The organism is Streptomyces sp. NA02950 (genome assembly GCF_013364155.1).
Classification (GTDB): Bacteria; Actinomycetota; Actinomycetes; order Streptomycetales; family Streptomycetaceae; genus Streptomyces.
The window spans coordinates 5,413,985-5,471,655 of record NZ_CP054916.1 but is presented as its reverse complement, the minus strand read 5'-3'; the positions used below and the strand labels follow the sequence as shown (position 1 = coordinate 5,471,655).

Sequence of the window (57,671 nt, the reverse complement as noted above, 5' to 3'; positions counted from 1 at the left end):
CCCGGGATACCGGGCGGCGGGGCGGGGTCGGGGACGGCGGGGAGCCGGGCGGCTCCAACGGCGGCGCCCCCGGCGGACGGTGTGCGCAACGCCTCCACCAGCGGCCGGATCCGCTCCAGGATCACGCGGTTGTCGAGCGGCACGGCCGTGGCGCCCTCACGCGGGCGCAGCTCCACCGCAAGGGTCCAGGTGGCATGGGCGGCGCCCGCGCCGAGGAAGGGGTGCTGATCGTGGTAGAGGATCACCGGTGCGTGCTGCTCCCGGCGGATCAGGGCACGCACCCGCTGGAAGCGGGCGCCCTCGAACCGCTCGGCCGGATCGGCGCCGGGGTCGGCGAAGGTGACCGGATCCAGCTCGGTGGCCAGCACCCCGGCCACATGCTCCCGGTGCAGCGCGACCGCACCGGCCATCGCTGCGGGAATCAGCAGCGCACACCAGGCGGCGGTGGGATTCGCCCCGGCCAGCAGCTCCGGCGGCAGCGCACCGCTCAGCGCGCTCGGATCCGGGTCGTCCGCGAGGGCCAGCTCAAGGGCACTGGCCACATAGGAGATCAACGTCAGCCAGCCGGCCAGCCGCAGCACCGCGGCCACCCGCCGCCGGTACGACCTGACCCGGTCGGCCCCCGGATAGTCCGCGCGGAAGGGGCCGGACGCACCACCCCTGGCCCAGGCGGCTATCAGCAGCAGCGCGCAGGACAGCAGGAAGGCGTAGAAGAAACCCTGGGCGAGCAGGAAGTCCAGCAGCCATAACCCCGCCAGCAGCGCCGTCCAGCCCGCCTCCAGACGGCGGGCGCGCAGCGCATGGGCGAGCACCCGGGCCGCGTCGATCCCGAGGGACGGCGCCACGGAACGCTCCTCGTGGACATACAGCTCGTCCACGACGGCGTCCCGGAAGTCGTCGTCGATATAGGTGCCCGCGCACAGCAACCGGGTCGCCTCGCTGCTGGTGTGGGGTGAGGACGATACGGGGACGGGGCGCGTGGGCTCCGGCCGCGAGCGCGGCAGACGTACGGCATGATCGGCGCGACTGTCCCTGGCCATGCTCTCCCCCCGAGGCCGGCGTCAACTCCTCCCACCGTAGGGGAGGATGAGCCGCCATCACAGGGAATGGCCGAAGGGTCACACTCCGGAGTGAATACCGGAGTGTGACCCTTCGGATGGCTGTCCGGCAGAAGCCGGGCGGAGATCAGGAGATCAACGGATCAGGCGTCCGGGCCTCAGATGAGGCCCAGACCGCGCACCGCCTCGCGCTCCTCCTCGAGCTCCTTGACCGAAGCGTCGATCCGGGTCCGCGAGAACTCGTTGATGTCCAGGCCCTGGACGATCTCGAACGCGCCGCCCTTCGCGGTGACCGGGAAGGACGAGATGAGGCCCTCCGGCACACCGTACGAGCCGTCGGAGACCACACCGGCGGAGGTCCAGTCACCGGCGTCGGTGCCGTTCACCCAGGTGTGGACGTGGTCGATGGCCGCGTTGGCGGCGGAGGCGGCCGAGGACGCGCCGCGCGCCTCGATGATCGCCGCACCGCGCTTGGCGACGGTCGGGATGAAGGTGTCGGCCAGCCACTGCTCGTCGTTGACGACCTCGGCGGCGTTCTTGCCCGCGACCTCGGCGTGGAAGACGTCCGGGTACTGGGTGGCGGAGTGGTTGCCCCAGATCGTCAGCTTCGTGATCTCCGAGACCGGGACACCGGTCTTCTTCGACAGCTGCGACAGGGCGCGGTTGTGGTCCAGCCGGGTCATCGCGGTGAAGCGCTCCGCCGGTACGTCCGGGGCGGCGGCCTGCGCGATGAGCGCGTTGGTGTTGGCCGGGTTGCCGACCACGAGGACCTTGATGTCGTCCGCGGCGTGGTCGTTGATGGCCTTGCCCTGCGGCTTGAAGATGCCGCCGTTGGCCTCGAGCAGGTCGCCCCGCTCCATGCCCTTGGTGCGCGGGCGGGCACCGACGAGCAGCGCCACGTTGGCACCGTCGAAGGCCACGTTCGGGTCATCGGAGATGTCGATGCCGCGCAGCAGCGGGAAGGCGCAGTCGTCGAGCTCCATGGCGGTGCCCTCGGCTGCCTTCAGTCCCTGTGGGATCTCCAGGAGACGCAGCGCGACCGGCACGTCCGGGCCGAGCAGCTGACCGGAGGCGATACGGAAGAGCAGCGCGTAGCCGATCTGGCCTGCCGCGCCGGTGACGGTGACATTGACGGGAGTGCGGGTCATGGCGGTCTCCTGCGCTGTGTTTTCTGTCAAGATCTCTTGGTGTCGAGATACCTGCGTCAGGCTATCCGACGGCGCCACGGGCCCGGTCTCCCGGGCCACTGTGTCACTGCTCACCGCACACACGCTTGGGCGGCCGCCCGCCAGAAGGGGGAGTGCGGGCGGCCACCCATAGCCGCACCCGTGGGGGGTCGGCCTGCGTCTGCCCGCGTTCCACGGGGCCATTCCCAACGAATCCAAAATCGTCCGGACGGGTTCCGAACGTTTCCTCACCCGTTCGCGCCACGGGCCGTACAGCCGCGTTTCCCACCGGTCAGCGTGGCGCAGGCGGTGGCCTGCGCAGTGGTCTTCACCGGAACCATCGTGGTGTAGGTGTCCCCGTCGGCGTTGACCTCGCCGCTCTGGCTGACCGCCGCGCCGCCGCCCCCGCCCGGGGCGGTGACCCGTATCCGGTCGCCGGGCGCCGCGCGGGTGATCCGGGCCCAGGCCGCACCGCACGTCTCGCTGTAGCGGACCTCGACATAGGCGGTGCCCACGGTGAGGTCGGCGGAGGTCGTCGCCTTCGCACCACCGCAGCCCATGACCTCCGGGTCCTTACCGGTGCAGCCGTCCCCGGCGCACTTCACCCCGCGGGGCAGAGCGGGCGCGGTGGTGGCCGGGGCGGTCTTCGGTCCCGCGGCCGGTTTCCCCTCGTCGCCGTCGCCCGTGCCGATCAGGACCACGGTCCCGGCGACGAGGAGCAGCGATGCCACGGCGCCCGCGGCGAACAGCACGATCCAGCGGCGCCCGCCCCGCCCTTCCGCGGGGGCCGCGGAGGCGTCGGGGACCGCGGGGGGCGCGGGGACCGCGGGGGGCGCGGGGACCGCGGGGGGCGCGGGGACCGCGGGGGGCGCGGGCGTTGCGGGGGCCACGGGGGCCGAGGACGCGGCCCCCGGCTCGGGCGCCGCCGGGGCGACGGCCGGGGCGGGCGGCATCAGCGGCTGCTCCGGTCCGGGCAGGGCGACGCTCCGCCGCGCGCGTTCCGGCTTCGCGGGCTGGTCGGCCGCCGCGACCTCGTCCACCTTGACCGTATTGCCGGTACCACCCATATCACCCGTATCGGCCGTATCGGCCGTATCGCACGTATCGGCCGTATCGCCCGAGGGGTTGGCCGGGGATTTCTCCGAGGACCGGCCGTTCTTCCTCCCCCGCGCGGTCTCCTGCTCCGGTGCGAACTCCTCGATGGCGGCCCGCGCCTGGGCGACGCTGATGGCCTCCATCGTCACGTCGTGCCGGTTCTCGGAGCGGCTCCAGGCCCGCTCCGCCAACTCCCACAGGGTGGTGAGGTGGTGGGTCCCGGCTCCCGTGGCATCGGCCAGCGCCTCCACCGCGCGTTGCGGCGGCAGCAGACGCCCGTTGAGGTAGCGCTCCCATGAGCTCTTGCTGTAGCCGGTGCGGTCGGCGACGGCCACCACACTCATCCCGCTGCGGTCGACGATCCTGCGCAGCTGCCCGGTGAACTCCCGCACCTGCGGGTCGAGTTCTCCCGGCAGCTCCCTCCAGCGAGGCATTGCCTCCCCCTGTTCCCCCCGTGTGGATCCGGTGAATCTCCTGTGCTGGTACCGCGATTGGCACCCCGAGGATCCGAACTCCCTGTCCCGGGGGATGCCGTGGTCCAGGATGTCAGTTCTCCCGCCGGGGGCGCATTGTGGCTTTCGCTATACGCCGTACGCACCCTTGCGCCCCAGTTCATCGTTGCGTAGCCGAGAACTCGTACCGGAATGGTCACTTCCGCGCCACAGGCCGCCGACGTCCATTGATCCAGCACAGCCGACACACAACGCTGACGACCAGGCGGTCCGTCCTGCTTCGGGGGAGAGGGCGGACCGTCGCCGGGTCGAGGAGACCCGGCCCCGGAAACGACGGCGGCCCGTCCTCCCACGGGGGAGAGGACGGGCCGCCGTTCGCTCCGGCCAGCGGACTCCGGACAGGGCCTAGCGGACGGTGAAGTGCACCAGATCCTCCAGGAAGGGAATCGTCACCCAGGGATCCGGCTGGGCCATCAGGGACAGCAGCACGATCGCCGCGCCCAGCAGCCCGTACGTCAGCATGTCGGTGAAGCGGGACCGCACCGCGAGCATCCCGACGTCCGGCAGCGCCCACCGCAGCACCGCACCCGCCAGCAACGAGAGCCCGATCAGCACGGTGCCCGCCCGGAACGCGTCCAGGGCGACGATCAGCAGCCCCAGCCCCACACCGCCCATGACCGCGAGCAGCGGCCACTGGCGCACGGGTGCCGGAGCGCCCCCGGACGCCGCCCGGCCGCCGCCCTCCGGACGCGCGGTGTCCCGGGTGATCAGCGGGAAGCGCCGCGACTTACGGGCGGGCTCCCCGGTCTGCGGCTCCCCCGCCGCCGGTTCGCTCGCCTCAGCCGCCATGACCGGCACCGCCGCCGTCGGCCGCCTCCGCCGCGCGCTCGGCGGCCTCCACCACATTGACCAGCAGCTGCGCGCGGGTCATCGGACCCACTCCGCCGGGGTTCGGCGAGATCCAGGCGGCGACCTCGGCCACCCCGGGGTGCACATCCCCGGCGATCTTGCCGTGCTCGTCCCGGCTGACGCCCACGTCCAGCACCGCGGCGCCCGGCTTGACGTCCTCCGGCTTGACCAGATGCCGTACCCCGGCCGCCGCCACGATGATGTCGGCCTGGCGCAGCACCGAGGGCAGATCGCGGGTGCCGGTGTGGCACAGGGTGACCGTGGCGTTCTCCGAGCGGCGGGTCAGCAGCAGCCCGATCGAGCGGCCGACGGTGATACCGCGGCCGACGACCACCACATGCGCGCCCTTGATCTCCACACCGTGGTGGCGCAGCAGCTGGATGACGCCCTGGGGGGTGCACGGCAGCGGGCCGGACTCGTTCAGCACCAGCCGGCCGAGGTTCATCGGGTGCAGCCCGTCGGCGTCCTTGCCGGGGTCCATCAGCTCCAGCACGCGGTTGGTGTCGATGCCCTTGGGCAGCGGCAGCTGGACGATGTAGCCGGTGCACTCCGGGTCCTCGTTGAGCTCCCGGACCACCGCCTCGATCTCCTCCTGGGTGGCGGTCTCCGGCAGATCGCGCCGGATGGAGGCGATGCCCACCTCGGCGCAATCGCGGTGCTTGCCCGCCACGTACCACTTGCTGCCGGGGTCCTCACCGACCAGCACCGTCCCGAGACCGGGGTGGACGCCCCGGGCCTTCAGCGCCTCCACACGGCTGACGAGGTCGGACTTGATCGCGGCTGCGGTTGCCTTGCCATCGAGAATCTGGGCGGTCATGTCTTTCATCCTCCCGGATGCGGGGACGTCGGATCCAATCAGGTACGGTCGGGGCCGCGCGAAGGCCGCACCCCCGGGCCCGGGGGTGCGGCCTTGTGACGTTCACCGCCTCATGGCGGTCACGCCTATGGCGTTCACGGCGCGGGGACGCTCAGTGGAAGAAGTGGCGCGTACCGGTGAAGTACATGGTCACGCCCGCCTCGCGCGCGGCCTCCACCACCAGCTCGTCACGGACCGAGCCGCCCGGCTGCACCACGGCCCGGACCCCGGCGCGGGCCAGCACCTCGAAGCCGTCCGGGAAGGGGAAGAAGGCGTCCGAGGCGGCGTACGCACCGCTCGCCCGCTCCTCGCCCGCCCGCTCCACGGCCAGCTTCGCCGAGTCGACGCGGTTGACCTGTCCCATGCCGACGCCGACCGTGGCGCCGTCCTTGGCCAGCAGGATCGCGTTGGACTTCACCGCGCGGCAGGCGCGCCAGGCGAAGGACAGCTCGGCGATGCCGTCGGCGTCCAGCGCCTCCCCGGTGGCCAGGGTCCAGTTCGCCGGATCGTCGCCCTCGGCCTGGAACCGGTCCTTGGCCTGGACCAGCGCACCGCCCTCGATCGGACGCTCCTCGACGGTCGCCTCGGGGGCGTCGGCGCAACGCAGCACGCGGATGTTCTTCTTCCGGGCCAGCACCTCGACCGCGCCGTCCTCGTAGTCCGGCGCCACGATGACCTCGGTGAAGATTTCGGCGACCTGCTCGGCCATCGCGACCGACACCGGCCGGTTGACGGCGATGACCCCGCCGAAGGCCGACAGCGGGTCACAGGCGTGCGCCTTGCGGTGCGCCTCGGCGACATCCGCGCCGACCGCGATCCCGCAGGGGTTGGCGTGCTTGATGATCGCGACGCACGGCGCGGCGTGGTCGTGGGCGGCGCGCCGGGCGGCCTCGGTGTCGACGTAGTTGTTGTACGACATCTCCTTGCCGTGCAGCTGCTCCGCGTGCGCCAGGCCCTTGCCGGAGCCGTCGGAGTAGAGCGCGGCGGCCTGGTGCGGGTTCTCGCCGTAGCGCAGCACATTGGCGCGGGTGACGGTGGCGCCCAGGAACTCGGGGAAGCCGGAGTCGTCGGCGGCGGCGTAGCCCTGGGCGAACCAGTTCGCCACCGCCACGTCGTACGCCGCGGTGTGCTGGAACGCCTCGGCCGCCAGCCGCTTGCGCCGCTCGAGGTCGAAGCCGCCGTCGGCGACGGCCTTCAGCACGTCGTCGTAGGCCGCGGGGTTGACGACCACGGCCACGGACGGGTGGTTCTTGGCGGCGGCGCGCACCATGGACGGCCCACCGATGTCGATCTGCTCGACGCACTCGTCGGGCGAGGCGCCCGAGGCGACGGTCTCGCGGAACGGGTAGAGGTTGACGATCACCAGCTCGAACGGCTCGACGCCCAGCTCGGCCAGCTGCTCGCGGTGCGCGTCCAGGCGCTGGTCGGCGAGGATGCCCGCGTGGACCCGCGGATGCAGGGTCTTGACGCGGCCGTCGAGACACTCGGGGAAGCCGGTCAGCTCCTCGACCTTGGTGACCGGGACACCCGCGGCGGCGATCTTCGCGGCCGTCGAGCCGGTGGAGACGAGCTGGACACCCGCCGTGTGCAGCCCGCGGGCCAGCTCCTCGAGCCCCGTCTTGTCGTAGACGCTCACCAGCGCGCGGCGGATGGGCCGCTTCGTACCTTCGGCGGTCACGGGATCCTTACCTTTCGTCCCTCAATGCGGTAGCCGTGACGCGCCAGACGCCCCACGACCTCGACGAGCAGCGAACGCTCGACTTCCTTGATCCGCTCGTGCAGAGCGGACTCGTCGTCCTCGTCCCGGACCTCGACCGTGCCCTGGGCGATGATCGGGCCGGTGTCGACGCCGTCGTCGACGAAGTGGACGGTGCAGCCGGTCACCCGCACACCGTGCGCGAGGGCGTCGCGTACGCCGTGGGCACCGGGAAAGCTGGGCAGCAGCGCGGGGTGGGTGTTGACGCAGCGGCCGCCGAAGCGGGCGAGGAACTCCTCGCCCAGGATCTTCATGAACCCGGCCGAGACGACGAGGTCGGGCTGGTACCCGGCGGTCGCCTCGGCCAGCGCGGCGTCCCACTCGGCGCGGCTGCCGTGGTCCTTGACCCGGCAGACAAAGGTGGGGATCCCGGCACGCTCGGCGCGCTCCAGCCCCTCGATGCCGTCGCGGTCGGCACCGACGGCGACCACCTCGGCGCCGTAGGCGGCCACCCCCTCCGCGGCGATGGCGTCGAGCAGCGCCTGGAGGTTCGTACCGGAACCGGAGACGAGAACGACGAGGCGGGCGGGGCGCCCGGGGCGGGCGGAGGAAGGCGGGGAGGCCACGGCGGGGATCCTTCTCGCGGGCGGTGCTGCCATGTGTGTGGTCGTACAAGGCCGCGGACTCATGAATTCGGGGGAACTCTACGAAGCCGCCGACCGTCAGCAACGATACCGGCACACGAAGCGGCCCCCGGGGGACGGGGGCGGGCACGGGAGGTAGCGTCTGGACTGCGAATCCAACCGACGCCGTGGGAACGACCCTCGCGCCCGCGCCGCCGAGCCGCCCGGCACCAGCCGACCGCGGGCCCGGTGTGCGGGACGACGACACAAGGGGAAGACACACTCCAGATGCCGGACCGACGCCGCCGCGCGGCTCAACGCCTCACTCCGACTCCCGCCTCGACCGGGGGGCGGCGATGAGCCACGCCCGCACGTCGCGTGCGACGCCGCTGATGCATGAGCGGCAGTCGCCGTCCTCCTCGTCCTCGCCCTCCTCCCCCGGCGCGTCCGAGGGCGCTCCCGGGGCCGCCCCGGGCGGTTCCCGGGGAGCCCCGTCCCCCGGCGCGCCGTCCGGTGGCCAGCGCGGCGGAGGGCCGGAGGACAACCCGTTCGCCCCACCGCCGGAGGGCAGGCCGGACCAGCCCTGGCAGCCCCGCCACCACTCGGCCGGCGGCAGCGGCTCCGAGGGCCAGAACGGCCACGATGGCCAGAACGGGCAGGACGGCCACGGTGGCCAGGACGGCCACGGTGGCCAGAACGGCCACGGTGGCCAGAACGGCCAGGACGGCCAGAACGGCCAGGACGGGCAGGACGGCGGCCCGGAGGGACAGCGGCCCCCGGCGTGGGGCAGCCAGTGGAGCAGCCGCCAGCCCGGCCGCCAGAGCGGCGGCGGCTTCGGCAGCCTCCCCGGCGCCAACCGCCCGAACGGCCCCACCGGCCAGAGCGGCCCGCGCTGGGACCCCACCGACCCGGCCCAGCGCCGCGCCCGCTACGCCCTGCTCTCGGGCATGTGGGGATTCTTCTTCGCGCTGTTCAGCCTGCCGCAGATCGCGCTGCTGCTCGGTGCGCTGGCCCTGTACTGGGGCATCAGCGCGCTGCGGGCCAAGCCGCGCCGTCCGGCACCGTCCCCGGCGCCCGCGCAGGCCGCGCTGAACGCGCCGCCCCCGCCGCCGGGCGCCACTCCGGCCCGGCTGCCCGCGCCCGGCTCCACCGGATCCAAGCCGCAGTCCACGGCGGCGATCAGCGGCGTGGTGACGGGTGCGCTCGCGCTCGCCATAGTGGCCGCGACCTTCAGCATCCAGTTCGTCTACAAGGACTACTACACCTGTGTGGACGACGCGCTGACCCAGACCGCCCGGCAGCAGTGCGAGAGCCTGCTGCCCGAGCAACTGAGGCCGCTGCTCAGCACCGAGGACTGACCGCACGACACGGCCCGGCAGGCGCGCTGTGCGCCTGCCGGGCCGTGGTGCGTCCGACGCTCCTACGCGTCCCGGGCGCCGCTCGGCGTTCCGGGGGCGCCGCTGTCCTCCTTGGCCGCCGCGGGGCGTACGTCGCCGCCGGACGAGGACTCCGCGGACACCGCCGACTCGCTCCCGGAGCTGCCGGACGCACCCGACTCGGCCGGTGCGGTGGACCGCTCGGCCGCCACGGACGCGATGGGCTTGAACCAGGAGGTCAGCCGACGCCGTGGATGCGGTGCGGTGCCGAGGGCGGGCTGCGCCACCGCCGGACGGTCGGCCTCCGCGCCGCCGTTCACGCCAGGAGCGCCCTTCCCGCCGGGAACGCCATCCGTGCTGCTCGTGCCGGTCAAACCCTGCGCGCCCGCAGCGCCGTTCGGACCGGCGGGGCGGCCGATCCCGTTCACCGGTTCTGACCCGGCTCCGGCGGTGTCCCGGGGGGCGTCCGTACCCGTGTCCACGCCCGTACCCGCGCCCCGGCGGTGCGCCCCGCGCTTCCGCTTTCCGCCCTCCGCGGTGCGCGTACGCGGCCGGAGCCACTGCCACCACGGCTCGGACATGGCCTTGCGCAGATCGACGTCCTCCATGGGCAACGCGGGCTTCGGCCGCCCCGCCGCCTTCGCCACCGCCTCCGCGTGCACCGCCTCCCGCTCGGCCTTCCGGGCGATCCGTTCCGAGGCGCGTGCCTGGCGCTTCCGCGCACGCAGCTCCGCGCTCGCCACCCGGGCCGCCTTCCACTCGTCCCAGGTCGACCGGGTCGGGACGTACAGCCGGACCCAGCGCACCACCACCGCTCCCGGCACTCCGATCAGCGCCGTCCAGCCGAGGGTGGCCCCACCCGTACGCCACCAGCTCGGGCCCAGGTCGGAGAGGATGCCCACGCCCAGCGAGCCGCCCGAGACGGCCGCCAGCAGCGCCATCGCGGCGGAGCAGCCCAGCGCCGCCAGCACGGCCAGCATCGTGGTCTCGATCAGGGTCCAGGAGGGCCGGTCACCGCGGCCCAGCCGCCGTGCCGCCGCGATCCCGGTGAAGAGGGCCAGTGACATCCCCGCCGCGATACCGGTCAGCCAGACCAGCGGCACTCCCGATCCGGCGTCGGGCAGCGCGGCGACCAGGGGGAGGTCCGGCAGCTTGGGGGTCGAGGTGACACCGAGCGGGGCGATCACGCTGCCCCCGCCGGCCGCGAATCCGGCGCCGACCCCGTAGGCGGCGCCCCAGACGATCGCGTTCGGCAGCAGTGCCAGGCTCACCACCAGTACCGCGAACCGCCCCGACCACACATCGCTGAGCTGGAGGAACGCCAACTGGGCCGCGCCGGAGTGGCTGAGCATCGAGGTGGCGGTGAGCAGCGCGCCACAGCCCAGCAGCACCACCAGGGCGCTCGCCCCGGCCCGGAGGGCGGCGATCAGCGGACGGCGTCGGCACCAGCTCCGCCCGCGCACCCAGACCAGGGCGCGAACAGCCTTGTCGGCGCCCCGGATCCGGCGGAGCGGGGCCTTCAGCCGGGCCGGGAACCGTACCGGGAACCGCCCGTCGGCCACCCACACCCCGAGGACCGCGACGGACGCGACGGCCACCGGCAGATGCAGCAGGGCACTGACCACGTTGACGTGCAGCGGGCCGGACGAGGCGTAGAGCACGGTCGCCACGCCCACCAGCAGATAGCCGCCGGTCACCCACCCGAAGGCGGTGTACGGATCCACGGCGGACGACCCGGGCACCCACTCCCCGTCGTCCTCGGCGGTCTCCTGCCGGTAGACGGCGTGCTGTGCGGCCCGGTAGAGCAGCCAGCACGGCACCAGGCCGATCAGCAGCGGGAGCAGTCCGACGGGCATCGAGTGCCCGGAGAGCGACTCGGTGCGCACGAGTTCCGAGCCGTGGCCGAGCAGCCACAGGTCGGCGGCGACGTGCAGGGCCCCGTCAGGGCTGGTCTCCGGGGACGGGGAGGTGATCCACAACAGGAGTACGGCGACGGAGAGCACACCCAGGCCGAGCCCCGCGGCGACCACACCGCCGAGGAACGCCTCCCGGGCGGAGGGACTCTGGAGCGCGGCACGGCCGCGTGAGGACAACGTCGGGCTGCGATCGGTGGTCGTCTGGGTCACGACGACCATGCTGCCAATAACAGCCGTTTCATCCCTACATCAAGCGATTGGTCGCCGTGTCGCACTTAGTCCGCTTATGCGTCTTTTATTCGCTTGTAGGCCAGAAGGCGAAAAGGCGCGGGTCCGCACCACCCATGAGTGGTGCGGACCCGCGCCCTCGAGCCGTGGAACCGGCGCCGGGTCGGCGTCAGCCGGCCAGCGCGGCGCGCGCGAGGCGGGCGGTCTCGGACGGGGTCTTGCCGACCTTCACGCCCGCGGCCTCCAGGGCCTCCTTCTTCGCCTGCGCGGTGCCGGAGGAACCGGACACGATCGCACCCGCGTGGCCCATGGTCTTGCCCTCGGGGGCGGTGAAACCCGCCACATAGCCGACGACCGGCTTGGTGACGTTGGCCTTGATGAAGTCCGCGGCCCGCTCCTCGGCGTCGCCGCCGATCTCACCGATCATCACGATCAGGTCGGTGTCGGGGTCGGCCTCGAAGGCGGCCAGGGCGTCGATGTGGGTGGTGCCGATGATCGGGTCGCCGCCGATGCCGACGCAGGACGAGAAGCCGATGTCCCGCAGCTCGTACATCATCTGGTAGGTCAGGGTGCCGGACTTCGACACCAGACCGATCCGGCCGGGCTTGGTGATGTCGGCCGGGATGATGCCCGCGTTCGACTGACCCGGCGTGATCAGACCCGGGCAGTTCGGGCCGATGATGCGGGTCTTGTTGCCCTTCTTGCCCGCGTAGGCCCAGAAGTTGGCCGAGTCATGGACGGCGATGCCCTCGGTGATCACGACGGCGAGCGGGATCTCGGCGTCGATCGCCTCGATGACCGCGTCCTTGGTGAACTTCTCCGGGACGAAGATGACCGTGACATCGGCGCCGGTGGCGTCGATGGCCTCCTTGACGGAGCCGAAGACCGGGACCTCGTTGCCGTCGAAGTCAACGGTGGTGCCGGCCTTGCGCGGGTTCACGCCACCGACGATGTTGGTGCCCGAGGCAAGCATCCGACGGGTGTGCTTCTGACCCTCGGACCCGGTCATCCCCTGGACGATGACCTTGCTTTCCTTGGTGAGGAAGATAGCCATGGTTTCTGGTGACCTCGTCCCTTACTTCGCAGCCAGCTCGGCGGCACGCTCGGCCGCGCCGTCCATGGTGTCCACCTGCTGCACCAGCGGGTGGTTGGCGTCGGTGAGGATCTTGCGACCCAGCTCCGCGTTGTTGCCGTCGAGGCGCACGACCAGCGGCTTGGTGACGTCCTCGCCCTTGGACTTCAGCAGCTCCAGGGCCTGGACGATGCCGTTGGCCACGGCGTCGCAGGCGGTGATGCCACCGAAGACGTTGACGAAGACCGACTTGACGTCCGGGTCGCCGAGGATGATCTCGAGACCGTTCGCCATCACCTCGGCGGAGGCGCCACCACCGATGTCGAGGAAGTTGGCGGGCTTCACACCGCCGTGGTTCTCACCGGCGTAGGCGACGACGTCGAGGGTCGACATGACCAGACCCGCGCCGTTGCCGATGATGCCGACCTCACCGTCGAGCTTGACGTAGTTGAGGCCCTTGGCCTTGGCGGCCGCCTCGAGGGGGTTGGCCGCGGCCTTGTCCTCGAGCGCCTCGTGCTCCGGCTGGCGGAAGGCGGCGTTCTCGTCCAGGGAGACCTTGCCGTCCAGCGCGATGATCTGGCCGTCGCCTGTCTTGACCAGCGGGTTCACCTCGACGAGCAGGGCGTCTTCCTTGATGAAGACGGTCCACAGCTGCTGGAGGACCTCCGCGACCTGGTCCGCGATCTCGGCCGGGAACTTCGCGGCGGCGACGATCTCGGCGGCCTTCTCGGCGGTCACACCCTCGATGGCGTCCACCGCGATCTTGGCGAGCGCCTCGGGGTTCTGCTCCGCGACGACCTCGATCTCCACGCCGCCCTCGACGGAGGCCATGGCGAGGAAGGTGCGGTTGGTGCGGTCCAGCAGGAAGGAGACGTAGTACTCCTCCTTGATGTCCGCGGTCTGGGCGAGCATCACCTTGTGGACCGTGTGGCCCTTGATGTCCATGCCCAGGATCTGGGTCGCCTTCTCCACGGCGTCGGCCGGGTCGGAGGCCAGCTTGACGCCGCCGGCCTTACCGCGGCCACCGACCTTGACCTGCGCCTTGACGACCGCACGGCCGCCCAGTCGCTCGGCCACCTCGCGCGCCGCCTCAGGCGTGTCGATGACTTCACCGGCCAGCACCGGTACACCGTGCTTGGCGAAGAGGTCCCTCGCCTGGTACTCGAACAGGTCCACGCGCGTCCGTCCCTTTTCCATGGATATCGCGGTCGTTGTCTGCGCGGGCGTGCCGCGGTGGCAGCGTGAGGACGCGATCTTTGACGAGGGCGGCACACGTGCGCCGGGTACGCGGCATGTCCGCCACGCAGGTTATCCCCGTGGACCGGATGACCCTAAATCGCAGATCACACTGGAGCGGTGATTACGGTCACAGATCGCTGCCATGGGTATCTATGTCGATGGTGCCTCGCCCGGCGCCGTTGTGCCGCCGGAAACGCCGCGACCGGGCAGCCCCCTCCCCAAAGAGGGCCGCCCGGTCAGCGACAGTCCCCTCCCCAAAGAGGACTGCCGTTCGGCACAGCTATGCGTACGGCCCGATGGCCACGCGGATGATCAGACGGCCGGAAGCTCGGCCGGAAGGGTGGGCAGCTCGGCCGGAACGGTCGGCAGCTACGCCGGGACGGTCGGCAGCTCGGCCGGAACGGTCGGCAGCTCCGCCGGGACCGTCGGGACGTCGGCCGGAACGGTCGGCAGGACCGGGAGGGCCGGGATGTTCGCGGCGTCCGTCAGGTCGGTCGGCACCGCCGGGAGCAGGCTCTTCGCACCATCCGTGGCGTTGCCCGCGGTGACCTGCGCGTCGGCGGCCACCGAGGTACCCAGGTCCTGGGCGAACGGCACCGTGCTGGTGGCCAGGTCCCGCGCGAACGGAACGGTGGTGACCACCACGCTCTTGGCCACCGGGACGGCACCGGCCGCGGTGTCCTGCGCGAACGGAACGACGTTGGAGGCGGTGCCGAGCGCGTGGCCCTGGGCGCTGCCGGTCACGTAGCCCGCGTACGGGGTGGCGTGGTCCACCGCGTCACCGGCCAGCACACCGGCGTCACCGGCGGCGAGCTGCGCGACCGGGACGACCTTGACCACGATGCGGTGCGCGGCGGGGGGCAGCACGTCGGCGGCGGCACCGTCGACGGTCGGCCGTGCGGCGTCGGCGGCGGCCTGGGCCTTGCCGGTCAGCTGCTCGGGACGGACGCCCGCGCCGGAGAGGGCACCCAGCAGCTCGTCGGCCGAGCCGGGGACGGTGGGCAGCTTCGGGGTGGCGGGGAGCTTGGTGGGCAGCTCGGCCGGGACGGCGCCGTCGACGGACGGCACGGAGCCCGCGGCGGGAAGCGCGGAGGTGTCGGGGACGGTCGGCAGCGAGCCGAGGACCGGGATGTCCGGCACCACGCCGGAGACCTCACCGGTGGGCAGGTCGAGGTCGGTGGCCTTCTTGGCCTTCTTCACGGCCTTGCCGGCCTTCTTGGCGACCTTGTCCGCCTTGGCGTCACCGGCGGCACCGCCGGTCGCACCCTTCACGGTCTTGGAGACGTCCGGGACGCCCGGCAGACCGTCGGTGGCGGGGACGCCGCCCTTGACGGTGTCGGTGACCGTCGAGGTCGCACCGCCCACGGTCGTCTTCGCGGTGTCGGTGACCTTGTCGGTGTCGGTGACCTTGGCGGTCGAGGCGGTGTCCCGGGCGGTCTTGCCGACGCCGTCCACCGTGCTGGTGACGCTGTCGGTGGAGGGAACGGAGGGCAGCTCGTCGGCGCTGGCGGCGGCGGTGCCCAGGGCCCAGATGCCGGTGGCAGCGGCGGCTACGAGGATGGAACGGCGGATGTTGTTGCGCATGGCAGTGGAAGTCCTTCGAATTCACAAGGGGGTTGTCGGACGGGCAGACCTGACCCGCCCCCGCGCGGCAGGTCTCATGCAGACGGGGGGAGGTCTGCCCTAGCCGGGGAATTCGAGGACTTCGTTGAACCGCTCGCGCGTCGGCGCCGAGCTCTCCGCGCGGATCGCACCGGGCCGCAGCCCGAAGTGGTTCGCGTCGGACGGCGGCAGAGCGGCATGGGTGTCCCCGCCACGGGGAGCGCCGCTGTCGCCGGAGTACTGGGGGACGGTCCCAAGGGGGGACCGCGGAAGGGGCAGCGGCGCCGGGGCGCCACCGTCCTGGGCCGCGCCGACGGCCGCCCGGACGACCGGGCCGTGCCCGGCGTCGTCGTCGGAGCGCGACGGGGTGGTGACGGACGATGCCGCCACGGGGCCCGCCGGGGCCGTGACCTGCGCGGACTGGTTGCCGGGAAGGGCGGAACCGCCCTGCGCGGCACGGTCCTTGGCCGGGCCGTGGCCCGGTGCGGAGCCGTCGGAGCCCGCGCCGCCGGAGCTGCCGACGCCGAGGTCGGGCAGGCCGACGGGCAGGCTGTCGCCGGTGCTGCGCACCAGGTCACCGACCGGGTCGGTGACCTTCCGAGCCTGTCGCTCGACCGGCTCCCGGACGGGGCGTACGGCCTCGGAGACCGTGTCCCGGGTGGTGTCGGCCGCCTCGCCGGCCCCGGCCCGGGTGTGCTCCCCGGCCTCCCGGGTGCGCTCCCCGGCCTGCTGGGTCCGGTCCCGGGCGGTGTCGGCCCGGGACGGATCGAACAGCCCGGACTCGCTGGAGCCCTGGGCCTGTCCGGCCGTGGCGACCGCTTCCGGCCGCTCGGCGGCGTGAGCGCCGCCGCCGAAGAGGAACGCCAGGGCCAGGAAGCCGCCGAGGAAGAACGCCGTCAGCAGCGCTCGCCGAGCGGCCACGGTGCGCGGCAGGCGCACGGCGGCAGGCAGGGCGAACACAGCGGACAAGAGCGGGCCTTCCCTGGATACGAGACGTGATGCTGGAACGTAAAAACGCACGGACAGGACGAACCTGCCAACCGGACGGTCGGATTCACGTCCGGGGCGACGGAGATGATCCTTGCACGACCGACAGGGGGCGGCGCAAGCCCCTGGTCACTGATGCATCGCCATGTCCGGTATCGGCAGTTGGTGCCGCTCGATCGCCGCGGCCATCACCTCCGGGAAGAGATCGGGGGTGCAGGCGAAGGCGGGTGCGCCGAGCGCGGCGAGCGCCGCCGCGTGCTCACGGTCGTAACTCGGCGCCCCCTCGTCGGAGAGCGCGAGCAGCGCCACGAACTGCACTCCGGACGCCTTCATCGCCGCGACCCGCCCCAGCATCTCGTCGCGGATCCCGCCCTCGTGCAGGTCGCTGATGAGCACGACGACGGTGTCGGCGGGCCGGGTGATCCGCGACTGGCAGTACGCCAGTGCCCGGTTGATGTCGGTGCCACCGCCGAGCCGGGTGCCGAAGAGGACGTCCACCGGGTCGTCGAGCTCGTCGGTGAGGTCCACGACGGAGGTGTCGAAGACGACGAGCCGGGTGGCGAGCGAACGCATCGAGGCGAGCACGGCGCCGAAGACGGAGGCGTAGACGACGGACGCGGCCATCGACCCGGACTGGTCGACGCAGAGCACGACGTCCTTCTTCGCCCCGCGCGCCGCGCGTCCGTAGCCGATCAGCCGCTCGGGGACGACCGTCCGGTGCTCGGGGAGGTAGTGGGCGAGGTTGGCCCGGATGGTGCGGTCCCAGTCGATGTCCCGGTGGCGCGGGCGGCTGATCCGGGCGGAGCGGTCGAGGGCGCCGGTGAGCGTGGCGCGGGTGCGGGTGGCGAGCCGCTTCTCCAGGTCTTCGACGACCTTGCGGACGACGGCCCGCGCGGTGTTCTTGGTGGTCTCCGGCATCGCCTTGTTGAGGGTGAGCAGGGTGCCCACGAGATGGACGTCCGCCTCGACGGCCTCGAGCGTCTCGGGCTCCAGCAGCAGCGCGGAAAGACCGAGCCGGTCGATCGCGTCGCGCTGCATGACCTGGACCACCGAGGTGGGGAAGTACCGGCGGATGTCGCCGAGCCAGCGGGCGACTTGGGGCGCGGAGCCGCCGAGCCCGGCGGAGCGCGGACCGGACGCGGCGGCGCCGCCGTGCGGGGTGACGCCGGTGGTGCCGGGGGTGCCGGGGCCTTCGCCACCCCCGCCCCCGGCTCCGTAGAGCGCTTCGAGGGTGCGGTCCATGGCGGCGTCGGCCCCGCTGAGCGAGCAGCCGGTGCCGTCGGCGCCCTGTCCGCCCAGCACCAGCCGCCACCGCCGCAGCCGCTCGTGGTGGTCGGTGGTGGGTGTACGGCTGCTCATCCGGCTGCCTCCAGCGCGTGGTGGTCGTCAGGGACGGGGACGGCGGCGTGGCCGTGGCCGGGACCGAGCAGGAGGCGCACCGTCGGTTCGGCCGCCGCCGCGCGGTCCGCGTCCAGCCCGGGCCCGAACCCGGGTGCCGCGGGGGCGGTCTGACCACGTGGCCCGCCGGTGACGCTCTGGTCCGCCCCGCCCGGACCGCGGCGGACCAGCTCGCCGAGGGTGCGGCGGACGCCCGCGTCGTACGCGGAGAAGGTGCGCCGCAGCAGCGGCAGCACATCCGTGAACGCGTCGGCGGGCACGCCCGTCAGCCAGCGGTCGACGAGACCGAGCAGCCGCTCGTCGTGGACGAGCAGCATCCCGCCGCCCGCCTCGCCGCCGAGGAACCCCTCGGTCCAGGCGGCGGCTTCGGTCGGCGCGGTGCCGGGCGAGAGGGCGAGCCCCATCAGCCGGGCCGCCTCGTCCTCCGCGAGCCGCCCGTCGTCCAGCAGCAACCGGGCGGCCCGCCCTCGGATCACCCCGGGAACGCCGGGCTCCCCGTCCCGCCCGGCAACCCCCCGCAACACCCCGGCCCACCGCCCCCGCAACCCGCCGTCTCCGACCGCCCCCGGCTCCGGTTCCGGGGCCTTTCCCGGTCCCGAGCCGGACGCCGACGACGGTGCCGGTGCGGCCGGGCCCGGTGCCACAACACCGGCAGACTCCGTCAGGAGGGCGATCGCGCGGTGGGTGGCTTCCAGGTGGGCGCGCATTTCGGCCGCGCCGTCGGGGCCGAGGCCGACGCAGGCGGGTGGGAGACCGACGAGGACGCGCTCGGCGAGCCCGGCGGCGACCTCGGTGAGGGCGGCGGTGTCGGTGGCGCGCACATCGCCGTAGCGCACCGACCGCACCAGCGACGGCAGCGCCTGGGCGAGATGCCCGACGTCGGTGTCGAGCGCCGCGCGGTCGGCGAGGGCGCGCATCACCACGGGCAGGGCGCCCGGGAGCGCGGCGAGCAGACATCGCTCGGCCAGCTCGGTGACCTCGGCGAGCGTCGTGGCACCGACGGCGTCCGACTCCGCCTTGGCCGTGGCAGCGGACAGCACGGTGGTGCCCCAGACGCCCGCCTCGGCCACCCGCACCGCCAGCTCCGGCTCCCAGCGCAGCCGCCAGGTCTCGCGGAAGGTGCCGGTGCTGCCGCGGGAGGCGGCCGGAGTGCCCCAGTCGACGCCGAGCAGCCGCAGCCGGTGCAGCAGACGGCTGCGCGCGGCGTCGTTCTCCTTGCGCAGGTCCAGCTCCAGTTCGCGGTCCCGGGCCTCGGGCTTGAGGCGCAGCGACCGCTGGGTCCGGGTGAGGTCGCGCTGCAGCGGTACGGCCGGTGCCGTGTCGGGCACCTCCCCGAGGGCGTCCCCGACGATCAGCCGGTCCCGCACCAGCGCGAGCGGCACCTCGGAGCCCTCGCACATCACCGCCCGCACGGCGTCCATGGTCTCCGCGAGCCCGGCGAGCGGACGGCCGCGCAGGGCCGCGAGGGTCTCGGCGAGCCGCACCGCCTCGATGACATGGGCGGACGAGACGGCCACGTCCTCCTCCCGCAGCAGCCGGGCGACCTCGGCCAGCCACCGCTCCAACGGCCGGTCGGGGGCGTGGAAGAGGTGGCTGTACCAGCCGGGGGAGGCGATCCCGGCGCCGTAGCCACTGTGCCGGGCCAGTCTGCGGTGGGTCCACGGCACCCAGCTGATCTCGGCCTTGACCTTCGGCAGCCCCCTGAGGAGCGTGCGGTCGGCGGTCGCCGCGGTCCGCGCGGCGAGCGCGGGCACATGCCAGGCGCCGCAGACGACGGCGACCTCGTCGCCGAACTCCCGGCGTGCGGCGCGCAGTCGGAGCCGCATATGGGCCTCCCGTACCGCGTCGTCCTCATGGCCGCCGTGGCCGTACTCGGCCCGGAGGGCGGCCATGGCCTCGCCGACGGCGGCGAACGGCGCGACGGGGGCGACGGACGCGTCCGGGCCCGGACCGGATCCGCCGCCCCGGTGCTCCACGACATCCTCCCACCAGCGCTCCGGATCGTCGTAGCCGGCCGCCACCGCGAGGGCCGCGAGCGGGTCGAGACGTACCCGCTCGGCCCGCTCATCCGGACCCGGTGGACCCGGTGGACCCGGTGGCGGCTCCGGCTGCTCCCTGGCCGCCATGGCCAGCGAGTTCGCCGCCGGGAGGTCGATGAACCGTACGGGGACATCGCGGGCCAGCGCCCACTGGATCGCCGCCCACTCCGGCGAGAACCCGGCCAGCGGCCAGAAGCCCGCCCGCCCGGGGTCGTCCGCGGCATGGGCGAGCAGGGCGACGGGCGGCCGCATGCCCTCGTCGGCGGCGAGCCGGACGATCGCGTCCGCCTCCGGGGGACCCTCGATCAGCACCGCACCGGGCTCGTACGCGTAGAGCGCCGCCCTGACCGCCCGTGCCGAACCGGGCCCGTGATGCCGCACCCCCAGGAGCAGCGGCCACCCCACCCCGCCGCCGGTACCGGCCGTCACGCGCTCACCTCACGGCAGGCGCGGTAGAAGTCCTTCCAGCCGTCCCGCTCGCGGACGACCGCCTCCAGATACTCCTGCCAGATGACCCGGTCGGCCGCCGGATCACGGACGACGGCCCCCAGGAGGCCCGCGGCCACATCACCGGCGCGCAGCACGCCGTCGCCGAAGTGGGCGGCGAGGGCGAGCCCGTTGGTGACGACCGAGATGGCCTCGGCCGTGGACAGCGTCCCCGAGGGCGACTTGAGCTTCGTACGGCCGTCGGCCGTCACCCCCTGCCGCAGCTCGCGGAAGACCGTGACCACCCGGCGGATCTCGTCGATGCCCTCCGGGACCTCGGGGAGGTCCAGCGAACGGCCGATCTGGGCGACGCGCCGCGTCACGATGTCGACCTCGTCCTCCGGGGTCGCCGGCAGCGGCAGCACCACCGTGTTGAAGCGGCGGCGCAGGGCGCTGGACAGCTCGTTGACCCCGCGGTCGCGGTCGTTGGCGGTGGCGATGACGTTGAAGCCGCGGACCGCCTGGACCTCCTCCCCCAGCTCCGGGATCGGCAGCGTCTTCTCCGACAGCACGGTGATCAGCGTGTCCTGCACATCGGCCGGGATACGGGTCAGCTCCTCCACCCGCGCGGTCATGCCCTCCGCCATGGCCCGCATCACCGGGCTGGGCACCAGCGCGTCCCGGCTCGGGCCGTGGGCCAGCAGCCGGGCGTAGTTCCAGCCGTAGCGGATGGCCTCCTCGGGGGTCCCCGCGGTGCCCTGGACCAGCAGTGTGGAATCCCCGCTGACGGCCGCCGCCAGATGCTCCGAGACCCAGGTCTTGGCGGTGCCGGGCACGCCGAGCAGGAGCAGCGCGCGGTCGGTGGCGAGCGTGGTGACGGCGACCTCGACGATGCGGCGCGGGCCCACGTACTTGGGTGTGATCACGGTGCCGTCCGGCAGGGTGTCGCCGAGCAGATACGTGGCCACCGCCCACGGGGACAGCCGCCAACGCTCCGGGCGGGGGCGGTCGTCGGCGGCGGCGAGCGCGCTCAGCTCCTCCGCGAAGGCGTGCTCCGCGTGCGGACGAAGGACATCCGCGGCCCCGACGGACCCCTTGGCCCCGACGGACCCCTCGGCGCCGTCGGCCCCCTCGGTGGATCGGGTGGATCGGGTGGATTCGGTGGCTTCGGTCCCGGACACAGTGACGGTCACAGCTCCCCCACAGACTCGTTCCTCGCTCCGTCTCCGGACGCGTGTTCCGGACGCGTGTTCCACCCTGCACCACCCCACTGACAATCCCCCTGACCCCAACGAAGCCGCAGATCACGGCAGTTGTCAGTGGGCCCTCGTACGGTCGGAGACATGAATCCGCAGGGGGAACGCCAGGGGGAACGCTGGACGGCGGAGCGGGTGCTTGCCCTGGCTCCTGACGCCGCTTCGCGCACGGCGGGCGGCAAGCTGGCCGCGGCCGGTCCGTGGTCGGGCGCGGGGGCGCGCGACCAGGGCGTGTGGGGGCTGTGCGCGGGCAGCGGCAGCACGCCGTACCGGACCGTCGTGGATCTCAACGGGCCTGGATACCAGTGCAGCTGTCCGAGCAGGAAGTTCCCGTGCAAGCACGCGCTGGGGCTGTTGCTGCTGTGGGCGTCGGGCGGCGGCCGGGTGCCGGAGGGTGGCGAGCCGCCGGAGTGGGCCGGGGACTGGCTGAGCGAGCGGCGCGAGCGGGCGGCGGAGCGCGCGGCGGAGCGGGCGGAGCGGCGTGCCGATGCCGGGCCGGGGGCCCGTGGGGGCGCGGGCGCCGGAGCTCAGGGGGAGAGCGGGGGCGCGAACAGCACCGCCGATCCGGCGGCCGCCCGGCGCCGCGCCGAGCGGCGCGCCCAGCGCATCGCCGCGGGGGCCTCGGAGTTGGAGCGGCGCCTCGCCGATCTGCTGCGCGACGGGCTCGCCGCCGCCGACCGCGCCGGATACGGGGCGTGGGAGGAGACGGCGGCCCGGATGGTCGACGCCCAGGCCCCGGGCCTGGAGGCACGGGTGCGGGAGCTGGCCGCCATCCCTTCCTCCGGGGCGGGGTGGCCCGCGCGGCTGCTGGAGGAATGCGCGCTGGCGCATCTCCTTGACCAAGGCTTCCTCCATATCGACTCACTCCCCGAGAAGCTGGCCGCCACCACCCGCGCGCGGATCGGGGTCACCCTGCCGGTGGCCGAGTTGCTGGCCTCCGCCGAGCCGGTCCGGGACCGGTGGTGGGTCCTGGGCCGCCAGGACAGCTTTGACGGACGGTTGACCACCCGCCGCGTCTGGATCCGCGGGGAGCGCACGAGCCGGATGGCGCTGCTGCTGTCCTTCGGCGCGGGCGGTCACTCCCCGGAGCCTGCCCTGCCCGCGGGGCTGCGGCTGGACGCCGACCTCGTGTACTACCCGTCCACCCGTCCCCTCCGCGCGGCCCTCGCCGAGCGCCATGCCCCGCCGCCCGCGGAATCCGAGCCGGTGGCGGTGCCGCCCGGCGGCGATGTGGCGGCGGCTCTCGCCGCGTACGGCGAGGCGTTGGGGCAGGACCCCTGGCTGGAGGGCTGGCCGGTGGTGCTGTCCGGGGTCACCCCGGTTCCGGGGACGGGGGACGAGGGCTGGCAGTTGGCGGACGTACGGACCGGGCTCGCCCTGCCCGTCGATCCGCGCTGCGCCGGGCGCACCGACCTGTGGCAGCTGCTGGCGATAGCGGGCGGCGGCCCGATCACCGTCTTCGGGGAGTGCGGCCACCGCGGCTTCGCGCCGATCACCACCTGGGACCCGGAGCCGGTCCCGCTCACCGCCACCACGGCACAAGGAGGCCGACGTTGACGCCCCGCACCGCATCCCCTGCCGCGACCGCAACCACGGCCACGACGACGAGCACGGCCACCGCCAGGGCCTCCGGCGCCTCCTGGGACGACCTCGTCGCCGCCGCGCTGCTCGGCACCGAGCGCCGTACGCCGCCCGTCACCCCGCTGCCGGGGCAGGACACGGCCGCCGCGCTGCTGGACGCCGCCGCGCTCAGCACGGTGCGGCGGCGGGCCGGGCTGCGGCCCGCACCCGCACGGCCCGCACCCGCACCGGCGCCGCCCGACCCCCGCCCGGCGCTGCCGTCGGCCGCCCGCCACCGGCTGGCGATGCTGCTCGCCGGCCGTTCGGCGGCCGGGCGCGGCAGCCCGCGTTCGGCGCCCGACCTCGCCGAGCTGCTGCCGCAGTGGCTCGCCCTGGCCAACCACCACGGCTATCGGGCGCCCGACGCGCTGCTCCCGGCGCTGCTCGACGCGGCCCGGGCCCGTACCGATCTGCGGCCCGAGGCGCTGACCCTGGGCGGGCCGCGCGCGCTGTGGCTGGCCCGGCTCAACGCGGAGTGGAAGTTCGCGCTGCGCGGCGGGGCGGGCCGGGCCACGCTGCCGCCGGAGGGCGTCGTCCCCGCCGCACCGCCCGCCGGCCCTTCCACCGCGCCCTCCGCCGCACCGGGGGCCGACGGCCGTTCCGACGCCCAGCGGCTGTGGGAGGAGGGGCTGTTCGCCGAACGGGTGTCCCTGCTCTCCGCCGCCCGTCACCGCGATCCGGCGGCCGGGCTGGCGCTGCTCAGCGGCACCTGGGCCACGGAGCGGGCCGAGGACCGGCTGATGTTCCTGGACTCGCTGCGTGACGATCTCTCCCCCTCCGACGAGCCGTTCCTCGAACAGGCCCTCTCCGACCGCAGCCGGAACGTCCGGGCGACCGCGGCCGAACTGCTCTCCGCCCTGCCCGGCTCCCTGCTGGCCGCGCGCATGGCCGAGCGGTCCCGCGGCTGTGTGTCCCTGACCACCGCCGGGCGGATCGCCGTCGAGGCCCCGGCCGAGTGCGACAGCGCAATGCAGCGCGACGGCATCGTGCCCAAGCCGCCCTCGGGCCGCGGGGAGCGCTCCTGGTGGCTGGGTCAGCTGGTGGAGGCGACCCCGCTGGACCGCTGGACGGAGTGGTTCGGCGGGCTCGGCGCCGCCGAGATCGTGGCGCTGCCGGTGGCGGACGGCTGGCAGGCGGATCTGCACGCGGCCTGGTGCCGGGCGGCCGTACGGCAGCGCAGCGCGGAGTGGTCCCGTGCGCTGCTGGGCGCCCCGGCCCTGCCGCCCTCCTCGGGCGACGCCGCCCCCGCCGCCTGGCGCGACCCGGCGAAGCTGCTGTCCGCGCTGCCGCCGGGGGAACGGGCCGGATGGGTCGCCGAGTTCATCGCCTCCCACGGTCTGTCCGACGCCTTCCGGCTGCTCGGGGTGTGCGCGGTGCCGTGGGCCGAGCCGCTCGGCCGGGCCGTGGTGGACGCGCTCGACATCGCACGGGACGCGGGCAGCTATCCGTGGAGCTTCAGCGGGGTCATGGGCCTGGCCGAACGCTGCCTGGACCCGGGCCAGGCGGACCGCCTGGAGGTGCTCACGGCGATACCGGACGAAGGCGAGGACGCGGCGCCGGGCGCCGGTGGCTACTGGTCGGAGGCGTTCCAGCGGCTGGTGGGGACCCTGCGCCTGCGGGAGACCATCCGAGCCGAGCTCACCCCGCCCTGAACGCACCCCAGCGCCAAGGTCGTTGCCCACCGCGGTCTTCGGGCCATCGGCTCGGCGGAGGTTCCGTGATCGGACGGTGCCCTCGGCGGCTGGGGCGGGGCAGGGACTCTTAGGCCCGCCCCGGGATCTACGTCAGGCGGCCACCGGGCGGACGTTCTTCTGGACCCACTCCACGATGGACGCCGTCGTGGCGCCCGGCGTGAAGATCTCCGCCACGCCCTGTTCCTTCAGCGGGGCGATGTCGTCCTCGGGGATGATGCCGCCGCCGAAGACCTTGATGTCCTCCGCCTCGCGCTCCCGCAGCAGCTCCAGCACCTTGGTGAAGAGCGTCATATGGGCACCGGAGAGGATCGAGAGCCCGATCGCGTCGGCGTCCTCCTGGATCGCGGTGTCGACGATCTGCTCAGGGGTCTGGTGGAGCCCGGTGTAGATGACCTCCATACCCGCGTCGCGCAGCGCCCGCGCGATCACCTTCGCCCCGCGGTCGTGGCCGTCCAGCCCCGGCTTGGCCACCACCACTCGGATCGGACCGGTCACACCCATCACAGCCTCCAAGACCTAGCGCGCATCCGCGATCCGGCACGCATCCCCATCAACGCTGAGCGCACCCATGTGAACGAACGTTATCCCCAGCATCGCCTACCCGGCAGTTTCGCGTCCCGCAGCGAGGGGGAAATCACACGTGGGACACGTTCACTGAAGGCCGTACCCGCATCCGCGATCACATCAGCCGCAGAGCCGGAGCCGCACACGCTTCGGATGCCGGGCCGGCCGTACAAGGGGAGCCGCAGCGGGGACCGCCGCATCGCGCAGCGCCGCCCATTGCCATCGGCAGCTACTGGCATGGGCATGGCGCAGCCGGTGCGGCGGTGCGGTCATACCGCCATGACCTCACCCATGGTCACGGCCACGGCTACCCGTGGGGGCACACCGGAGAGGTCGGCCGCCATGGGCCTCATACGCGTACGCATTCGGGCCATCGCCCTCGACCTGGCGATCCTCGCCGGACATCTGGTGCTCTACCCGACCGGCATCCTGCCGGAACGTCCACCCGCCCCGCCGCCACCCGACGCCGCCGCCCGTCTCCCCACCGAGGGCCGGTCCCGCCGCCCGGTCGTACTGCTCCACGGCTTCATCGACAACCGCTCCGTCTTCGTCCTGCTGCGCCGCGCACTGCGCCGGCACGGCCGACAGCACGTCGAAGCGCTCAACTACTCGCCGCTCACCTGCGACCTGCGCACCGCCGCGACTCTCCTCGCCCGCCATATAGAAGAGGTGTGCGCCCGCACCGGCCACAGCCAGGTGGATGTGGTCGGCCACAGTCTGGGCGGGCTGATCGCCCGTTACTACGTCCAGCGGCTCGGCGGCGATCTGCGCGTCCACTCCCTGGTGACGCTCGGTACCCCACACGCGGGAACGCGCGCGGCGCCCTTGTTGTCCGCACATCCACTCGTGCGTCAGATGTGCCCGGACTCCGATGTGATAGCGGAGTTGCGGCAGCCTGCCCCCGAATGCCGTACGCACATGATCTCTTTTTGGAGCGATGCGGATCAGTTGATGATCCCGGCGGAGACGGCCCGGATGGACCATCCGGATGTGATCTCCCGGAACATTCGCGTCAGGGGAATCGGACATCTGGCCCTACCAGTGCATTCCGCGGTCGCCGCCGGGGTCGTGGCGGCCCTGGACACCGCCGACGAGGCCGTGGCGGACGCGCCGGAGACCTTCTCGGTGGCCTGACAGGCCGCCGACGAAGATCAGGAGACAAGCGGGAGGGAGCCGGAGAGGACCTCGCGGGGGTCGCGCAAGGGCCGTGCGGGGACGGAAATTGCCGAACACCGATCGAACGCCCGGCCAAGGAAGTGCGTACAGTCCGCCGAAAGACGACCAAATGCCCTTTCCCCTGATGCTCAAAACTTGCTGAAGATTGTCGCTCCCGCGTACCGCCGGGTACAGTCGCCGCTAATTCTCCTGCAGCCGAGGCGAAAGAGAAGTTGGTGGTGAACGACCGTCACCCGTCGGTGGGCTCCAACCCGGCCGACCCCGCTCCTGACGCCTCATATCCGTATGACGAGGCATACGGTCAGCAGCAGGACACAGCGCACGGCCATGTCGGGTACGACGGCTATTCCACCGGCAGCTTCGACCAGCTCGGCACCGCCTACGGCGACGGGGACCCGCTCTTCGGCGCGCTCCCCGGCAGCGACGGCGGCTATGACGGCTACGCCGCCGGTCACAGCGGCCAGTACGACGCCTCGCAGTGGGGCACCACCGGCCAGCAGACCGGTACCTACGACCACGCAGGCCACTACGAGACCGGCGCCTACGACACCACCGCGATGTGGGCCGCCTCCGGTTATCAACTGCCCACCAGCATCCCCGCCCAGCAGACCGCCGAAACCGGCGCCCAGTGGGACATCAGCGCCTGGGGCACCGACGCCACCGGTCAGATGGACCTCACGGGGCAGATGGACGCCACCGGCCACGTCGAGATCCCCGCACAGTGGGACAACTCCGGCACGGCGTACGACGCCAGCGCCCTCCACGACGCCACCGCGCTCCTCGGCGCCGCCGCGCTCGACAACTCCGGCTACGACACCGGCGCCTACCAGACCTACGACTCCTTCACCCGCTCGGACCTCACCTCGGGCGTCGACACCGGGCAGACCCAGTTCTGGGACACCACCGCCTTTGCCACCGTCGACGAGCCACCGCACAACGCGCCGCACCACACGCCGGACGACGCACCGTACGACGCGCCCCTCGACGACCACCCCGGCGTCCCCGCGGCGGAACCGGAACCCGAGGCGGCGGCCGAACACGAGCCCGCGTCCGAGACGGACGTGACGCTCCTGTCCCCGCCGTCGCCCTCGAACCCGTCGTCGTCCGCGCCGGGCGCCCGCCGCGGCAACGGCGGCGCCAACGGCCGGGCCCGCCGCCGCACCGTCTCCTCCCGCCCCAAGCGCTCCGCGCTCCTCACCGTCGCCGTCCCTTCCGTCTGCGCCCTCGGCGTCAGCGCGGTGGCCGCCGCCTCCGTCGGGATGAGCAACGACAAGAAGGACGGTGCGACCACCCAGGCCGCCCCCGACTCCGCGCCGCCCGTCGAAGCCGCCGCCGTCAACAGCAAGCTGGACACCCAGCTCGCCGAAGTCCGTGAGGGCGCCGACGACTTCCGGGACCGCGCCAGCCGCACCCAGGAGCGCATCGACCTCAAGGAGCGCCAGGCCGCCGAAAAGAAGCGGAAGGCCGAGGCGGCCGCACGCAAGGAGGCGCTGCGCCCCAAGTTCGCGCTCCCGGTCGCCCAGCACGGTCTGAGCGCCACCTTCGGCCAGGCGGGCATCAACTGGATGTCCGTGCACACCGGTATCGACTTCCCGGTCAGCTACGGCACCCCCGTCATGTCCGCGACCGACGGCACGGTACGGACCCAGTGGAACGACGCCTACGGAAACATGGTCATAGTGACCGGTCCGGACGGCACGGAGACCTGGTACTGCCATCTCAGCAGCGCCAAGATCCGCTCCGGGAGCGTCCAGGCGGGCGACACCATCGCCTTCTCCGGGAACTCCGGCAACTCCACCGGCCCCCATCTGCACTTCGAGGTGCACCCCGGGGGCGGGGAGGCCGTCGACCCGCTGCCCTGGCTGCGCGGCCACGGCCTCGACCCGTCGTAACCCCCGGCTCCTCATAACCCCCCGCCGCCCCCGAAGACGCCCTGACGCCCTGACGCCCTACAGCTTCTCGACCGGCGCGTACCGCAGCAGCAGCCGCTTCGGCTTCTCGTCCCCGAAGTCGATCGTGGCCTCCGCGTTGTCCCCGCTGCCCTTCACCGCCACCACGGTGCCGAGCCCGAAGGTGTCGTGGGTGACCCGGTCGCCGATGGCCAGGGAGACCGCGGGCCGCTCCTTCGCCCGCCGGGTGGCAAAACCGCTCGCCCCCGCCCGCGACCGCGACGACCCGCCGCCGGAGAAGCCGGATCCCGAGAGCCCGGAGCCGCCCGCGAGGGCGCCCATGGACGCCGACGGGGTGGCCGGACCGGTCCGGCGCCACTGCACGTACTGGTCGGGGATCTCCTCCAGGAAGCGGGACGGCGGGTTGTACGCGGGCTGTCCCCACGCACTGCGCATCGTGGAGCGCGTCAGATACAGCCGCTCGCGCGCCCGCGTGATCCCGACGTACGCGAGCCGCCGCTCCTCCTCCAGCTCCTTGGTCTGGCCGAGCGCCCGCATGTGCGGGAAGACGCCGTCCTCCAGACCGCTGAGGAAGACGACCGGGAACTCCAGGCCCTTGGCCGTGTGCAGCGTCATCAGCGTGATGACCCCGGTGCCCTCCGCGTCCTCGTCCGGGATCTGGTCGGAGTCGGCGACCAGCGCGACCTGCTCCAGGAACTCGGCGAGCGTGCCGGGGTTCTCCTCGCCCCGGTCCTGCTCGAACTCCAGGGCCACGGCGGCCAGCTCCTGGAGGTTCTCGATCCGGGTCTCGTCCTGCGGGTCCGTGGAAGCCTGGAGCTCGGCGAGATAGCCGGTGCGCTCGAGCACCGCCTCCAGCACGGTGGCCGGGCCCGCGCCCGACTCCACGATGGTCCGCAGCTCCTCCATCAGCGTGTTGAACCGCTTCACCGCGTTCGCCGAGCGGGCGGCCATGCCGTACGCCTCGTCGACCCGGCGCAGCGCCTGCGGGAAGGTGATCTTCTCGCGCAGCGCCAGCGCGTCGATCATCGCCTCGGCGCGCTCGCCGATACCGCGCTTGGGCACGTTCAGAATGCGGCGCAGCGGGACGTTGTCCTCGGGGTTGGCCAGCACCCGCAGATAGGCGAGGACGTCCCGGACCTCCTTGCGCTCGTAGAAGCGCACTCCGCCGACGACCTTGTAGGGCAGCCCGACCCGGATGAAGACTTCCTCGAAGACACGGGACTGGGCGTTGGTGCGGTAGAAGACGGCCACGTCCCCGGCCCTGGCGTCGCCCGCGTCCGTCAGGCGGTCGATCTCGTCGGCGACGAACTGGGCCTCGTCGTGCTCGGTGTCGGCGACATAGCCGGTGATGGTGGCCCCGGCACCGGCCTCGGTCCACAGGTTCTTCGGGCGGCGGTTCTCATTGCGCTCGATGACCGCGTTGGCCGCGCTGAGGATGGTCTGGGTCGAGCGGTAGTTCTGCTCGAGCAGGATGGTCCGCGCGTCCGGGTAGTCCTCCTCGAACTGGAGGATGTTGCGGATGGTGGCGCCGCGGAACGCGTAGATCGACTGGTCGGCGTCGCCCACCACGCACAGCTCACCGGCCGCGGTCTCCTCGGTGTCCGTGCCGACCAGCTCGCGCACCAGGGTGTACTGCGCGTGGTTGGTGTCCTGGTACTCGTCGACCAGCACATGGCGGAACCGGCGGCGGTAGTGCTCGGCGACATCGGGGAACGCCTGGAGCAGATTGACCGTGGTCATGATGATGTCGTCAAAGTCCAGCGCGTTGGCCTCGCGCAGCCTCGACTGGTACATGACGTACGCCTCGGCCAGGGTCTTCTCAAAACCGTCCGCCGCCTGCCCGGCGAAGGTCTCCTCGTCGATCAGCTCGTTCTTCAGGTTGGAGATCTTGGCGCTGAAGGACTTGGGCGGGAACCGCTTCGGGTCCAGGTCCAGGTCCCGGCAGACCAGCGCCATCAGCCGCTTGGAGTCGGCCGCGTCGTAGATCGAGAACGACGAGGTGAAGCCCAGCTTCTTGGACTCGCGGCGCAGGATGCGCACACAGGCGCTGTGGAAGGTGGAGACCCACATGGCGTTCGCCCGCGGCCCGACCAGCTCCTCCACCCGCTCCTTCATCTCGCCCGCGGCCTTGTTGGTGAAGGTGATGGCGAGGATCTGGCCGGGGTGCACCCCGCGCGCGCCGAGCAGATACGCGATGCGGTGGGTGAGCACACGGGTCTTGCCGGATCCGGCGCCCGCGACGATCAGCAGCGGTGCGCCGGTGTGCTCCACGGCGGCACGCTGCTGCTCGTTCAGCCCCTCGAGCAGGGCGGCCGGATCCACGGCGGGCCGTGCCGCGCCGTCCCGGTAGTACGCCTCCCGGGGCACGCTCGGCACGGGCGCGTCGAACTTCCCCTCGGGCCCGGCGGCCCTGGGGAGACCCCACTCGCTGAAGAGGTGGTGCGGTACGTCCTCGGCACCGCCGGGGCCGTGGTGCCCGGGGCCCTCGTGGTCCTCGGGCGGCGGGGGCTCCTCGCCCGAGGGCCCGAGGTCCGCCAGGAAGCTGTCGTCAAAGAGGCTGCTCATCGCTCACCGAGTCTAGGCCGCGCCACTGACAGCGTACGTGCGAACATCACGAAACGGTTTCGGGCAAAACGGCCACCAGCCTTCACAGGAGCACCACGAGTTGGCTACCGTCCTGCGTCAGGCAGCCCGGACACCCGTCGGCGAGCAGCGTCGGCACGGGCGGCCTCCGCCGAGTCCGGACCCGCCGCGAGGTGGCCGGAGCCGGGGACCCACACGTTCCACCGGGGTGAATCGGCCCGGGTGACGGCACACCGCGTGCCGCCCGGACGGGCCGTAGGGCAGCCTTCCGTCCGCCCGAACCCGACAGCTAACCCGGTAGGCGGTCCACGGAAGGAGTCGCCTCCCTTGGCGTCGCACCGCAAACCGCGGACCCGAATACCGGCCACGCTGGCCGGTCAGAGCCGGCGGACCGCCGTCGGGGTCACCACGGCCGCCCTGGCCTCGGTCACCCTGCTCTCCCAGACGGCGAACGCCGCGCCCGGCGATCCCAAGCCCGCCACCCAGTCGATCGAAGAGGTCAAGAAGAAGGTCGACACCCTCTACCACCAGGCGGAGAGCGCCACCCAGAGCTACAACGCCGCCAAGGAGCGCACCGAGACCCAGCGCGGCAAGGTCGACAAGCTGCTGGACAGGGTCGCCAAGCGCACCGAGAAGCTCAACGAGGCCCGGCGGACCCTCGGCACCTACGCCGCGGCCCAGTACCGCAGCGGCGGCCTGGCCAGCAGCACCGCCGCGATGCTCTTCTCCTCCGATCCGCAGGACGTCTTCGACCAGTCGCATCTGATGGACCGGCTCACCGGGCACCAGAAGAAGGCCGTCGAGGACTTCCAGACGCAGCGGGCGAAGGCGGCGAAGGAACGCGCCTCCGCCACCAAGAGCCTCGCCTCGCTGACCTCGTCGCAGAAGTCGCTCAAGGAGAAGAAGAAGTCCGTCCAGAGCAAGCTCTCCGAGGCCCGGCGGCTGCTGGCGAACCTGACCGCCAAGGAGAAGGCGCGGCTGGCGGCGATCGAGAAGAAGAAGCAGGAGGAGGCCCGGCGCAAGGCCGCCGAACTGGCCGAGAAGCAGCGCAAGGCGGAGGCCGAGCGTCAGCGGCAGCAGGACGGGAACGACGGCTCCGGCTCGTCCACCCCCTCCACCCCGTCCACCCCGTCCACCCCCGCCCCCTCCGACAGCACCAAGGCGGCGAAGGCCATCGCCTACGCACAGGCGCAGATCGGCAAGCCGTACGTCTGGGGCGCCACCGGCCCCAACTCCTTCGACTGCTCGGGGCTGACCCAGGCGGCCTGGAAGTCCGCCGGGGTGTCCCTGCCGCGCACCACCTGGGACCAGGTGAAGGTGGGGACGCGGGTGTCGACGTCCGAGCTCAAGCCGGGCGATCTGGTCTTCTTCTACGACGACATCAGCCATGTCGGGCTCTACATCGGCGACGGGATGATGATCCACGCGCCGAAGCCGGGTGACTCGGTGAAGAAGGCGCCGATCACCGAGATGCCGATCTACGGCAGCGTGCGTCCCGCCTGACGCCCGCGGCGGCGCCCCGCGTCCGGCGTACCGGGCGCCGCCTCGCCGGGCTCAGGAGGCGTGGCGCCCGCTGGTACGGACGCTGGTACGGACCCGCCGTCGCGCCCGGCGCGCGATCCGCCGCGCCGGGCGCCGTGACAGCAATGCCCGGACTGCGCTGGGCTCGCGCAACACCCGCCCCGGGCCCGGCCCGCGGTGGCCGGGCCGCGCACACGGACCAGCGGTACCGGGTGCCGCCCGCCGGGCGCGGGCCGCCCAGCAGCCCCGCACATGGCACGCGCCCCTGCCCCGGCGGACAGCCGGGGCAGGGGCGCGTGGCCGTACGCCGGGCGCGGGCCGCCGGCCCTTACGTACCGGGCTTGCGGCCGTAGACGTAGACGTCGTCGCCGTTCCTCAGCAGGCCCCAGTACTTCTTGGCGTCGGCCGAGCGCATGTTGACGCAGCCGTGGGAGCCGGGTGGGGACCACACGCTGCCCGCGATCGAGTGGAACGCCTGGCCGCCGTCGAAGAACTGGCTGTACGGCATGGCGACGTCGTAGATCGTCGACCAGTGGTCGATGTTCCGCCAGTAGATCTTCTTCGAACCGGTCCGGGTCTCGTAGCCGTCCCGCCCGGTGCGCACCGGCACCGGTCCGTACACCAGCCGGGAGCCGTCCTGGACCCAGCTCAGCTGGCGGGTGAGGTCGACACAGGCGATCCGGCCCTTGTTGGTGGGGCACTTCCCCGCCGCGTTGGGGTTGTGGCCCGCCGCCTTCTGCGCGTTCTTCAGGCTCATCACGCCCCAGGTGACGGGCCCGGCGTAGCCGATGGTCGGGCTGATGCCGTGGTTGATCTGGAAGTTCTGGATCGCCAGGCAGTCGGTGCGCGACTGCCGACCGTCCACCGGGCGGCCGAGGTACTTCTCGACCTGCTTCTGGTACGGCCCGGCGGTCGTTGTGCACGACGATGCCGCCTGGGCCGGGGTGGCGAGGGCTACCGCTAGCGGCATCACCATCCCCGTGAGCCCCAGCGCTACTCCCGTGCGCCGTACGCCCCTTGTCCCGAGCCCCTTGAGAAACCCTGGGCCCTTGGTGCCCTTGAGCCCTCTCTTCGCCCCCACAACCCCCATTGCCCGCTCCCTCCGGCCGTCTTGTGCTCTTTAGACAGCTCGCGAGTGCAAACGGTTGCGGGCGAATTGATGTGCGGTATCAAGCCGTTATCGAACAGGGGACACGAGCACCGGGGAAGATCAGGTCCACAGCACGGCGATGAAGATGTTCACCGTGGTGAGGGCACCTACCGCGCCGAACGCGGCCGACTCCACCTTCTCCTCGTCCCGCTTCACATAGACCAGGCCCAGGATCACGATCAACAGCGCCATCTTGATCCCGATCTTGACGGTGTTGACGGCGCTGTCGTCGGCCTCGTTGAGCCCCACCAGGGCCACTCCGGTCACCAGCATGGTCAGCGCCCCGTGCAGCATTCCGGGGGTCATCCGCGCGGTGCCCGAACTCATCTGCTTCATCTGGGAGAGAAAGCCGCCCAGCAGCGCGGCAATACCGACGATGTGCAAACCGACAAAGGCGTTGATGAGTACGTCCATACTCACGGACATTAGCGCCGCGCATAGCACCACCTTTCACTCGGGTGGGCCCTGATCACGGCTTCGGTCACGGCCACCACGCAGTGCCACTCACCCCGCGCGTGCCGTGATCAGTCAGTGGCACAGGAATGACGAAATCCGTCCATTCCCGAGCATCGCCCCGCACCGCCCCCGTCTTCCGGCCTAGCTTCCTCCTCCAGATGGCAGTCCGCCTCCCGTCAACCGAGGGTCCCCGCCTCATGGCGGGCTGCCATCTCCCGTCCCCGCCACCACGCAAACAACGCACCACCGCAACCAACGCAGCAACCGGAACCGCCCGCACAGCCAGGAAGGTGTACCGCCGCCGTGGCGTCGCACAGGAAGTCGCGCAGCAGGCCCAAGCGCTCGCTCGCCAGCAGCACCGCCCGGACGGCCGCGCTCCTCGCCCTCACCGGCGCCGTGTCCGCGACCGTCCTCGAGGGCACCGGGCACGCCGACCCCCACCTGACCACCGCTCAGGTGAAGGCCAGGGTGGACCAGTACCAGCGGGAGGCCGAGGAGGCCACCGACAAGTACAACGGCGCCCGGGAGAAGGCCGACGAGGCCCGCCGCGCGCTGGGCGAACTCCGCGACGAGGCCGCCCGCAGGGCCGCCCGGCTGAACACCGCGCGCAACGCCCTCGGCGCGTACGCCACCGCCCAGTACCGGGCCGGTACCGTCGCCCCCACCCTCCAGCTCGCCCTGTCCTCCTCCCCCGAGGAGTACCTCCAGCGGGCCTCGCTCGTCGAGCGCGCGGCCGGACGCCAGGCCGCCACCATCATCGGCATCACCCGCCAGGAGAAGGCGCTGCGCCGGGTGCGCGGCGCGGCGGCGGACCGGCTGGCCGAGCTGCGTACCTCGCAGGAGGCGCTCTCCCGCCACAAACGGGCCGTCGAGAAGAAGCTCGCCGCCGCCGACCGGCTCCTCGACCGGCTGACCGCCGAACAGCGCCGCCGCCTTCAGGACCGGCAGCCGCACTCCGACACCGGGCACACCGCCGACCAGACCGCGGCCCCCGCCGCCACGACCGGCCGGGCCGCCCGCGCCGTCGCGTTCGCCCGGGGGGCCCTCGGCAAGCCGTACGTCTGGGGCGCCACCGGCCCCCACGGCTACGACTGCTCCGGGCTCACCCAGGCCGCCTGGCGCGCCGCCGGGGTCTCACTGCCACGCACCACCTACACCCAGATCACCGCGGGCCGCCGGGTCGGCCGCTCCCAACTGGCCCCCGGCGACCTCGTCTTCTTCTATTCGGGCATCAGCCACGTCGGGATCTACATCGGTGACGGCCGCATGATCCACGCCCCCCACCCCGGTGCCCCGGTCCGCGTGGCCCCCGTCGACCAGATGCCCTTCGCGGGCGCGAGCCGCCCCGCGTAGCGGAACCCGACGCGCAGCGTGGCCGGGCGCCACGCCCCGTAGAGCACCGACAGCCCGACGGCCACGGGCGGGATCGCCTCGGGCCGGACCCCGGCGTGGATGAGCACGATGCCGGTCACCAGGACCGCGAGAAATGCGGCGAGATCGGATCGCCATGGAACGCTGTTCACTACGATTGCCTTTCTTGTCACGCCTCGTACGAGGCTGACTCCAGACTGGGACGGGCCGGGCCCGTTGCGGGAGTCGGCACAGTTGCCGATCGCCCGCAACGCCCGAAGGGAACGGGACATGGGGAGCCTTGAGCCGCTCGGCGATGATCTTCCGGACGAGGCACGCGAGTTGGCCGCCGAGCTCCGGCGGCTGTTCGCCGGACTGGAGGTGAGCGTGCGCCGGTACGCCGCGCGCCGCCACCGGGACGCCGGGTCGATATCCCGCTACCTGAACGGAACCCGCGTCCCCGCCTGGGAGTTCATCGCGGATCTGCTCACCGATGTGGCCGAGCACCGGGGCGGCGCCGCGACCCCCGAGACCATGGAGCATCTGCGGGGGCTGCACTGCCGCGCGCTGGCGGCCAGCGGATCTCCGCTGCACCGCGTGGAGTTGCTGGAGCGGCAGTTGGTGGAGGCCGACCGGATGGCCCGGCGGTCCGCCGTCCGCGAGCGGGCCCTGGAGAACGCGTTGCTCGACGCGCAACACCGGGCCGCGGACCTGGAGACCCAGCTCCGCCAGTTACAGGCCGTGGCCGACGACCGTGACTGGGCCCGCGCCGACGCCGGGACCGCGCTGCACCCCTACGACGACCCGCTCGCCGCGCTGCGCAAGGAGCGGGACCAGCTCAAGGACCAGGTGGAGGTGTTGAGCGAGGAGCTGAAGGAGGCGCACACCCGCCGGATCCGGGCCGAGCAGCGCTGCAACGACCTGGAGCGGCAGCTCGTCACGGCGGAGGAGGAGGCCCGCGCCGAGGCCGCGCGCGGGGCACAGCAGGAGGAACGGGCGCAGGCGGCCCGCACCGAGGCGCTGGAGGCGGAGCTGCGGCAGCTGCGCCGCCGGATGGCGGGCCTGGACGACCAGCTGGACGACCGACCGGACGGCGAGACCGAAGGCCCTGTCATCACGGTCCCGGTGTCCCCGGGCCGGGTGAACCGTTCCGACGCGATGACACCGGGCGGGCTCGACCGCCGCTACGGATTCGAGAACTTCGCCGTCGAGCCGTCCAACCGCTTCGCCCACGATCTCGCCGTCGCCGTCGCCGAGGTGCCCGCCCAGAACTACAACCCGCTCTTCATCCACGGCGACCACGGCCTGGGCAAGACCCATCTGCTGCACGCCATCGGCCACTACACCCGCAGCCTCTATCCGCGCACCCGGGCCCTGTACATCGACTGCGAACGGCTCGTCTCGCTCCTGAGGGTCCCGGAGACGCAGATGCTGCTGATCGACGACGTCCAGCGGCTGGACGGGGGCAACGACAGGGCGCCCAGGGGAGCACAGCAGCAGAGGCTGCTGCACGCCCTGGACACCATGGTGGCCGCCGGGCAGCAGATCGTCCTCGCCTCCTCCCGGCCCCTGTGGGAGATGCGGCTGGCCCCGGAGCTGTACCAGCGCCTGAAGGGCGGGCTGCCCGTCGGCATGGGCGTGCCCGACGACGAGACCCGCCTCGCGGTGCTCCGTACGAAGGCCGAGCGGGAACGGCTGAATGTGCCCCTGGACGTGCTGGAGATGATCGCCGACCGGGCCGGCCGGAACATCCGGGAGCTGGAAGGGGCCCTGGTCAGGGTGACCGCCTTCGCCAGCCTCAACCGGAGCCCGGTCGACCTCGCCCTCGCGGAGACCGTCCTCAACGAGAAGGCGCGGAACCCCGGGGCGGAGATCACCGGGGAGGACATCATCCGTGCGACCGCCCAGTACTTCGGGCTGACCGTCGAGGATCTGCGCGGCACCAACCGGGCCCGCGTACTCGTCATCTCCCGGCAGATCGCCATGTATCTGTGCCGTGAGCTGACGGAGTACTCCGTGCCGACCATCGCGGCATTCCTCGGCGGCAAGGACCCCAGCGCGGTCCTCAACGCCGACCGGAAGATCCGCGCCCTGATGAGCGAGCGCCGCTCCATCTTCAATCAGGTCACCGAGCTGACCAGCCTTCTCCTCTTCAGCTGAGGAACGTCCTCGGCCGGGGAACGCGACGCTTCGGCCGGGGAACGCGACCCGGTGGAGACTGGGGGCCATGTCCTACGAAGCCGCGGTGGTGCTCACGGGTTACGGCCCGGTGGGCCGGGCCTACGCCGACCGCCTCCTGACCTCGTCCGGCGACACCCCGCTGCGGCTCGCCGCCGTCCGCACCAGCGCGGCCGAGCGCCCCGCGCCCCATCTGACGCCGGGCCCGCTGCCGCCGCTCGCCGAGACCCTGGAGCGCACGGGGGCGGCCGTGCTGGCGCAGGCGGTGCCGTCCTCCCCCGCGGTGCGCGAACGGGCCGCGGCCGACGCGCTGCTCGCGCTGCGCCGCGGGGTCCATGTCGTCTCCGCGACCAAGAGCCATCTGCTCAGCCACTGGGCGGAGTTGGGCCGGGCGGCGGAGGAGGGCCGCGGTCTGATCCGCGTCTCGGCCGCCACCGGCGCCGCGCTGCCCGCCGCAGACCTCGCCCGCACCGGGGTGCGCGGCCTCGGCTGCCGTACGCTCCGCGCCTGCCCCACCGGCACCGCGACCTTCGTCCTGGACCGGCTGACCGCCGGGGACACGTTCGCCGCCGCCGTGGCAGAGGCCCGGCGCCGCGGTATCGCCGAGGCCGATCCGTCGGCCGACCTCTCCGGCGCCGACGCCGCCGCCAAGGCCCGGCTGCTGGCGGCCCTGCTGTGGGGCTGGGACGCGGCCGCCGTACGCACGGACACCGACGGGGGCGGGATCGGCGAGGACACGGCCGAGGCGGCCCGCGCGGCCGCCTCCCGGGGCCACCGGCTGCGCGCGGTCGCCACCGCATCGGCCGGGGAACCGCTCGTGGTCCGGGTCCGGCTGGAGGAGACCGCCCCCGGCGATCCGCTCCACACGCTGGAGGGTCCGGAGAAGGCCGTGGTCTATGGCTGCGAGGCGGGCGACATCACGGTGAGCGGCGGAGCCTCCAGCCCCCTGGGCGCGGCCCTCGCCATGGTCAAGGACACCCTCGACGTCGCCGTGCCGAAGGGGTTCGGCTTCGGCTGATCAGCGCCTTCCCGTGGCGCCCGAAGCGGGTCCGCGGTCCCGCACGGGCTTGTGTGCGGATTTTATTGCATCTCATCGGCGACAGCAGCCGCCGATCGCTCGTCCCCACCCTCGTCGTCACCACGATCGCGGTCATCGCCGGAGCACTTCACCAGCGCCGCAATGGAAGGGACCATACGATGGCCAACGAACGGGCAACGCAAGCACGTTGTCCAAGGATTGATGATTGGGGCGAACGAAGATGTCAGGCACGGACTGGATGTCATCGAAGTCGGAGTTCGCCCAGCCGCCGGTCGATCTGCGGACCGACATCCCGCACTCCGCCCGCGTCTATGACTACCTCATCGGGGGCAAGACCAACTACGCCCCCGACCGCGCCGCGGGCGACGCCTCGGCACGGGCCTACCCCAGCCTCCCGATCTCCATGAAACAGACCCGGATCTTCATGCACCGGGTGACCCGCTACCTCGCCCGGGAACACGGCATCCGCCAGTTCCTGGACATCGGCACCGGCATCCCCACCCAGCCGAACCTCCACGAGGTCGCCCAAGAAGCGGCCCCCGAGGCGCGGGTGGTGTACGTGGACAACGACCCCATCGTGCTCACCCACGCCCGCCATCTCATGAACAGCACGCCGGAAGGCCGGACCGAGTACATCGACGCGGACATCCGCAACGTCGATTCCATCCTCGGCGCCCGGCAACTCCAGGAGGTCCTGGACCTCAAGCGGCCGGTCGCCCTCTCCCTCATCGCGATCATGCACTTCGTCCTCGACGAGGACGACCCCCAGGGGATCGTCCGCCGCCTGATGTCCGAACTGGCCCCCGGCAGCGTTCTGGCCCTCACGATCTTCACCGGAGACTCCAACCCGGAGGGGGTCGCGGGGGTCGGCCGCGAGTACAACGAGCGCGGTATCCCCCTCCAGATCCGCGACAAGGCGGAGACGGAACGGTTCTTCGAGGGTCTGGAACTGATCGACCCCGGCGTCACCCTCGTCCACCACTGGCGCCCCGACGAGGGGGGCGCCAGCGAGGGCGTACGGGACGCGGACGTCTCGATGTACGGCGGCGTCGCCTTTAAGCGCGGCTGAAGGCTATGAACTCGGCCCAAGCGGCGGGGGTGAGCGTCAACTGAGGTCCGGACTCCTGCTTGGAGTCACGGACGTGGACGGTGTGGGGACAGGCGGCGACCTCTACACAGTTGCCGCCCTGGGTGTCGCTGTAGCTGGACTTACGCCAGGACATGGCGACCTCTACACAGGCGCCGCCCTCGCTGTTGCTGTAGCTGGACTTGAACCACACGAGTCCGTCGCTCATAGTTCCTCCGCCAACTCACCGATGAACTTGACCGACTCCTCCGGACTGAGAGCCGCCCGAAGGATCATGGCATGTCGCTGGGTGACCACGCTCACCTTCGCCGGATCCGCGTAGAGCACACCAGTGGTCTGACCCTCCTCATAGGCGAGATGCTCATGGTCGGGTGTCTCCAGCAGTACGAAGGGACCCAGCAGCCCCGGGTGAGAACCCCCGAACCGCACCACCTGCACCGTCACATTGCGCCGCTTGCCCACGTGCAGCAAGTGCTGCAACTGCCGTACGTGCGTCTCCTTGCTGCCGATGGGAAAGCGCACACCTGTCTCGCCGATCACGAACGTAAACGCCCTGGTCTGCTTCTCCAGCAGAGCCTGGCGTTCAAGTCGGGCCGCCACTCGCGCCTCGATCGTCTCGTCATCCAGTGGCGGACAGTGGTCGCCGATCAGCTCCCAGGCGTACGCCTCCGTCTGGAGCAGCCCCGGGATAATCAGCGCCTCGAACCAGTTGACGACAATGGCTTCGGCCTCGTACCGCATGAAGTCCTGCGAATACGACGCGAACTTCTCCGGCTTGAGGTACTCATTCGCCGCGATTAACAACCCCCGCGCGCCGAACATCTGGTCCGCAACCTCAAGCACCCGCAAGGTCGGCTTGCGCCGCCCCTGCTCCATGGACTTGATGCTCTCGAACTCGTAGTTGGCCTCCTTGGCCAGCTCCTCCCGGGTGACGCCCGCCTGTGTGCGCCACATCTTGAGCTGATTTCCGCAGTACCGCCAGGACATCGGCGGCTGGGAACTCCCTTCCATGACCGTCACCAGGTCTCTCCCTCCCTGAGTCACCTCACGTACGCACACGCTCCGTACCTGCGTCGTTACTGCGCGACCCTACGCCTGACCAGCAGCATTCCGGCCATGAATGCCCCAACTCCCCCACCTCCGAGGGACATCGAATGGCGCCTGCCCCGCCACCCCCGCAGCGTCGGCCGCGCCCGAGCGCTCCTCCGTGAACAGGCGCGTTCCTGGAAGGTCCCGGAAGAGCAAGCAGCGCTGGCCGTACTACTGCTGAGCGAGCTGATGACGAACGCGTGCAAACACGCCCGCGTATCCCCAGGCCGGGAGGTCCGCGCACGCTGCGTAGTGCGTGACGAGAAGCTGCGGGTGGAGGTGTCGGACGCGAGCGATGTGATGCCCCGGCCCCGTCAGGCGGCGCCCGAGGACGAGTCGGGGCGCGGACTGGCGCTCATCGCCGCGCTGGCGGACGGATGGGACGCCGAGCGGCGCCCCTGCGGCGTCGGGAAGACGGTGTGGTTCGAACTCAAGCTGGCGGGGGCGTGAACGCGGTCGCGAGACCGTTCTCCAGCATCGCGAAGGCACGCTCGGCGTCACGGACCGCGTCCGGGTAACGCGCGTCGGCGCTCTGGCCGGAGTCCACGTACGCGAAGTTGTCCAGGGACAGCGTCCACTGGACGGCCATGAGCTGGGCGGCGGCCACGCGGGCCACGAGGTCCGGCACGTCCGTGGTGTCGCGCAGGGCCTCCGCGAGGGCTCGTTCACTGCCCACCTTGAAGCGCTGCATGCGGTCGCCCAGGGTCGGGGTCTCGAAGATCAGCCCGGTGAGCGCGCGGACCGCGGGATGGTCACAGAGGCCGGTGATGGGGTCGCGGCGGCGCAGCCCGTCGAGGAAGTACGCGCGAAGGGCGGCCGGCGGGGTGGTGTGCGGCGGACGTTCACGCACCACCCGGGCGGGCTCGGTCTCGTGGTCGGCCATGCGGTGCACCACGAGGTCTTCCTTGGCCGGGAAGTACGCGAAGAGCGTGCGTTTGGAGACCTCGGCGGTCTCGGCGATCTGGGCCACGGAGACTTCGGCGAAGCCGTGCTCCAGGAAGAGGGCGATCGCCGCTTCGGAGATCGCCGTACGGGTCCGCTGCTTCTTGCGCTCGCGCAGTCCGGGCTGGTCGGTCACGGCGTCCACGATATCAGCCGCATTGCACTTGGTAGATTTCTGCACCTGGTATACATTCCTACCGAGTGAAGCGAACGGGGCGCTGTGATGACGGAGGCTGTGATGACGGAGATCGAGACGGATGTCGTGATCGTGGGCGCGGGGCCGACGGGGCTGACGCTGGCGTACGAACTGGCGCTGGCCGGGGTCCGGGCCGTGGTGCTGGAGCGGCTGGAGGAGCGGCTGAAGCAGGTGAAGGGCGGGACCATCCAGCCGCGTACCGCCGAGATGCTGGAGCTGCGCGGGCTGCTGGAGCCGATGCTGAAGCGGGCCACGCCCCGGGACGACACGGCGACCGGACACTTCGCGATGCTGCCGGTGACGCTGGACTGCACCCCCTGGGACACCGCCCACCCGTACCCGATCGGGCTGCCGCAGTGGGAGATGGAAGAAGTGCTGGAGGAGCGGGCGACCGCGCTGGGCGCGGAGGTGCGGCGCGGGGTCGCGGTCACGGCGGTCGAGCAGGACGCCGACGGGGTGACGCTGACGACGTCGGACGGCGGCCGCGCCCGGGCGCGGTACGCGGTGGCGTGCGACGGCGGGCGCAGTACGGTGCGCAAGCTGCTGGAGATGGGCTTCCCGGGCCGCCCGGGGACGTACACGGCCGTACTGGCCGACGTCCGGCTGTCGTCGGTCTCGTCGCTGGTGCCGCGCACGGCGGGGCACATCAGCACGCTGACCCGGCAGACCGAGGACTACTGGTCGATGCTGGTCCCGCTGGGCGCGGGCAAGTACCGCTTCACCTTCGGGAATCTGAAGGCGCCGGAGACCGACCGGGACACCCCGGTGACCGCGGAGGAGATCGGCGCGGCGCTGCGGGCGGTGTACGGGGAGGAGACGGTGCTCGGCGGGGTGGACAACTCCTCGCGGTTCACGGACGCGACCCGGCAGATCGAGAACTACCGCGTGGGGCGGGTGCTGTTCGCGGGGGACGCGGCGCACATCCATCCGCCGCTGGGCGGGCAGGGGCTGAACCTCGGCATCCAGGACGCGTTCAACCTGGGCTGGAAACTGGCCGCGACCCTGCGCGGCGACGCCCCGGACGGGCTGCTGGACAGCTACCACGCCGAGCGCCACCCGGTGGCGGCCCGGGTACTGCACCACACCTCGGCACAGCGGGTGCTGGCCAGCCCTTTCCCCACCCCGGACGTGGCCGCACTGCGCGACATCATGACCGATCTGCTGCGACTGCCGGACACCAACCGCCAGATGGCGGGGCTGATGTCGGGGCTGGACCTGTGCTACGACCTTCCGGGCACGCATCAGCTCACCGGCGCGCGGCTGCCGGACGCCGAACTCTCGGTCGCGGGCAAGCAGACGCGGCTGTCGGACCTGTTCGAGGCGGGGCACGCGGTGCTGCTGGACCTCGCCGGGGTGGTCCCGGCGGAGGCCCGGCTGCCGGAGCGGGTCGATCTGGTCCGGGCGCGGCACAACGGCATGGGGCCGGACGCGGGCGCGCTGCTCATCCGCCCGGACGGCTACGTCTGCTGGGCCGCCGACGACGCCGAGACCTGCCGTACGGGCCTGCCGGCCGCCATCGCCGAGCACCTCGGCGCATAAGGCGAGCACGCGGTGCATGACATCGGATACGCTGCGGCGAATTTTCGAACGATCGTGCACTCAGGTGGGGATATACCGAAATGCGGAATGTGCGGCGGGTGGCGGCGGGGACGGTCGGCGCGATGGCCTTGATGGGGGCGCTGACCGGCTGCCTGTTCACGACGGAGGGGGACGCCGAGGCCAGGGCCCCGGAGCCTCCCAAGCTGGGCGGCAAGGGCACCGCGTGCGAACTGCCGGTGCGGTTCAGCGTGGAGAAGTCCTGGAAGGCCAAGGCGGTGGACTCCGCCGTCCAGGAGCAGATCGGACCGCTGGCCCGGCAGGGCCCGGTGACCATCGTCTGCGAGCTCGACGCCAAGCCCGCGGGACACATCGGCTTCATCCGCGTCCTGACCGGCACCAAGGGCGCCGCCGCCCCCGGCGGCGGATCCCGGGCCCTGATGCGCGCGTTCGTGGCCGACGAGAACTTCGCGAGCCACGTCAGGCTCCGCGAGGTCAAGGCCGGTGATCTGCCCGCCACCGAGGCGAGCTACGACGTCGCCGACCTGTCCGCCGGAGAGGTCCGGCCGGTCCGCGCCCTGGCGGTGATGACCGGGCGCGGCGGCGTGGTCATCGAACTCGGCGGCCTCGACGCCGAGGAGCACAAGGCGATGCTGCCCGCCTTCCGCCTGGCGAAGAAGTCCCTGGAGAAGAACGGCGGGAAGAACGGCGGGAAGAACGGCTGACGGGCCCGCGGCCCGCCCCTCAGACCAGCCGGCGGGCCGTCGCCCAGCGGGTCAGCTCATGGCGGTTGGAGAGCTGGAGCTTGCGGAGGACCGCGGAGACATGGCTCTCGACCGTCTTCACCGAGATGAACAGCTGCTTGGCGATCTCCTTGTAGGCGTAGCCGCGGGCGATCAGGCGGAGGACCTCGCGCTCGCGCTGGGTGAGGCGGTCGAGGTCCTCGTCGATGGGCGGGGCGTCGGTGGAGGCGAAGGCGTCGAGGACGAAACCGGCGAGGCGGGGGGAGAAGACCGCGTCGCCGTCGGAGACCCGGAAGACCGCGTCGACCAGGTCGGTGCCGGTGATGGTCTTGGTGACATAGCCGCGCGCGCCGCCGCGGATGACGCCGATGACGTCCTCGGCGGCGTCCGAGACGGACAGGGCGAGGAAGCGCACCGGGCGGTCCGCGGCGGCCATCAGGGCGGCGCTGCGGCGCAGCACCTCCACGCCTCCGCCGCCGGGGAGGTGAACGTCGAGCAGGACCACCTCGGGGCGGGTCGCGCCGATCACGGTGACGGCCTGGTCGACGTCGGCGGCCTCGCCGACCACCTCGACGCCGGTGCGTTCGGTCTCGCCGATCTCGGCCTGGACGCCGGTGCGGAACATCCGGTGGTCGTCGACGAGCACCACACGGACGCGGCGGGCCGACGCGCTGTCGTCGGCGCCCGCGCTCGCGCCCGACGCGCCGGTCGCGCCGCTGTGGTGGGTGCCGCCCGTCGCCTCGGTCATGTCGTCGCCCTCTCCATCTCCAGCTCCACTTCCGTGCCCCCGTCGGGCGCGGACCTCAACCTGGCCGTGCCGCCGTTCCGCTGCATCCGGCCGATGATCGACTCACGGACGCCCATCCGGTCCTCCGGCACCGCGTCCACGTCGAAGCCGGGGCCGCGGTCGCGCACGGAGATGAACACCGTGGCCCCCTCGACCTCGGCGTAGACCTGGACGGCCCCGCCCTCGCCACCGTACTTGGCGGCGTTGACCATCGCCTCGCGGGCGGCCTGGATCTGCGCGGCCAGCCGCTCGTCCAGCGCGCAGTCGCCGACGACCACGACCTCGATCGGGACGCCGTGGTAGTCCTCGACCTCGGCCGCCGTCTTCTTCACCGCCTCGGCCAGGGTGTCCGGCTCCTCGTCCTCGTCCTTGCCGGTGCCCTCGGGCTTGTAGAGCCAGGCGCGCAACTCGCGCTCCTGGGCGCGGGCCAGCCGGGCCACCTCGCGGGAGTCCTCCGCGTTGCGCTGGATCAGGGTGAGGGTGTGCAGCACCGAGTCGTGCACATGGGCGGCCACTTCGGCCCGCTCCTGGGCGCGGATGCGCATCAGCCGCTCCTCGGAGAGGTCCTGCGTCATCCGGACCACATACGGGCCCGCGAGCAGCGCGATGCCGACGATCACGGCCAGGGCGGCCTGGAGCACCGCCCCTATGTGCTTCGCCGACCCCTGGAGCACCACGATGCCGGTCACCCCGGCGCCGACCAGCAGGACCCCCGCCGCGCCCCGGGCCAGCGGCAGGACCCGCTTGCTGCGGCTCAGCTCGGCCCACTGGGCCCGGCGGGCGTTGTCCGCCTGCCGCCAGAAGAGGGCGACACCGGCGCCGATCAGCAGCAGCGGCCAGATGTAGGTGTTGGCCCGGCCCAGGTGGAAGCCCTGGACGAAGATCCCCATCCCGACGAGGAGGGCGAGCAGCGCGAGGACCTGGCCCTTGTCGGGCCTGCGCGCCAGGACCCGGCGGCGGCCGTCGGGGCCGTGGGTGATCAGCGGGCGGGTGGTGGTCGTCTCCACGCCGCCGACGCCGAGCGGGACGATGAACCAGAAGAGGGCGTAGACGAGGGCGCCGAAGCCCTCGGCCATGAACAGCGCGACGAAGACGATCCGCACCCAGGAGACCGGCAGCCCCATGTGCCCGGCGAGCCCGCGCGCGACACCGCCGAGCAGACGCCCCTCCGCGCTGCGGTACAGCTTGCGCGGCGGCGGCTCGGCAGGGGTGGTCGGGGGCGCGGGGGCGGTCATGCCCCGATCGTCACACGGCCGGGGCGGGAGCGGTATCAGGGTCGCCCCTGATCATTCCCCGAGGCGGCACGCGGTCCGCGTCACTTGGCGACGAAGCCCTCGCGGACCGCGTCGAAGATCGGGCGGTACTTCGCCCACTCCGCTTCCGGTGCGCTCAGATAGATCGCGTACTGCTTGCCGCCCTCTTCGCCGAAGCCGAGGTCGATCGCGCGGAAGGAACGTGCCTGGCCCTGGAACCTGAACTCCCACACCGCCGCCTTCTGACCGCGGAACTTCGTCGACTGGAGCCGCATCCGGTCGTACACCGGGTACGTCTCCTGGAATTTGGGCTCGAGCTCCTTGAAGTGCTCGACCTGGTCCTTGGGGGCGAAGTCCAGAACGTCGATCGTCAGCCTGACCAGCCGCTGGGGGTCCAGATAGCGAACCTCCTGGGTGCGGTCGACGGTGCCCTCCGGGTCGGTCTCGCCCTGGCGGGTCCAGCCGTCGGGCACCGGGAAGGAGACACCCAGCTTGTCCTCCGTCACCACGTGGTAGCCCTCGGGGGTGGCGGGCGGGGTGTAGGCGGGGGTGGGCTTGCTGGACTGGCCGGGCCGCGCGGGGGCGGTGGTGGCCTGGTCGGGGCCGTCGGCGTTCGACACGCTGTGGTCCAGACCGAAGACGTAGACACCGGCCGCGGTCGCCACGACGGCCAGGGCGGCTCCCGCCGCGATCCACGGCGACTTGCGGCTCTTCTTCGGCGCGGGTGTGGACCCGGAGTCGCCGGAAACGGGCTCCGGGGTCCCGTACGGCGCTCCCGCGGCGGGTGGGTATCCGGCGACGGCGGATGTCGGAGGGGTGGCGGGCGCCGGGGGCGTCGTGGGCGCGGCCGGCGCATGGGTGGTGGACCCCGACGGCGTCTCACCCGGCACCGGGCCGAACCTCGGCAGCGGCAGCGCCGTCGTGTCCGCCTCCGAGGCCGGGACCCGCAGCGCCCGCTCGGTGTCCTCGGCCGACGGCCGCTGCTCGGGGTCCTTCGCGAGCAGCGCCTCGATCAGCGCGGTCAGGGGCCCGGCCTGGGTCGGGGGGTCCAGCGGGTCGACGGCGATGGCGTAACCGGTCTCGATGGCGGTGGCCTTGCGGAACGGGGCCCGCCCCTCGACCGCCTGATAGAGCGTCGCCCCCAGCGCCCACAGGTCCGACGCCGGACCGGGGGTGCGGCCGCGCACCCGCTCGGGGGCGATGTAGTCGATGGACCCCACGACCTCACCGGTCTTGGTGAGGGTGGAGGTGCCGGTGGCCATGGCGATGCCGAAGTCGGTGAGCACGACCCGGCCTTCGGGGCCGAGGAGTACGTTGCCGGGTTTGACGTCGCGGTGCAGGACGCCCGCGGCGTGCGCGGCACGCAGCGCGGCGATCATGCCGCGGCCGATCCGGGCGGCGTCGACCGGGGAGATGGTCCCGCCGTCCTTGAGCAGATCGGCGAGGGTGGTGGAGGGCACGTACTCCATCACGATGCACGGCAATCCCTCGTGGTCCACGACGTCATGGACCACCACCACGTTGGGGTGGGTGATGCGGGCCGCGCTGCGCGCCTCGCGCCGGGTGCGCTCGTGCAGCGTCGTCAGTTCGTCGTCGCTCAGGTGCATCGAGACGTGCAGCTGCTTGACCGCGACCTGGCGGCCCAGCAGTTCGTCCTCGGACCGCCACACCGTGCCCATGCCGCCGCGGCCGACCTTCTCGACCAGCCGGTAGCGACCGGCTATGAGCCGCCCTTCCTCCGACACGCGTTCCCCTCCCGCTTACCCGGCCCGGCAGCCGCTACCGCGTCCCGCATAGGTTCGATGGGCCACGATAGCCGCCGCGACCTCCGGGACGATGTCAGGGAAGCCCCAGGGTTGTGCCGGATGTCGTCGGGGGTGCTGTCTTGTCACCATGGCCGTATGACCGATGCACCCACCGTGGCGGACGAGGCCGATGGCATGTCCGGTTCCCGCGATCCGCACACGCGGCCGCCGCTGAGGCGCAGTCGTGACCACAAAGTGATCTCGGGGGTATGCGGCGGGCTCGGCCGGTACTGCGATCTGGACCCGGTGATCTTCCGCGTGGTGCTGTCGGTGCTCGGCGTCGCGGGCGGGCTCGGTCTGATCGTGTACGGGTTCTGCTGGCTGCTGGTCCCACTCCACGGCGAGGAGGAGAACGAGGGGCGCAAACTGCTCTCGGGCCGGGTCGAGGGGCCGGGGCTGACGGCGGTGCTGGTCGCCCTGGTGGGCTGCGGGCTGTTCCTGTCGATGCTCAACGAGGGCAGCGTGATGTATTTCGCGGTCATGCTGTCCATCGCCGCGTCGGGCGCGGCCTACTGGTCGCACCACCGGCGCCAGGCGGAGAGTGTGGGCGCGGTCGACCCGGCCACGGCGCAGGCCGTCGCGGACGCGCCCCCCGAGACCCAGGCGCCGCCCACCCGGGGCGGCCCGGCGCCCTCCTGGTGGCGGGACCCGATCATCAAGGACGGCACCACCGGACCGGTGGGCGCGGCCTCGGGCTATCTGTGGGGGCCGGACGACGGTCCGGACGACGCCCGTGCGTACGACCGGCGCGGGGAGGCGATGGCCGACCGGGCGCGCCGGGTGCGCGAGCGGGTCTCGATCGGCGGCTGGACCTTCGTGGTCGCGGTCCTCGCCGGGGTGCTGGGCGCGCGGCTGATGTGGTCGGACCATCCGCTCGGCACCAGCCTGGAGGTCGGATTCGCCTGTGCGCTGGGAGTCTTCGGGCTCGCGATGGTGATCAGCTCGCGGTACGGCAGGACCGGGCCCGGCACCGTGATGCTCGCGGTGATCACCTGCGGCCTGCTGGCGGGGGCGGCGGCGATCCCCAAGTCCGTCACCCCGCACTGGTCGCACAGGACCTGGGCGCCCACCTCGGCCGCCGCCGTGCGGGACAGCTATGAGATGGGCGGCGGCGTCGGTGAGCTGAAGCTGCACCGGCTGCCGCTGGAGAAGGGCACGACGGTGACCACGAGGGCGGAGGTGGGCGCGGGCAAGCTGGCGGTCACGGTGCCGCGGGACGCCCGTGTGGAGCTCAGCACGCACGTCGGCCTCGGGGACATCCGGCTGCCGGGCGACGGCAAGAAGGACATCGACATCGAGCCGAACCGGGGCCGGAAGGTGACGCTGGAACCGGCAGGAGGCGGCACGCCCCACGGCACGCTGAAGCTGACGCTGGAGATCGGCCTGGGGAACGTGGAGGTGACGCGGTCGTGAGGAAGCATCCGTTCGAGCCGGGCAAGCTGGTGGCCGGGCTGGTGATGCTCGGAGTGGGGCTCGCCTACACCCTGGACGCGGCCGGGAAGTGGGATGTGCGGCCGCTGGTGCTGCTGCCGTTGGCGGGGTTCGGGCTCTGCCTGGCCGGGGTGGCGTCGGCCATGACGCACGGGATGCGCAGGCGGGGGCGGCGGACCGCCGAGGGGGAGGCGCCCTGACCGGACCCCGACCGGACCGGGGACCGGCCCGGGGCCGGGTGTCCCGGGCCCCCGCCCCTACACGAAGAGCTGCGAGCCCTGCCGGCGGCGGCGTCTGGCGAGGGCGACGTCCAGCGACAGATAGGGCGCCCCGGCCAGTACCAGCGGCAGCCATGCCATCAGATACATCAGGTCACTTGCGTATCGCTATTGTATGGTCGTGGTCCATGAAGCCTGTGCGGGTACTGATCGCCCTCAGGATCAGCAACGAGACCGATGCATCTACGTCGTTGGAGCGGCAGCTCCAGGACTGCACGACCTACGTGAACGAGAGGCAGCACCTCGGCTGGCAGGTGGTAGGCGTGGCCAGAGACGCTCACATCTCCGCCACCAAGTCACACCCCTTCGAGAGACCGGAACTCGGAGAGTGGCTGAACAACCGAGCCCCAGAGTTCGACCTGTTGCTGTTCTGGAAGATGGACCGGTTCGTCCGCAAGGTCGTCGACATGCAGGACATGATCAAGTGGGCGACCGCACATGGTGGCAAGGCCTTGGTTTCGGTCAAGGAACCTGTGCTCGACATGATCGGCCCTTTCCGGCACGTCATCATCGACCTGTTCGCGGCTATCGCCGAAACCGAAGCGCAGAACATCTCCATGCGCGTCAAGTCGTTCCAGAGCTACGCCAAATCGAAGAACGTCTGGGCCAAGGGAAACCCGCCCTACGGCTACGAGTCGTTCCGGGACACCGACGGCGCGATGAGGCTTCGGGTCCGGGAGAATCAAAAGCAAGTCATTCGGGAGATGTACAAGCGAGTAGTCGAGCACGGAGAACCTTACTCGACCATCTGTGATGACTTCAATGCCAGAGGGATTCCCTCCCCTGCGGGCGAGAGAATGTCGGAGCGGCGAAAGAAGAACGGCACACCCATGCCTGTGTGGCGGAGTCGCACCATCACCAACATTCTGAGGGCGGAAACCATCCTTGGCTGGAAGTGCGAGGAGGTGAAGGTTCCCAAAAAGAAGTACGGGGTATCGCAGGCCATCCTCACATCTGAAGGGAAGATTCGGATGGCAGACCCCATTCTTACGGACGAAGAATGGGCGAAGCTCCAGCAGGAGATGAACGGGCGCCCCGGTGCCGCCCGCCGCTCCACAAAGAACACGACTGCCTATCGCGGAGTTGTCCTCTGCGGTGGCTGCGGGAGGAACCTGTACCTCTTCAACCCGGAAAGGCAGCAAGGCAAGCCGGTGTACCGGTGCAACAAGTCAGCAAATCGGGAATCCTGCGGCAAGGGGTACGCCTTCCGGGCCGAGAAGGTGGAGGAGCTTGTCGAGACGATGGTCCTCGGAACCATCGGGGACTTCCCTATGCATGAGCGCCACTACGTCAAAGGGTCCAACAACTCTCAGAGGCTCCGGGAGATCGAAGAGTATGTAACGGAACTCCAGAGATCCATCCGCCCTGGCGGCAAGAACTCATCGGGATTCGCGAAGAAGGCCACAGAAGAAGAGATTGCAGCCCTCTACGAGGAACACGATTCCCTGGCGGCCGAGGGAGACAAGCCGGACAGGTACGAGTACCGGGATACCGGGGAGACCTTCCGGCACATGTGGGAGAGGAACAAGGGAAATGAAGCCGAGAGGACACGCCACCTGCTGAAGGCAGGGATCACCATCCGGCTACACCCGCTCATCAAGGGAGTCTCCAACACCACCGACTTCGGTGGAGAGGTGGACCTAGGAAACAGAAGTGAACCATTCACTATTCACTGACTCTGCGGGCATCCCACTCGAAGGGGATGCCCACTAGCACCAGTGGTTTCTAGAGACTCTTTTCGTGGGGGGTATACACAACCCCCCACATTAAATATGTACGTGTCCTTTACTGAAGTCCGCGACAGAGTTCACAAGAGTGAGAGCGAGGTCACACGGTGACCGACAGAGACCCGAGAGCCTCCTCAGGGAGCCTCTCAAGATCCTTTATTCCGCAACCGGAATAGTACAGAGTCGGCATGGACGAGGGACAACGGCCTGCGTAGCGTCGATCAGCGAAGGTTCCAACGAGGGCCGTAGACAAGGGGACACCATGGCACGTGAGGAACTGATCCGTCTCACCGGCAAGTTCGACGGGCCCAACTGCGATGACGACGACTGCCCGAACCTCTACCGCACGGCCAGCGGCTCCATCGTGGTCCAGGGAGACGTCTCCACGGCCTTCCAACCGCCGAAGGGTGAGGCCCTGGTGGAGATCCCCGAAGCAGTGCTCAGGGAGGCCGTACGTGCTCTTGGATGGTGATGAATGGCGCAGGACGTTCGACGCCTTCCAGCGCGAAGCCTGGCGGTTCGAGGCTCAGCCCACGTACACCATGCCCAAGGAGACCGAGAATGTTGCTCGGTTCCTTCGGGGTGAGCCCAAGCCCGCCGAGCACAACTCACGCTGGCATGAGCGCGTTCACGGCTACTTGGCCTCGGGCCGGAGCATAGGGCGAGTGCGGGTCGTACGGCAGCCATTGACGGACTATCAGCGATACCAGTTCGCTTGGGGTATCCCCGGCAACATCCAAGCTGGGGAGGAGATCCGCGTCCTGGATGTCACGCACGATGACTACGGTCTGCCGCTCTCGGGAACCGACTGGTGGTTGTTCGACGAGACGCAAGTGGTACACCTCAACTTCCGGCCAGACGGGACACAGATCAACCGTGAACTGTTCGCAGGGGAAATCTCCCCCTATCTGGAATGGAAGCGCATAGCCCTGTCTCACTCCGTACCGTTCTCCGAGTACGTGAAAGAATTCGAGTGACAGGTGACGTTCGAGCCCGAGCAGCTGGGGCAGTCAAGGACTGATCTGGCAGAAACGCTCCGCGAGTTGCGCAAACGGGCCGGTCTCACAGGTGATCGGCTCGCACGGCGCTGCAACATGTCCCAGAGTCAGATCAGCAAGTTCGAGACCGGTAAGAAGACGCCCAAGCTGGTAGACGTCGAGCGCATTCTTCGCGCCTTGGACGCTCCCCCTGAGCTGGTCACGGAGATTACCGCCCTCGCTCGAATCGCCAACACCGAGTGGCAGGACAAGCGCTCCTCCTGGCGCAGGGGGATGGAGAAGCGCCAGGCCGAGTTGGCCTCACTGGAGTCCGAAGCAACAGAGCTGCGATACTTTCTGCCAGCGATGATCACCGGACTGTTGGCGACACCGGAATACATCCGTGCCAGCCTGAGCCACACACCGGGAGACCCTTCCAAGACCGTTGCCAAGAAGCTGGAGCGTCAAGCCATCCTCTACGACACGGCGAAGACGTTCACGTTCCTCCTCACGGAACAGGCAGTCAGGTGGGCGATCGTCCCACACTCCGCCCTGGCCGTTCAGATTGACCGCCTCACGTCGATCTCCCACCTTCCCAATATCCGTATGGGAGTCATCCCACTGGGCGCGGTGATACCACGAGGGCCGATGAACACCTTCACGGTCTATGACGACAGATTGGCCACGGTCGAGAACTTCACCGGCCGCATGGTCTTTCGTGATCCCCGTGACGTCTCTGAGCACATCGCCATCTTCACCTCGTTTGAGCGTTCCGCTCTATTCGGACGTGGAGCAAGGGAGTTGCTTGAACAGTGTGCAGAGCGCTATCGATGATCTTTAGTCAGGAACAGGAATATTGATCGGCGCCGCTCGTCAACCGGTGGACCATGAATGGGTCACGAAACCGGGGAGGACTGATGGCGAGTGCACAGCGACCTCAGAGCTACGGGCTCACCGAACTGCCGCCAGAACCAAGAGCGGTATCAGGATGCAGCACCTGTCTCGGCATCTGCGTACGGCGGAGGAATTCCCGGTCGAGAGGCGACTACAGCGCCGTCTCCGATGCGAACGTCGAGTTGCGCCAGCACCACACTGAGGCGCACAACTCATGAGCGTCGACAGGGCAGTTGGACTCTTCGACGACCGCCCTTTGATGACCCTGCGCGTCTCTCGTGACTCGGGGAAGACATGGGAGCAGGAACAAGTCGTATCCACGACGGACGACCTTCAGCCCCTTGTCACGCTCGCCTGGCCTCCCTGCCAGTGCACGAGGTGCGCGGAGCGCGGCAAGCCCTGAAACCCGTACAGCGTCATAGGAACCTGCCCCTGCGGTCCATGCGGCGAACGACACCCTCCATTACCCCCGTTCCCCGTCTCAAGGCTCACCGAAGAGCGTCTCAGAAACCTTGGTTTACGAGACGGCGGACAGAGGACCGCACAGGACCCGTCCAAGGCGTTCAAAACTCGTCTCAGAACCCTCATCGAGCCCTTGATATTTTGAGACGAGTTATGAGACGTTGACGTCGTGACGACACCCACCACCCACCTCATCGGCTACGCCCGAGTCTCAACTGACGACCAGGAGGCACAGCTCCAGCGGGACGCCCTCACCGAAGCGGGATGTTCTCGGATCTTCGAGGACAAGGCATCCGGCAAGAACACCGACCGCCCCGAACTGAGCGCAGCACTCGACTACCTCAGAGAGGGAGATGTGCTAGCCGTCTGGAAGCTGGACAGGCTCGGAAGGTCCCTCATCGACCTTGTGGGCATCGTGGACGGCCTGAGGGAGCGCGGGATCGGCTTCAAGGTGCTCACGGGGGCCCTCAGCGCCGTAGACACCACCTCTGCGGACGGTCGGCTCTTCTTCCAAATCATCGCCGCCATGGCCGAGTTCGAACGTTCTCTGATCAAGGACAGGACCAAGGCCGGACTAGAGGCAGCCAAGGCGCAGGGGCGCACCGGAGGGCGCCCCACGGTCGTCACCGATGATCTACTGACCGTCGCCAGAGCAAGGAAGGGCAAGGGCGAGAGCATCAGCGCCATCGCCAAGGCTCTAGGAGTGTCCAGGGCGACGCTGTACAGGCATCTGTCGGACTACCAGGCGGACTCTGACGGTTGATGTCGTCGGCCCCTGATCAGGGCGTCCAGTGACCAGTACGGCGCACCGGCCAGCGCCAGGGGCACCCAGCAAAACATGTACGGGAGATCGTTGCCGTAGTAGTACGGCTCGGTCTGCCAGCTGACCGTCAGCCACAGGCTGAGCGAGATCATCGCCCCGCCGAACGCGGCCAGCCGGGACAGCAGCCCGACCAGGGTGCCCAGTCCGACGGCCAGTTCGCCGTAGGCGATGGCGTAGCCGAAGGCGGAGGGGTCCTTGAGGCTCTGGTCGATCAGCCAGGGGATGGCCGCGGTGTCGTGGACCTGGCGCATCAGGTCACCGATCGAACCGTTGCCACTGTCGGCCAGGAAGGTCGAGTCGGTGATCTTGTCGATTCCGGCGTAGACGAAGGTGACGCCGAGGAAGAGCCGCAGGGGCAGCAGCGCGTAGCGGGCAGCGGTGGCCCGTGCCCCTACCGGTTGCCCGCCCAGGCCGCCCATGTCGCCGACGCCGTTGACACTGCCCGCGCTGCCCGCGGGACCGCTTCCGACCGCACGATCCGCATGTCTCATGACGACCGCCTCTCCCGTTGACCACTCAACCATTCCATACGCGGCGGAAGGGCGACATGACTCAGACAGGAACGGGGTCGGCGTTCAGTCGAGGACGTCGATCAGATAGCGGTTGGTCTCGGCGCCCGCCGCCGTGACCACCTGCACCTCCACCCGGCCCGGCTCCACGTCCACCGGCACCGGCACGGTCAGCGCGGTGTCCGTCGGATTGCCGAAGCCACCGGCCACCGGCACCAGCGGCACATGGACGTGCACCGCGCCGATCCGGACCACCATCCGGGCCAGCCGGTCGGGGTCCTGGGCGCCCGGCGGCACGAAGCCGTTGCCACGGATCTCGATGTCGTCGCCGGTGCGGATCGGGGCGTCGCGGTCGAAGCCGCCCTCCTCGGGCCGCACCCGCACCACCGACAGCACGGTGGGCCGCCCGCCCTCCGCGTACTTCCCGGCCAGGTACATCAGGGTGGAGACGATCGCCAACAGGGCCAGTCCCCACGGCAGATCCGGCAGCCGCCACGGCTCGCGCGCCAGCCGGACGCCGGTGAAGGCGAGCGCGGCGGTGTGGACGACGACGTACTGCGCGTCCGCGAGGCTGCCGCGGCCCGCGTCGTCGGTGAGCAGATCGGCGGCGCGCGGCCGGACCGCGCGCACCTTCTGGAGCCGCTGCGCCCGCACCCGGGCGGCCACCACCAGCCGGGCCATCACGGCGGCGAGACAGCTCAGCCCGGTGACGGTGAGCAGCCCGGCGACGCGGCCGAGGGCGAGCCCGTCGGTCAGCCGGGGGCGGTCGCCGGGGTCGAGGGCGAGTTCGCCGCCGAGGACGAGCACCGCGAAGACGGCGAACGCGAGCCAGGCGGCGGCCACCGTACGGGAGGTGGAGAGCCGGTTGTCCTCGCCGACCAGCGGGGCGAGCGGACCCCCGGCGGCGTGGTGCAGCCGGGCGGCGAGGGTCAGCAGGGCGGCCGTGACGGTGGCGGCGGCGATCCCGGCGGTCCGCGCCACCGACCAGCCGGTGCCGAGCGCGGTGGCCAACTGCCCGATCAGCAGTGCCGTGACCGCGCCCCACACCACCAGCAGCGTCCGCCGCCACACCGCGTCGCGCCACGCCGTGCACTCGGCGCGGCCGCTGTCGACGACGGTGCGGGCGGCTTGGGCGAGTTCGTCCGAGACCCACTGCCGGGAGGCCCCGGCGGAGTGCGCCAGCGCCGCCGGAAGGCCCTCTCCGGCCGCGAAACGCTCCCGCATGGCCACGAACGCGGCCACCGCCCTGCGGTGGCCCTCACGGGCGCCCTGGGGGCATTCACAGCCGATGTGGCCGGGCCCGTGCGGGCGCCCCTCCACCGTCGTGGCGTTCTCCGCCGTCTCCACCGCCACGAGGGTCGCTCCGTCGTTCGCTCGTACTGTTTCGGCACCGCCGTTCGGATTCCGGACCGGGTCGGGCGGCGCCAACTGACATGTGACAAGAGGGAATTGTGCCGCACCCCGGGGGGCGTCAGTTCAACAGGTCCGGCTCGGCGCGGGTGATCTGGAGATACAGAGGTTGATAGTTGATCCACGCCACAAGATCGTTTCCCAGCTGCTCGCGGAGCCGCGTGGCGTTCTCGTCGTCGATGGGGACCGGCTTGCCCGCGGCCTTCGCGGCGAGCTGCGCCCGGCACGCTCGCTCCATCGAGATGAACCACCACGCCGCCGCGTCGACCGAGTCACCCACGGTCAGCAGACCGCGATTGCGCAGGATGAGGCCCTTGTGGGCGCCGAGCGCGGCGGCGATCCGGCGCCCCTCGTCCTCGTCCACGACCACCCCGGTGGGGGCGTCGTAGAGGGCGTGGTCCTCGAAGAAGGCGCAGACCTCCTGGTTGATCGGCTCCAGCAGCTCACCGAGCGAGGACAGCGCCCGGCTGTGCACCGAGCGGCTGTGCGCGACGGCGACGGCGTCCGGCCGAGCCCGATGCACGTGAGAGTGAATGACGAACGCCGCCTGGTTGACGTGATAGCGGCCCTCGACCACCTGGCCCGCCTGATTGACCAGGATCAGATCGCCGGCGGTGAGGAGGCCGAACGGCATCCCGAAGGGGTTCACCCAGAAGCAGTCGGTCAACTCCGGGTCGCGGACGGTGATATGGCCCGACACCCCCTCCTCGTACCCGTACCGCCCGAAGAGCCGCAGCGCCGCGGCGAGCCGCTCCTTGCGATAGCGCCGCTCGTCGTCGGGGGAGGTGTGCTGCGGCGGCATGGTGATGTGCAGCTGGTCGGTGGGTATCGGCTCGGGCGTCGGCCGGGGCATCGGCATGGGGCTGTTCATGGGCGGCTCGCTCACTCCTCGCGCTCCTGGGGGTGCTCGCAGCGGAAGCTACCTCCGGGTATCGCGGGAGGCCAGAGCCGTGACCTACAGGTTGTCGATGTCGGCGAGGTCGATGTCGACGGTGAAGGGGACCGAGAGCTTGAGCCGGTCGTGATGGACACTGGTCGGGCGGTAAGTGCGCGTCTCGGGATCGAGGTGGAAGACATGGACCACCGG

General features: G+C 71.4%; 49 protein-coding genes and 1 riboswitch (2 of these 50 running past the window's edge). Of the genes, 20 read left to right on the top strand and 29 right to left on the bottom strand.

Translation table 11 applies throughout. The features are described from left to right. The 7 genes from HUT19_RS23960 to purN form a co-directional block, all read right to left on the bottom strand. Positions 1–1,040, bottom strand: the 5' portion of a protein-coding gene (locus tag HUT19_RS23960) for a hypothetical protein (protein WP_176182433.1). The gene continues 760 nt to the left of window position 1, outside the view; only the first 1,040 of its 1,800 coding nucleotides appear in the window; the start codon lies at positions 1,038–1,040; the stop codon falls past the left edge of the window. Between the two features lie 176 nt (positions 1,041–1,216). Beyond that, positions 1,217–2,206 (bottom strand): malate dehydrogenase, encoded by a 990-nt coding sequence (locus HUT19_RS23955; RefSeq protein WP_176182432.1) that lies wholly within the window; start codon positions 2,204–2,206, stop codon positions 1,217–1,219. 266 nt (positions 2,207–2,472) lie between these two features. Further along, positions 2,473–3,753 carry an XRE family transcriptional regulator gene (locus tag HUT19_RS23950; protein WP_176182431.1) on the bottom strand — a complete coding sequence of 427 codons (1,281 nt, stop codon included), beginning with the start codon at positions 3,751–3,753 and terminating at the stop codon, positions 2,473–2,475. Positions 3,754–4,176: 423 nt separating this feature from the next. Then, on the bottom strand, positions 4,177–4,620 hold the full coding sequence (locus HUT19_RS23945; RefSeq protein ID WP_176182430.1) for a DUF3017 domain-containing protein: 444 nt from the start codon (positions 4,618–4,620) through the stop codon (positions 4,177–4,179). Continuing rightward, positions 4,610–5,497 (bottom strand): bifunctional methylenetetrahydrofolate dehydrogenase/methenyltetrahydrofolate cyclohydrolase, encoded by an 888-nt coding sequence (locus HUT19_RS23940; RefSeq protein ID WP_176182429.1) that lies wholly within the window; start codon positions 5,495–5,497, stop codon positions 4,610–4,612. The genes HUT19_RS23945 and HUT19_RS23940 overlap by 11 nt, the downstream gene beginning before the upstream one ends. 151 nt (positions 5,498–5,648) lie before the next feature. Then, complete coding sequence (gene purH / locus HUT19_RS23935) at positions 5,649–7,214, bottom strand: bifunctional phosphoribosylaminoimidazolecarboxamide formyltransferase/IMP cyclohydrolase (protein ID WP_176182428.1); 1,566 nt, start codon at positions 7,212–7,214, stop codon at positions 5,649–5,651. Beyond that, positions 7,211–7,858, bottom strand: a complete 648-nt coding sequence (gene purN / locus HUT19_RS23930; RefSeq protein WP_176182427.1) for a phosphoribosylglycinamide formyltransferase — start codon at positions 7,856–7,858, stop codon at positions 7,211–7,213. Before purN ends, purH begins: the two co-directional genes overlap by 4 nt. 353 nt (positions 7,859–8,211) lie before the next feature. Between purN and HUT19_RS23925 the strand changes: the two genes are divergently transcribed. Beyond that, on the top strand, positions 8,212–9,213 hold the full coding sequence (locus tag HUT19_RS23925; RefSeq protein WP_176182426.1) for a hypothetical protein: 1,002 nt from the start codon (positions 8,212–8,214) through the stop codon (positions 9,211–9,213). Positions 9,214–9,275: 62 nt separating this feature from the next. Here the strand turns inward: HUT19_RS23925 and HUT19_RS23920 are convergent, their stop codons facing one another. The 8 genes from HUT19_RS23920 to HUT19_RS23885 form a co-directional block, all read right to left on the bottom strand. Beyond that, positions 9,276–11,357 carry a DUF6350 family protein gene (locus HUT19_RS23920; protein WP_176182425.1) on the bottom strand — a complete coding sequence of 694 codons (2,082 nt, stop codon included), beginning with the start codon at positions 11,355–11,357 and terminating at the stop codon, positions 9,276–9,278. 187 nt (positions 11,358–11,544) lie between these two features. Beyond that, positions 11,545–12,429, bottom strand: a complete 885-nt coding sequence (gene sucD / locus HUT19_RS23915) for a succinate--CoA ligase subunit alpha (RefSeq protein WP_176182424.1) — start codon at positions 12,427–12,429, stop codon at positions 11,545–11,547. A gap of 21 nt (positions 12,430–12,450) precedes the next feature. Continuing rightward, positions 12,451–13,623, bottom strand: a complete 1,173-nt coding sequence (gene sucC, locus HUT19_RS23910; RefSeq protein WP_176182423.1) for an ADP-forming succinate--CoA ligase subunit beta — start codon at positions 13,621–13,623, stop codon at positions 12,451–12,453. Between the two features lie 432 nt (positions 13,624–14,055). Then, positions 14,056–15,270 (bottom strand): hypothetical protein, encoded by a 1,215-nt coding sequence (locus HUT19_RS23905; RefSeq protein WP_176182422.1) that lies wholly within the window; start codon positions 15,268–15,270, stop codon positions 14,056–14,058. Positions 15,271–15,369: 99 nt separating this feature from the next. Beyond that, positions 15,370–16,257: a hypothetical protein gene (locus tag HUT19_RS23900; RefSeq protein WP_176182421.1), complete on the bottom strand. Its 888-nt coding sequence runs from the start codon at positions 16,255–16,257 to the stop codon at positions 15,370–15,372. A gap of 147 nt (positions 16,258–16,404) precedes the next feature. Continuing rightward, positions 16,405–17,634, bottom strand: a complete 1,230-nt coding sequence (locus tag HUT19_RS23895; RefSeq protein ID WP_176182420.1) for a VWA domain-containing protein — start codon at positions 17,632–17,634, stop codon at positions 16,405–16,407. Next, positions 17,631–20,141, bottom strand: coding sequence for a DUF5682 family protein (locus HUT19_RS23890; RefSeq protein WP_254885745.1), 2,511 nt, complete (start codon positions 20,139–20,141; stop codon positions 17,631–17,633). Before HUT19_RS23890 ends, HUT19_RS23895 begins: the two co-directional genes overlap by 4 nt. Further along, positions 20,138–21,331: an AAA family ATPase gene (locus HUT19_RS23885; protein ID WP_176182419.1), complete on the bottom strand. Its 1,194-nt coding sequence runs from the start codon at positions 21,329–21,331 to the stop codon at positions 20,138–20,140. The genes HUT19_RS23890 and HUT19_RS23885 overlap by 4 nt, the downstream gene beginning before the upstream one ends. A gap of 150 nt (positions 21,332–21,481) precedes the next feature. Here HUT19_RS23885 and HUT19_RS23880 point away from each other — a divergent pair, with 150 nt between their 5' ends. Both HUT19_RS23880 and HUT19_RS23875 read left to right on the top strand, forming a co-directional pair. Beyond that, positions 21,482–22,951: an SWIM zinc finger family protein gene (locus HUT19_RS23880; protein WP_176182418.1), complete on the top strand. Its 1,470-nt coding sequence runs from the start codon at positions 21,482–21,484 to the stop codon at positions 22,949–22,951. Then, the gene (locus HUT19_RS23875) at positions 22,948–24,666 is read left to right on the top strand and encodes a DUF5691 domain-containing protein (protein WP_176182417.1); all 1,719 of its coding nucleotides are present in this window, start codon (positions 22,948–22,950) and stop codon (positions 24,664–24,666) included. The genes HUT19_RS23880 and HUT19_RS23875 overlap by 4 nt, the downstream gene beginning before the upstream one ends. Before the next feature lie 132 nt (positions 24,667–24,798). Here the strand turns inward: HUT19_RS23875 and HUT19_RS23870 are convergent, their stop codons facing one another. Further along, complete coding sequence (locus HUT19_RS23870) at positions 24,799–25,209, bottom strand: cobalamin B12-binding domain-containing protein (protein WP_176182416.1); 411 nt, start codon at positions 25,207–25,209, stop codon at positions 24,799–24,801. A gap of 405 nt (positions 25,210–25,614) precedes the next feature. Between HUT19_RS23870 and HUT19_RS23865 the strand changes: the two genes are divergently transcribed. Together HUT19_RS23865 and HUT19_RS23860 are read left to right on the top strand one after the other, a co-directional pair. Beyond that, positions 25,615–26,406, top strand: a complete 792-nt coding sequence (locus HUT19_RS23865) for a triacylglycerol lipase (RefSeq protein ID WP_176182415.1) — start codon at positions 25,615–25,617, stop codon at positions 26,404–26,406. 260 nt (positions 26,407–26,666) lie between these two features. Continuing rightward, positions 26,667–28,340, top strand: coding sequence for a M23 family metallopeptidase (locus HUT19_RS23860; RefSeq protein WP_176182414.1), 1,674 nt, complete (start codon positions 26,667–26,669; stop codon positions 28,338–28,340). A gap of 57 nt (positions 28,341–28,397) precedes the next feature. On the opposite strand, the gene pcrA is transcribed toward HUT19_RS23860, so the two are convergent. Next, positions 28,398–30,923 (bottom strand): DNA helicase PcrA, encoded by a 2,526-nt coding sequence (pcrA, locus tag HUT19_RS23855; protein ID WP_176182413.1) that lies wholly within the window; start codon positions 30,921–30,923, stop codon positions 28,398–28,400. 157 nt (positions 30,924–31,080) lie between these two features. Then, a riboswitch (cyclic di-AMP (ydaO/yuaA leader) is annotated at positions 31,081–31,261 on the top strand. Between the two features lie 7 nt (positions 31,262–31,268). On the opposite strand from pcrA, the gene HUT19_RS23850 reads away from it, so the two are divergent. After that, positions 31,269–32,444, top strand: a complete 1,176-nt coding sequence (locus HUT19_RS23850) for an NlpC/P60 family protein (protein ID WP_176182412.1) — start codon at positions 31,269–31,271, stop codon at positions 32,442–32,444. Positions 32,445–32,790: 346 nt separating this feature from the next. Here HUT19_RS23850 and HUT19_RS23845 read toward each other — a convergent pair whose 3' ends face one another. Both HUT19_RS23845 and HUT19_RS23840 read right to left on the bottom strand, forming a co-directional pair. After that, positions 32,791–33,438, bottom strand: a complete 648-nt coding sequence (locus HUT19_RS23845; RefSeq protein ID WP_176182411.1) for a L,D-transpeptidase — start codon at positions 33,436–33,438, stop codon at positions 32,791–32,793. A 234-nt stretch (positions 33,439–33,672) separates the two neighbouring features. Further along, entirely contained in the window at positions 33,673–34,026 is a 354-nt protein-coding gene (locus HUT19_RS23840; RefSeq protein ID WP_176182410.1) for a hypothetical protein, read from the bottom strand. A 345-nt stretch (positions 34,027–34,371) separates the two neighbouring features. Here HUT19_RS23840 and HUT19_RS23835 point away from each other — a divergent pair, with 345 nt between their 5' ends. The 4 genes from HUT19_RS23835 to HUT19_RS23820 all read left to right on the top strand — a co-directional run bounded on the left by HUT19_RS23835 (position 34,372) and on the right by HUT19_RS23820 (position 39,704). Next, on the top strand, positions 34,372–35,421 hold the full coding sequence (locus HUT19_RS23835) for an NlpC/P60 family protein (protein WP_176182409.1): 1,050 nt from the start codon (positions 34,372–34,374) through the stop codon (positions 35,419–35,421). A gap of 288 nt (positions 35,422–35,709) precedes the next feature. Further along, on the top strand, positions 35,710–37,578 hold the full coding sequence (locus HUT19_RS23830; RefSeq protein WP_176182408.1) for a chromosomal replication initiator protein DnaA: 1,869 nt from the start codon (positions 35,710–35,712) through the stop codon (positions 37,576–37,578). 67 nt (positions 37,579–37,645) lie between these two features. Beyond that, positions 37,646–38,614 carry a homoserine dehydrogenase gene (locus HUT19_RS23825; RefSeq protein WP_176182407.1) on the top strand — a complete coding sequence of 323 codons (969 nt, stop codon included), beginning with the start codon at positions 37,646–37,648 and terminating at the stop codon, positions 38,612–38,614. A 259-nt stretch (positions 38,615–38,873) separates the two neighbouring features. Continuing rightward, entirely contained in the window at positions 38,874–39,704 is an 831-nt protein-coding gene (locus tag HUT19_RS23820) for an SAM-dependent methyltransferase (protein WP_254885744.1), read from the top strand. On the opposite strand, the gene HUT19_RS23815 is transcribed toward HUT19_RS23820, so the two are convergent. Together HUT19_RS23815 and HUT19_RS23810 are read right to left on the bottom strand one after the other, a co-directional pair. Further along, entirely contained in the window at positions 39,691–39,930 is a 240-nt protein-coding gene (locus HUT19_RS23815; protein ID WP_176182405.1) for a DUF397 domain-containing protein, read from the bottom strand. The two genes, HUT19_RS23820 and HUT19_RS23815, sit on opposite strands and share 14 nt — an antisense overlap. Further along, positions 39,927–40,733: a helix-turn-helix transcriptional regulator gene (locus tag HUT19_RS23810; RefSeq protein ID WP_254886213.1), complete on the bottom strand. Its 807-nt coding sequence runs from the start codon at positions 40,731–40,733 to the stop codon at positions 39,927–39,929. The genes HUT19_RS23815 and HUT19_RS23810 overlap by 4 nt, the downstream gene beginning before the upstream one ends. 105 nt (positions 40,734–40,838) lie before the next feature. On the opposite strand from HUT19_RS23810, the gene HUT19_RS23805 reads away from it, so the two are divergent. Then, positions 40,839–41,261, top strand: coding sequence for an ATP-binding protein (locus HUT19_RS23805; RefSeq protein WP_176182404.1), 423 nt, complete (start codon positions 40,839–40,841; stop codon positions 41,259–41,261). Here the strand turns inward: HUT19_RS23805 and HUT19_RS23800 are convergent. Continuing rightward, positions 41,242–41,898, bottom strand: a complete 657-nt coding sequence (locus tag HUT19_RS23800) for a TetR/AcrR family transcriptional regulator (RefSeq protein ID WP_254885743.1) — start codon at positions 41,896–41,898, stop codon at positions 41,242–41,244. The genes HUT19_RS23805 and HUT19_RS23800 overlap by 20 nt on opposite strands. Before the next feature lie 93 nt (positions 41,899–41,991). Here HUT19_RS23800 and HUT19_RS23795 point away from each other — a divergent pair, with 93 nt between their 5' ends. Then, the gene (locus HUT19_RS23795) at positions 41,992–43,488 is read left to right on the top strand and encodes an FAD-dependent monooxygenase (RefSeq protein ID WP_254885742.1); all 1,497 of its coding nucleotides are present in this window, start codon (positions 41,992–41,994) and stop codon (positions 43,486–43,488) included. A gap of 80 nt (positions 43,489–43,568) precedes the next feature. Further along, positions 43,569–44,210, top strand: coding sequence for a lipoprotein (locus HUT19_RS23790; RefSeq protein WP_176182401.1), 642 nt, complete (start codon positions 43,569–43,571; stop codon positions 44,208–44,210). 19 nt (positions 44,211–44,229) lie between these two features. Here the strand turns inward: HUT19_RS23790 and HUT19_RS23785 are convergent, their stop codons facing one another. From HUT19_RS23785 to HUT19_RS23775, 3 genes are all read right to left on the bottom strand, one after another. Beyond that, on the bottom strand, positions 44,230–44,976 hold the full coding sequence (locus HUT19_RS23785; protein WP_176182400.1) for a response regulator transcription factor: 747 nt from the start codon (positions 44,974–44,976) through the stop codon (positions 44,230–44,232). Continuing rightward, the gene (locus tag HUT19_RS23780; RefSeq protein ID WP_176182399.1) at positions 44,973–46,250 is read right to left on the bottom strand and encodes an ATP-binding protein; all 1,278 of its coding nucleotides are present in this window, start codon (positions 46,248–46,250) and stop codon (positions 44,973–44,975) included. Before HUT19_RS23780 ends, HUT19_RS23785 begins: the two co-directional genes overlap by 4 nt. Before the next feature lie 80 nt (positions 46,251–46,330). Beyond that, positions 46,331–48,013 carry a serine/threonine-protein kinase gene (locus HUT19_RS23775; protein WP_176182398.1) on the bottom strand — a complete coding sequence of 561 codons (1,683 nt, stop codon included), beginning with the start codon at positions 48,011–48,013 and terminating at the stop codon, positions 46,331–46,333. Between the two features lie 156 nt (positions 48,014–48,169). Here HUT19_RS23775 and HUT19_RS23770 point away from each other — a divergent pair, with 156 nt between their 5' ends. The 7 genes from HUT19_RS23770 (at position 48,170) to HUT19_RS23740 (ending at position 54,605) form a co-directional block, all read left to right on the top strand. Then, positions 48,170–49,486: a PspC domain-containing protein gene (locus HUT19_RS23770; protein WP_254885741.1), complete on the top strand. Its 1,317-nt coding sequence runs from the start codon at positions 48,170–48,172 to the stop codon at positions 49,484–49,486. Then, positions 49,483–49,704 carry a hypothetical protein gene (locus tag HUT19_RS23765; RefSeq protein ID WP_176182396.1) on the top strand — a complete coding sequence of 74 codons (222 nt, stop codon included), beginning with the start codon at positions 49,483–49,485 and terminating at the stop codon, positions 49,702–49,704. Before HUT19_RS23770 ends, HUT19_RS23765 begins: the two co-directional genes overlap by 4 nt. A gap of 206 nt (positions 49,705–49,910) precedes the next feature. After that, on the top strand, positions 49,911–51,458 hold the full coding sequence (locus tag HUT19_RS23760) for a recombinase family protein (RefSeq protein ID WP_176182395.1): 1,548 nt from the start codon (positions 49,911–49,913) through the stop codon (positions 51,456–51,458). A gap of 313 nt (positions 51,459–51,771) precedes the next feature. Beyond that, a complete protein-coding gene (locus tag HUT19_RS23755; RefSeq protein WP_176182394.1) occupies positions 51,772–51,981 on the top strand; it encodes a hypothetical protein in 210 nt (69 codons plus the stop codon). Beyond that, a complete protein-coding gene (locus HUT19_RS23750) occupies positions 51,965–52,486 on the top strand; it encodes a DUF6879 family protein (protein WP_176182393.1) in 522 nt (173 codons plus the stop codon). Before HUT19_RS23755 ends, HUT19_RS23750 begins: the two co-directional genes overlap by 17 nt. Positions 52,487–52,489: 3 nt before the next feature. After that, positions 52,490–53,320 carry a helix-turn-helix transcriptional regulator gene (locus HUT19_RS23745; protein ID WP_176182392.1) on the top strand — a complete coding sequence of 277 codons (831 nt, stop codon included), beginning with the start codon at positions 52,490–52,492 and terminating at the stop codon, positions 53,318–53,320. 691 nt (positions 53,321–54,011) lie between these two features. Beyond that, a complete protein-coding gene (locus HUT19_RS23740) occupies positions 54,012–54,605 on the top strand; it encodes a recombinase family protein (protein ID WP_176182391.1) in 594 nt (197 codons plus the stop codon). Here the strand turns inward: HUT19_RS23740 and HUT19_RS23735 are convergent. The 4 genes from HUT19_RS23735 to HUT19_RS23720 all read right to left on the bottom strand — a co-directional run. Continuing rightward, a complete protein-coding gene (locus HUT19_RS23735; RefSeq protein WP_254886211.1) occupies positions 54,581–55,084 on the bottom strand; it encodes a DoxX family protein in 504 nt (167 codons plus the stop codon). The genes HUT19_RS23740 and HUT19_RS23735 overlap by 25 nt on opposite strands. Before the next feature lie 156 nt (positions 55,085–55,240). Continuing rightward, positions 55,241–56,494: a hypothetical protein gene (locus tag HUT19_RS23730; RefSeq protein WP_254886210.1), complete on the bottom strand. Its 1,254-nt coding sequence runs from the start codon at positions 56,492–56,494 to the stop codon at positions 55,241–55,243. 151 nt (positions 56,495–56,645) lie between these two features. Continuing rightward, positions 56,646–57,437 carry a class II aldolase/adducin family protein gene (locus HUT19_RS23725; protein ID WP_176187217.1) on the bottom strand — a complete coding sequence of 264 codons (792 nt, stop codon included), beginning with the start codon at positions 57,435–57,437 and terminating at the stop codon, positions 56,646–56,648. A gap of 102 nt (positions 57,438–57,539) precedes the next feature. After that, positions 57,540–57,671 carry the end of a Uma2 family endonuclease gene (locus HUT19_RS23720; RefSeq protein WP_176182388.1) on the bottom strand. Its footprint extends 459 nt past the window's final position, so the window shows 132 of its 591 coding nt (coding positions 460–591); the start codon falls outside the window, past its right edge — the gene reads right to left on this strand; it ends in the stop codon at positions 57,540–57,542.

What these genes read in the sequence shown, in the direction of transcription:
- HUT19_RS23725 (WP_176187217.1), bottom strand. Translation starts at nt 57,437, where the DNA reads ATGCCCCGGCCGACGCCCGAGCCGATACCCACCGACCAGCTGCACATC.
- HUT19_RS23955 (WP_176182432.1), bottom strand. Translation starts at nt 2,206, where the DNA reads ATGACCCGCACTCCCGTCAATGTCACCGTCACCGGCGCGGCAGGCCAG.
- HUT19_RS23830 (WP_176182408.1), top strand. Translation starts at nt 35,710, where the DNA reads ATGGGGAGCCTTGAGCCGCTCGGCGATGATCTTCCGGACGAGGCACGC.
- HUT19_RS23735 (WP_254886211.1), bottom strand. Translation starts at nt 55,084, where the DNA reads ATGGGCGGCCTGGGCGGGCAACCGGTAGGGGCACGGGCCACCGCTGCC.
- pcrA (WP_176182413.1), bottom strand. Translation starts at nt 30,923, where the DNA reads ATGAGCAGCCTCTTTGACGACAGCTTCCTGGCGGACCTCGGGCCCTCG.
- HUT19_RS23840 (WP_176182410.1), bottom strand. Translation starts at nt 34,026, where the DNA reads ATGGACGTACTCATCAACGCCTTTGTCGGTTTGCACATCGTCGGTATT.
- HUT19_RS23905 (WP_176182422.1), bottom strand. Translation starts at nt 15,270, where the DNA reads ATGCGCAACAACATCCGCCGTTCCATCCTCGTAGCCGCCGCTGCCACC.
- HUT19_RS23925 (WP_176182426.1), top strand. Translation starts at nt 8,212, where the DNA reads ATGAGCCACGCCCGCACGTCGCGTGCGACGCCGCTGATGCATGAGCGG.
- HUT19_RS23780 (WP_176182399.1), bottom strand. Translation starts at nt 46,250, where the DNA reads ATGACCGCCCCCGCGCCCCCGACCACCCCTGCCGAGCCGCCGCCGCGC.
- HUT19_RS23755 (WP_176182394.1), top strand. Translation starts at nt 51,772, where the DNA reads ATGGCACGTGAGGAACTGATCCGTCTCACCGGCAAGTTCGACGGGCCC.
- HUT19_RS23895 (WP_176182420.1), bottom strand. Translation starts at nt 17,634, where the DNA reads ATGAGCAGCCGTACACCCACCACCGACCACCACGAGCGGCTGCGGCGG.
- HUT19_RS23945 (WP_176182430.1), bottom strand. Translation starts at nt 4,620, where the DNA reads ATGGCGGCTGAGGCGAGCGAACCGGCGGCGGGGGAGCCGCAGACCGGG.
- HUT19_RS23845 (WP_176182411.1), bottom strand. Translation starts at nt 33,438, where the DNA reads ATGGTGATGCCGCTAGCGGTAGCCCTCGCCACCCCGGCCCAGGCGGCA.
- HUT19_RS23805 (WP_176182404.1), top strand. Translation starts at nt 40,839, where the DNA reads ATGAATGCCCCAACTCCCCCACCTCCGAGGGACATCGAATGGCGCCTG.
- HUT19_RS23940 (WP_176182429.1), bottom strand. Translation starts at nt 5,497, where the DNA reads ATGACCGCCCAGATTCTCGATGGCAAGGCAACCGCAGCCGCGATCAAG.
- HUT19_RS23760 (WP_176182395.1), top strand. Translation starts at nt 49,911, where the DNA reads ATGAAGCCTGTGCGGGTACTGATCGCCCTCAGGATCAGCAACGAGACC.
- HUT19_RS23870 (WP_176182416.1), bottom strand. Translation starts at nt 25,209, where the DNA reads ATGGGTGTGACCGGTCCGATCCGAGTGGTGGTGGCCAAGCCGGGGCTG.
- sucD (WP_176182424.1), bottom strand. Translation starts at nt 12,429, where the DNA reads ATGGCTATCTTCCTCACCAAGGAAAGCAAGGTCATCGTCCAGGGGATG.
- HUT19_RS23820 (WP_254885744.1), top strand. Translation starts at nt 38,874, where the DNA reads ATGTCATCGAAGTCGGAGTTCGCCCAGCCGCCGGTCGATCTGCGGACC.
- HUT19_RS23785 (WP_176182400.1), bottom strand. Translation starts at nt 44,976, where the DNA reads ATGACCGAGGCGACGGGCGGCACCCACCACAGCGGCGCGACCGGCGCG.
- HUT19_RS23795 (WP_254885742.1), top strand. Translation starts at nt 41,992, where the DNA reads ATGACGGAGATCGAGACGGATGTCGTGATCGTGGGCGCGGGGCCGACG.
- HUT19_RS23815 (WP_176182405.1), bottom strand. Translation starts at nt 39,930, where the DNA reads ATGAGCGACGGACTCGTGTGGTTCAAGTCCAGCTACAGCAACAGCGAG.
- HUT19_RS23825 (WP_176182407.1), top strand. Translation starts at nt 37,646, where the DNA reads ATGTCCTACGAAGCCGCGGTGGTGCTCACGGGTTACGGCCCGGTGGGC.
- HUT19_RS23865 (WP_176182415.1), top strand. Translation starts at nt 25,615, where the DNA reads ATGGGCCTCATACGCGTACGCATTCGGGCCATCGCCCTCGACCTGGCG.
- HUT19_RS23880 (WP_176182418.1), top strand. Translation starts at nt 21,482, where the DNA reads ATGAATCCGCAGGGGGAACGCCAGGGGGAACGCTGGACGGCGGAGCGG.
- HUT19_RS23770 (WP_254885741.1), top strand. Translation starts at nt 48,170, where the DNA reads ATGACCGATGCACCCACCGTGGCGGACGAGGCCGATGGCATGTCCGGT.
- HUT19_RS23950 (WP_176182431.1), bottom strand. Translation starts at nt 3,753, where the DNA reads ATGCCTCGCTGGAGGGAGCTGCCGGGAGAACTCGACCCGCAGGTGCGG.
- HUT19_RS23810 (WP_254886213.1), bottom strand. Translation starts at nt 40,733, where the DNA reads ATGGAAGGGAGTTCCCAGCCGCCGATGTCCTGGCGGTACTGCGGAAAT.
- HUT19_RS23790 (WP_176182401.1), top strand. Translation starts at nt 43,569, where the DNA reads ATGCGGAATGTGCGGCGGGTGGCGGCGGGGACGGTCGGCGCGATGGCC.